Raw genomic sequence first — 57671 nt, forward strand, 5'->3', positions numbered from 1 at the left:
ATGAAATACGTATTTTTACGCAGTGTATTTTTATATAACTATAAAATATCGCTGCTTAAACATTAGCAAAGCAGAATAATTTGTATATTGAGGGTGCATTCATTTTTATCATCAAAGAAGATAGTAAGATCCCGCTTGTTATCACTCTATTACATTAGTCAAATGCCAATCAAATACTTAATTGCAGACGATCATAAGATATTCCGTCAGGGATTGAAATTGGTATTGAATGACGACCATCTTCTTAATTGTATCGGTGAAGCTGCTTCAGGGATTGAGGTTATGGAGCAACTTGGAAAAGAACAACCCGATGTTATTCTGCTCGACCTGAAAATGCCGGATATGGATGGTATTGAAACCACACAAAAAATCAGGACTTTGTACCCGGATTTAAAAATCTTGATCCTGACCATGCACAACGACGAGCATTTTATTCTTCATTTGATGGAATTGGGTGCTAATGGTTATTTAATAAAAAATGCCGATGCTGAAGAGATAAAAAGAGCGATTCATTCAGTGCATGAAAACAATTATTATTTCAATGAATTGGTAAGCACAGCATTACTTCGGAAGGTTAGCCACCATAAAAACATGGATCCCAAATTCAGGCATTCCATAGAATTAAATGAAAGGGAAACAGAAGTCCTGAAACTTATTTGCGAAGAAAATACAGCTGCTGAAATTGCAGGAAAAATATTTCTGAGCGCAAGGACTGTTGAGGGTATCAGAGCATCTATGATGCAAAAAATAGGCGTAAAAAATATTGCAGGCTTAGTGATTTACGCAGTTAAGCATGGTATAGTAAAATGACATACTTTTTATAAAGAAAATGCCGGCTTTTGAAAGCCGGCATTTTCTTTGCAATATATCAGGAGATACAGTTTATCTGATTACTACATTCGTATTGTTTGTTGTATTTATCACTGCATTATTAACAGGAATCATTTTGGTTGGATATACCATACTTACAGGTGTTTCCGTAACTCTTACAGCAGCATCCTGAAGGCGTTGAATATTTTCAGAGCGCTCCTGCTGAATTTTGCCTGCATACAGATGAGATAATGTAGGAGCAATGACCAAGCTTACGATACTCATTAATTTAATCAGGATATTCATTGAAGGGCCGGAAGTATCTTTAAAAGGATCTCCTACTGTATCTCCGGTTACAGAAGCTTTATGCGGTTCTGATTTTTTATAGTAAGTCTGTCCGTTTATTTCAACACCTTTTTCAAACGATTTTTTTGCATTATCCCAGGCACCACCAGCATTGTTCTGGAACATTCCCATCAAAACACCACTCACTGTTGCGCCGGCAAGAAAGCCACCTAAAACCTGTGGTCCGAGCAGGAATCCGATTATCAACGGAGAACAAATAGCAATAGCTCCCGGCAACATCATTTTACGGATAGATGCATCGGTAGAAATAGCCACACATTTTTCGTATTGCGGTTTACCTGTTCCTTCCATAATTCCCGGGATTTCACGGAACTGACGGCGAACTTCTTCAACCATTGCCATTGCAGCCTGTCCTACGGCTTTAATAGCCAATGAGGAGAAAATGAACGGAATCATGCCACCGACAAATAAACCGGCCAATACATCGGCTCTGTAAATGTCAATACCATCAATTTTAGAGATACCCACAAAAGCAGCAAACAATGCTAATGAAGTCAATGCTGCAGAGGCAATTGCAAAACCCTTTCCGGTAGCTGCAGTAGTATTTCCGACAGCATCCAGGATATCTGTTTTCTCACGGACATCAGCAGGCAATTCACTCATCTCTGCAATACCACCCGCATTATCGGCAATAGGACCAAAAGCATCAATAGCCAATTGCATTGCTGTAGTTGCCATCATGCCAGCAGCAGCAATAGCCACGCCGTAAAGACCTGCAAAAGCATAAGAACCATAAATACCTCCTGCTAATACAAGAATAGGCAACATAGTACTTTCCATACCCACACTCAAACCACCAATGATATTAGTAGCGTGACCTGTAGCAGATTGACGGATGATACTCATTACCGGACGCTTTCCCATTGCTGTAAAATATTCTGTAATGATACTCATCAGGGTTCCTACCACAAGACCTACCATGATGGCACCCATAATACCCATTTTTGTAAACTCATGACCGCGCAGATTCATTGTATCGGGCATAAGATAATTTACAAGGACAAATGATGTAATGGCCGTTAAAACAATAGAACCATAGTTACCCATATTCAGGGCACTCTGAACTTTGGAAGTACTTAACCCTGTACCGTCCGTAATTCTGACGAAGAAGGTTCCGATTATAGAAAGAATGATACCGACACCGGCAATCAACATAGGCAATAAGATTGGAGCATACCCATGAAAATTGTCACCTGCGCCGCTTACAGTTTCCCTGCCCAAAACCATTGTTGCCAAAACAGTTGCAACATAAGAACCGAATAAATCGGCACCCATACCGGCAACGTCACCAACATTATCACCAACGTTATCAGCAATAGTGGCAGGGTTACGCGGATCGTCTTCAGGAATGCCTGCTTCCACTTTTCCCACTAAATCGGCACCAACATCGGCAGCTTTTGTATAGATACCACCACCAACACGCGCAAACAATGCAATGCTCTCTGCACCTAAGCTGAAGCCCGTCAATATTTCAATAGTGCGTTCCATTTCAATACTGTCAACCGGCGCACCATTTGCAAAAATCATTTTTAAAACTATGAACAATGCACCTAAACCTAATACCGCCAAACCTGCTACACCCATACCCATTACGCTACCACCGGTAAAAGAAACCTTTAAGGCTCTGCTCAAACTGGTACGTGCAGCTTCTGCCGTACGTACATTGGCTTTAGTTGCAATGCGCATGCCTATAAAGCCTGCTAATGCACTCATAAAAGCACCTAATACAAATGCCAATGCAATACTCCAATGAGAGTTGGCGTTACTCGAACCCATTACGCCTAAAAGAATGGCGGCAATAACCACGAAATAGGCAAGAATCTTGTACTCCGCTTTTAAAAAAGCCATGGCACCATCAGCAATATATGTGCTGATTTCTTTCATTCTGTCATTACCTGCATTCTGTTTACTGACCCAGCGACCCTGAATCACGGTGAATAGTAATGCAACAACCCCAAAACAGGGCACTAAGTAAAAAAGTGAATCCATACTTACGTTTTATTTTTTTTAAAGGTGGACAAATATAATTTTATAAATGGAAAATTCATATCATTTTTTTGGGTGTTTTCAAAATAAATTGAAATAAAAAGAACCGTGCAAAAGCACGGTTCCTGAATAACAATCAATCGTAAAATTCTTATTTCAAAAGGGTAACTGTACCCTTATAAGTTTCAATATTTCCGTCAGGATAGCCGATCTGAATGACATAACCATAAACACCTACAGGTTGCGGCTGACCTTTATTTGTACCATCCCAACCCAGATTCGGATCTGTAGTTCTGAAAAGAATGGTTCCCCAACGATTAAAAACTTTAAAGTCAATTATCTTTTCGTCTGTAATGTTTTTAATCTTAAAAAAATCATTCTGACCATCGTTATTAGGCGTAAACGCATTAGGAATTAATAATTCTTTACGCTTTACCGGGTCTGTATAACTTGCATCCGAGCGATATTCATTTTTTTGTGCAAATGAATTTATACCGCTGAATCCCATTAAAATTACTATCGCTATAATAAATTTCCTCATTTCTTATCTGTTTCGATGCTTTAAAAGACTGAATGTTTTGAAATTTGGTTGGGCAATATTATCAAATACGAATGTAAGTAACATTTTTTTAATAAAACATCAATTTTCCGAGATCATTAGAAGTCGGTACCAAAAGATAAATACCAATGTGTTTTACCAACAATGTTTCTTGAATAATCAACTCTTGTAAAATAACCAAAAAGCAAAGTTCTTACTCCAAGACCATATCCCATGCAGATTCCGTTGTCATTAAAATTAGGGATATTTACCTGAATTACAGGTTGTTGTGCTGCGGTTTGACCATAATATACGTGATAAAAACGGTCAAAATTTTGTGCGTTCGGTAATACGCCTTCCCATGCAGAGCCAATATCTGTAAATGCTACCAATTGCAGATTTTTAAGGATAGAAGATTGAATGGCATTATGTGACAAAGTCGTAAACACAGGAAATCTGATTTCTCCGCTTGCTAAAGCATAAGTATTACCGTTTCTCGCATTTTGATTATAGCCTCTCATACTTGTTGCCAAAGTCTGGAAAGCATAATCGTTATTTCCCGAAGGTGGCAGACTGCCATCGCTTTTAGGATTGATAGCATTATCAACACCACCCAAAAAGTACATTATTTTTTGCGGGCCGCCGGAATGGGCGCCTGCAAATCTGAATGCGGCAATCGTATTTTTGTAAATTTTCTGATAATATCTGAAATCTACTCCAATGTTATATAGTCCTGCAGGTTTATTATTGTCTTCCGGATTTCCGGTTAATGTATAAGGGTTGTTTGTATGAATTCTATAAAAATATTCAGCAAAGAATTTGTACCTCAATCCGTTATAAATATTCATTACAGGATTACGGGTATCATCATAAACAAACTCCGCACGGCTGGTAGCCCAATATTGTTCTGTATTCGGCAACACCAAACCAATAGGGTCGATAGCTTTAATTATCATTCTGTCCTGTCTCAGGCCAAAGTCCAATCTGAAACTTTTCACTTTATCCAAAGGATAGCTGACACTACCCTGCACCATATTCATAACAGTTTTTCCCGGCTCATCAAAAGTTTGTCCGGAGCCATCAACAAAAGGATAAGTGTATTTGGTTTCCTGTCTTAAAAAGAGAATGGCCCAGTCAGTTCTTCTTCTGAAATTTTCGAACTGAAAAAAGGTAGTGTACCCTGAAAAATTAACAGGGATCCTTAAACCGCCTGTGAACCGGTAATCTTCCATCTTATCTGTAATACTTGCGGTAAGCATACCTGCAATAGATGGGTTTGTAAAACTTCCGCCGGTATTGTCGTATGATTGATATCTGCTTCCTACAATACTGTTATCTGCCCTTATACCAAAAAAATCGGGCTTGAAGGACAGGTAATATTTACGGGAACGAAGATCAATGAAAGAGCTATCCACATACAGGATTCGTTTGCCATCCAAAGTTCCTGTTGCAATATTTGCATTAGATGCCGTATTGTTATTGCCGGTATTAGCAGTTGAATTTGAAGTACTGTCGGCAGGTTTCCTGAGCGACATCATTTCAGCATATTTTTCAGATTCCGCATCCGGCGTAACTTTTGCCGAATCGGATGAATTTAAATCTCTTTTGGTATAAAATTCTCCCTGCTGCAATTCGTCTCCTGTTTTTATACGAAAAGATTCATCTTTTTGAAACAGATCGTTTTTGGTACTTAAATTGATGGGATTAGTAAAATTCGTTGCATTTTTTCGGGTAACGACACCGTCTATAAAGCTGATGGGCACAGGTTTTACAGGTATTGCATTTCCATCGGGAGCGGGCAATTCAATTTTATGAAACAATACTTCATAATTATCCTGTATCCTGATTACATCCGCAATTTTGCCGCTGGCCGGATTGTATTGCTGATACAAAATATTCCTGCTGAAATTGGTCATAGGAACCGAGTATGCAGAATCCTGGTTATTTATGTTGCGCGCAAACTGTACAACATATCTGTTCGTTATGCCGAACTGATTGGAAAGATAGGCAAAATGATCAGGCCCGTAAGGAATAGGTTGTGTGATAGTTCCTTTCCTGTTATTGGTCAATTGCATTAAATCATAACTCTTGGTAGTAGAATTATAGAAAAACACATTCATTAACCCGGCAGGCAGTTCATTAGGCAAAGGTTTGATATTCATATAAGGTTGCGGCCTGTTACTGAGGAATACCACACCTTTGCGCGAACCGCCGCTGACAAATACCGGCGCTTCATCATCCCATGCATCATCTGTAAGCTGATTAGTTCTGCCTCCTTTTAACCTTAGCTCGAATAAATCGCTCTGTCCGTTTTTTATTGCCGAAACAATAATCATATCATCATCCTCCATAAAGGTGAAACCCGTAATACGATCAAAACGTGTAGCAGGAATTTTAAAATCCTGAATCTTTCCCAGAACGGAATTATACACTCTTATACGAAGTTTATTCCTGTTTTTGAAAATAATACCAAATTTGAATCCGGTGTTGTTCCATGCAACCAACGGATAATCAGGATCATCCACATCCTTATGGTTTTTCACACCGCCGTTAACCAGTACGCTCGATTCACGTTTTGAAATACCGTTAATCGATTTTGTTTTTTCAAGTATTACCTGATATTCGCCGTATTTCCATTTTACATAAGCAATATCGCCTCCACGCGGGGAAACAGCAATATCTCTGATGCGGCTTTCATCATGCTTAACCGTAATGGTCGTTAATTTGGAAGAAGTATCTATTGGGGCAAAAATCTGTTCTTCAAAAGCGTATCTTTCTTTATAAAATCTGATAACAGAATCGGATGCAGTTTTGAGGTTCATGCCTATTGTAAGGCTCAAAGCCTTGTCGAGGCTGCTTTTTGTTTGGGTGAGATATAAAAGGTTCTTTACATTGTTATCGCCATATTTCACTGCAATAAATTTCCAAAAAGCCTTTCCCGCTACTTCGGGCTCTTGTTGTGCTATTTCATGGAAGTAGGTTTTTGGTTTAGCCAAAAGCAGATTCTTCCAGGTATTATCGTCATCTCCTGTCCAGCCGTCCACTACATAACCAATGTATCCTTCGGTAACCCAGGCATCCAAATCGAGCAGGACGGCATTTTTAACCATTTCTGTAATGTTTTCTCCAAACATCAATCTTTCCATTACCACTTTCGACATGCCTCTTCTCAACTGCCCTTTCAAATCAGCGTGCTTTCCTGTAAAATAAATAACCAGTTTGTCGCCGACCAAATCCAATTTACCGGAAGGATTATCACTTTGAATTTGCAATTGTCCATTTAAACCGATATTGCCCTGCTGGTAATCGTCAAAGCAATTGTAAAGAATGATATTTAATTTTTCAGGGAAAAGACCACCAAGCCTTTTCTCGATAGCAGCAATGTCCTGCTCGGCCTGTTCGGCTACAAACCTTGCCAGTTCTCTCCCGGACCTGTCATAATGGTAAATTTTAAAATGCTCTGCATCATAATATTTCCAATCGAACCTTCTGTATTGCACTCTGCTTTGCCCAAATACTTCCAGATTGGTTTGAGCCTTGCCAATATAAAAAGTGCTCAAAAAAATCAGAAAGGATAAAAAGATTTTAAACCTGCTATTCATTTACCAAGATATTCAAGATGGAAAATTGATTTGATACTCTGCGTAATTTACGGTGAATTTTTCTAATTGCTTTATATTAACGTATTGCTACATGAAAAAATTATCCAAAATAAAGGGTCTTTTCAGAGAAGGTATCATTAATTTTCTATAAAAAAATTACCTTAGCGTTTCATAAAAATCTAAAAACAACATGAGCGACACTAACCAATTTCACGATCAGACTTTTGATGAGTTCACACCCAAAAAGAAAATGCCCGACATGCTGAATGTCTTAACAATCCTGACATTTATAGGTTCGGGCGTCGGACTCATTACGTACATATACAATTATGTGACGGTTTGCGGCAGCATTACAAAAATGACGGATGCCATGAGCAAATTCGGAGAGGACAGCACTATGGGCAAAATGATGAAGGACTCTATTGAAATAGCATATAAATCATGCGACCTGAAAATGCCTTTGCTTATAATGAATCTTGCATGTGTCATATTATGCGTTGTTGGCGCAATACTGATGCGTAAGCTGTCGAAAAGTGGCTTTTATGTTTATCTTATCGGCGAACTTGTAGGGCCGGTAGGTGTAATGATTATGGTAGGCATGTCTTTTGGAATAATGGCTATAGTCGGAATTCTTATTCCTGTGGTTTTCTTAATCCTGTATGGTACTCAGCTTAAACACATGAAGTAGTAAAAACTGACAATATAAAAAAATGGAAACACCATAAGGTGCTTCCATTTTTTGTTTAATCGATTTTATTTTGAACGCCTTTCTATAGCGCTTAATCTTATCCATTTTGCATTTAACCTGCGCACATATCTTGGGTGCAGTTCTTTTTCTTCTTTCACTTTTGTAAACATTGCCAGTGCTTCTTCTCCTCTACCCTCTTCTTTAAGCATTTTTCCATAATAGTACATTGCCTGCATCGAATGTTGAACCCTGATAATATTCTTATAACTCTCTTCAGCTTCCTGTTTCTGCCCCAAATAATCTAATGTCCTTGCGATGTATAATTCATCTTCGGGTCTTTCAATCCTGTTATAGTTCAGCGCTTTTGCTTTTTCAAATAACGTCAGGCTTTTTTTATATTGCCCGCTAAGAAAATAAAGTCTTGCCAGTTTTATATAAATACCTGTGTGATTAATATAAGGATCATTCACACAAGGTTCTGCCAGGTCAATTGCCTTGTCATATTTCTTTTGTTCGGCATAAGCCTCTGCAAGGTTCAATCTGTTAGTTACAGTATCTGCCAACCTGAACTTACGTTCCATCTCTTTTATTTTCCGGTTCGGAAAAAAAACCAATTGTACATTTCTTGCAAAATCGCCATGTTGTATTTCCGGCAACAATTCGAAAAGGAAATAGACAATAACGCCTGCAAATGAAAATATAATTAAAGGAAAAATCCATTCCTTCCTTCCCGTTCTGTAAGCATGGACAATACACAACAATTGAGGAATAAACCCGAACCCCAAAAGGGAGTAAAAGCTAAAACCAAATAGGTCTGTCATACAATTTCATGAAAAATAAGGGCAAAATATTATGGCTTTTTATGTGCTGCTTTTACTTCGTTTATGATATTAAGGAAACGTTGAACATCGGGAACAAAGCCACCGGCATTTTTAATAACATTTCCATCGCCATCTACAAATATATACAACGGCTGAGCAACAGCTCCGAATTTAGTAAGTTCTATGTCCAGATTTTTCTCGCCTAAGTTTTCTATTTTCGAACCATCTTTCGCAGTGTATTTTTCGTTTTCCAGAAGCTGCGTCTCTTTTTCATCGCAATACAGGCTTGCAACAATGAAGTTCTGGCTCAGTTCTCTTAATATTTCAGGCTTAGACAGCACAACACGCTCCATCTTACGACAGTTTACACAGCTATGACCTGTAAAGTCAAGCAATACCGGCTTGCCTGTTTTCTTCGCTGCTGCAAGCGCTTCATCATAATCAAAGAAAGCAACAACTCCCGGCAATTCCGATTTCAGGTTCTGGGTATATTTTTGCGGCATTACCGTATTGGGATTGTCTTTTGAACTATTACCCATGTTAGCCTGTATGTTTATCAGGTTATCCTGAATATTGAAATCAAGCGTTTTCCTTTCAGGTAAGAAGCCGCTGACACCGGATAACGGCGCACCCCATAAACCCGGAATCAGATAAACCGTAAATGCAAGGGGAATTAATGCGAATAACAGTCTCGGAACAGATAGATAAGGTTGCCCGAACATATTTTTAGGCAAACCATCATCATGAGAAAAACTGAGCTTGCCGAGCAGATAAAAACCGAGCAATGCAAAAATTACAATCCAGATACTTAAATAAACTTCAAAGTCCAATAAATGCCAATGGTATTGAAGATCTATGTTGGATAAGAATTTCATGGCCATAGCCAATTCCAGAAAGCCCATTGTTACTTTAACTGCATTGAGCCAGCCGCCCGATTTTGCAATCCCGTTCAACATGCCGGGGAAGAAGGCGCCCAAGGCAAATGGCAACGCAATGGATAAACCAAAACCGAAGAAGCCAACGAGCCCGCCAAGGCTGTTTCCTGATTTAACAATATAAACAATTAAAGAACTGATAAATGCAGAAGTACAGCTGAAAGAAACGACAACTAATACCAAAGCCATAAAGAAGATACCGCCAAAGCTGTTTGAATTGGCTTTGGAATCTAATTTACTGGACCAGGAAGCGGGCAAAGTAATTTCAAATGCACCCAATAAAGAAATACCGAAAACAATAAATAATACAAATACAAAAAGGTTGAAACCCATGCTGGTACTCAGTTCATACATTGTTTTTTCGGTAAACAACAGACTAACTAATGCACCTATCAAGGTAAATATAGCAATGATAGAAAAAGAATAAATAGTAGCATTTTTTATACCGGCAGTTCTGGTTTTGCTTCGTTTGGTAAAGAAGCTTACAGTTATCGGCAGCATGGCATAAATACAAGGCATGATGAAAGCAATAAAGCCCGCTACAAGACCGGCCAGAAATAATTCCCAAAGGGAGCTTTTCTCCAGCCCCGGATCTTCGCTGGCTAATTTTTGTTGCGCACCAGTGGCACTATTGACAACGGCTGTGTTATTTCCTGACGTATCATTGCCTGTTCCGTTTCCCATGTTCGCTGCACCCGCCCCTGATGAATCATTCATTGTTTCATTGGAAGCACCTGTATCTGCAGGTGAAATAGCAACGTTGCTGCCAACAATGCCATTCAAAGGAATCTTAAAACGTTCAGGTTTGGAAGGCAGGCACATTTCATCATTACAAATCTGAAAATCCACTACGCCGCTCAATACGGTATTGGCCTTTGCTAAAACCTTTTGCGTATATGTTACGGCATTTTTATAGTATTGAATAGTAATGCCTAAATCCTTAATTTCTTCATTAACCGGCTTACCGTTGTTTGTTGTTTTACCTAACAGTTTAATATTGACATTCTTATCAAAAGCAATGGTAGTGGGTATCTGTGAACCATCGCCTTTAGGCGTAGCTGTATAAATATGCCACCCTTCTTTTATCTTGGCTGCTATAGTAATATCAAAAGTGCTGTCGCTGGTTTTCCTGGCATTGTATTGCCATTGGATAGCGTCTTTAACCTGTTGGCCAAAAGTTGTCGGCAATAAGAGAAGAACGAAGGATAAAAGAAAAAGAAAGCGCTTCATTAATATATGCAGTTGAGTAAATAAAAAAATTTGCTAAAAATTGAAATGCAAATTAGGCAAAAAAAGTAAAAAAGAGGAATGGAAGCATTCAAATGAAGTAATAGTTGATATAAGTCCTATTTGCGTCTGTAAAAAACAAAACCATTTTTAGCGCCTATTTTCTCAAGATTAGGCTCTGCAGCAAGATTTTTTTCTTCTGTAATCTTTGAGATGAAATAACAAGGCTTATCGACTTTGCCATGCAGCATCCATCCACGTTTGTCCTTATAATATTCAGGATTTACGGAAGGTTGTTTCTGAGAATAAAAAAGATAGCCATAACTGACAAAACCCAATGGCTGCAAATACACATCTTTGCCCGCAAGGCTTTGGTAAAATGCTACAGAAGCTCGTTGGGAATAAGCCTCTATCTTAGGTACAAAGTGCAATGTTGTAACCTGAATAATAATAATCTGAAGTGCCAGTAAGAATATCATTGCCTTTTGGAATGATTTCCTCAGCCAAATAAATGTTACAATGATACCTGTTAAGTAAAAAACGCCGAACAAACATTCCGCATAGCTCCAGGATACTGCAGCCTGTAAATTCGCAACTGCAAAATCATCGTCAAACAATGGAATTAATCTGGCTTTGTTCAAACCCGCCACTGGCAACAGCAAGATAAGCAATGCCAGAAGAATGCCGGTGAAGCCTGTAATAAATACGACTATTTTTTTCAACACTATCTTATGTTCATCCAACCTGCTGATTTGCAAAGCAGCAAGGAATGTCAATGGGAAATAACAAAGCGAGGAATAATGTACAATTTTTGTTTTAACAATGGAAAACAAAATAAGTACAACCCAAAACATAACCCACATCCATCTTGTAAAATCAGTTTCTTCAGTTTTTGCAGATGTCAATGTAGATTTTTTGCCTGACTGAAAGAGAAATGCAACTGCCGGAAAACACCCTATAAGCAGCACCACAAAATGGTAATAAAAAGGTCCGCCATGTCCCGCATCTCCTGTTGTGAACAATCTTATCTGGTATTTTATAAACTCTCTGGTAAACCATAATCCGTGTTGCATAATATCTATGCCAAACCATAAGAAAGTAGTTGCAAAACAGGCTAATGCAATTACCAGGAAATACTGCCATTTATAACCCCAAAATCCTTTGTTCAATACCAGATATACTAACAGGGAAAGCATTGCAACCAAAATTGCAACAGGGCCTTTGGTTAATACGGCTATACCGAGGAAAACACCGGCAAGTGAAGCATGCAGCCATTTACGGTCTCCGTGTTTTAAAAGATAAACCTGAAAAAAGGATACAAAAATAAAATAGTTGAATGTAGGGTCAATGATGGCCGATTTGAAATAAAATGCGGGCAGCCAACTGGCAGCGTAAATAAAAGTCCACCACCAGGCCATTCGCTCGCTGACAGTTCTTTTACCGACATAAAATAAAGTGCACAAAGTGGCAATACCCATTAATGCATTTGGCAAACGCGCCGCAAATTCATTAATACCAAAAATCTTCATGCATATAACCTGCATCCAGATAAACATGGGTGGTTTTTCCCAGAAAGGTTGAAAATCTATCTGAACGCGTAAATAATTCTTACTGACCAGCATTTCGCGGGCACATTCCGCAAAATTGACTTCATCCCAATCGAAAAGATGGACATGACCCAGAAAAGGAATAAAAAGTAATGCCCCTATGACGGCTATAAAAAGCTGCTTTATTAATGTCTGATTCATTTATGCGACAAAAATAAGAAGAATGCAGGCATAACTGTGCGATCTGTAAATTGGTGTTATTCAATCAAAGTATAATTATGATATGTTGTATTAAAAACAGGCGCCGGATACAATGGTCCGGATGTTGGATGTCATGGTTCAAGTGCGGAACACTGTGGTTCAGGCGTTGAAAGCCATGGTCTGCGTGTTGGATGTTATGGTTTGAGTGTTTAACACCAGGGTCAAAGCGTTAAACGCCGTGTGTCGGGTGCTGAACGACACGGTCTGAATGTTGAACGTCATGGCTAAAGTGTTGAACGCCACGGTCAAGGTGCTGAACGACATGGTCTGAATGTTGAACGCCATGGTCAAGGTGTTGAACGCCACGATCCGGATGTTGAATGCTATGGTTCAAAGATTGAAAGCCATGTTCTGAATATTGCAAAGGTTGCGGCTCCCTCGCCGTGACACTACAAATTTCATAATGGAATCCGCTATAATTCTTAACTTGCAGCTATGGTAAAAAGATTGGTATTATTATTGTTCACAGGGTTGTTTTGCTGCAATTTCATGTATGCTGCAAAATTATACATTCCCATGAGTGCCGACAATCAGGGCAATCATCTGAAAGCCTACGGTATTGCTTTCCTTGCATTGAAAGCGGGCATGACGGTAGATTGGCTATTGAATTATGATGGCGGTGCGTTTGCAATGGACCAAAATGCAGAGATAGAAAAAACCTGCAAGCTTCGCGGTGTTGACTATAATATTATGGCAGATGTCCAGTATGACGGCATCCTGCAAAAAATTGCTGATCCTGATTTTAACGGCGATGTTATAAAACTGGAAAAAGCGCCCAAAATTGCCGTTTATACACCTAAGTCAAAACTTCCCTGGGACGATGCGGTAACCATGGCATTGGAGTATGCAGAAATTCCTTACGATAAAATTTATGATGATGAGATACTGGATGACAAATTACATGAATATGACTGGCTACATCTGCATCATGAAGACTTTACGGGACAGTATGGCAAATTCTGGGGGGCATACCGTACTGCGTCATGGTATATTGAAGATGTAAAGAATCAGGAGGCAATGGCTGCAAAGCATGGTTTCAAAAAGGTATCTCAATTGAAACTGGCGGTTGCTAAAAAAATACAGGGTTTTGTGGCAGGCGGCGGCTATTTATTTGCCATGTGCAGCGCAACCGACAGCTATGACATTGCATTGGCTGCAGATGGGGTAGATATTTGCGATGTACCGTTTGATGGTGATGCGCCGGACCCGCAGGCACAGCAAAAGCTGAATTTTGCTCCCTGTTTTGCTTTCAAAGATTTCACGCTCGAAAAGAACCCATATCAGTACGAATATTCGGACATTGATAATACGCTGTTCAGAAAAGTACCTATGACTACCGATTACTTTACGTTATTTACCTTCTCTGCAAAATTTGATCCGGTGCCTACTATGCTTTGTCAAAATCATACGACTACCATCAAGGGATTTATGGGACAAACTACTGCTTTCAGAAAAGAGGTTTTGAAAAGCAGCGTATTGGTCTTAGGCGAAAATCAGGCTGCAAACGAAGCACGTTATATTCACGGCGAGTTTGGCAAAGGTACTTTCACATTTTATGGCGGTCATGATCCTGAAGATTATCAACACCAGATTGATGATCCGCATACAGATTTATCACTGCACCCCACTTCTCCCGGATATCGTTTAATTTTAAACAACGTACTTTTTCCGGCAGCAAAAAAGAAACCAAGAAAAACATAATTGAATAATGACATTACTGATTCCGGATATCGGATTATTTATTTGGACAATTGCAGGACTTGCAATAACGTTAATTTTAGTTTATGTATTTATTAAACTGATTTACAAGATAAACAAACGCCTGAAATAGTTTACTATAAAGATTCCGATAAGAGATACCTTCTTTAAAAATGTGATAAAGGATTTAATAACTTATTCATATTGACATTGATCTACTTAAACTCAATTCAATATCTTTGAAATCCATTTTATAACATTAAAAAATTATCGTAGTGGAAAAAGAAAAATTTCAAGGAACTGTAAAATTCTTTAATACGGAAAAAGGTTTCGGTTTCATAAAGAACAGTAGTAACAAAGAAGATATTTTTGTTCATGCTACAGGCGTTATTGACGAAATCAAGGAAAATGATGCAGTTGAATTTGAATTGCAACCCGGCCGTAAAGGCATGAATGCTGTGAATGTAACATTAGTTAGATAATATAAATTATAGCATGCAAGAGGGCGATTCATTTTCTGAATCGCCCTCTTTTTATAATATCATTACTGAAAATTCAGATCAATACAATCTTCTTTTATGGATGATGTTATGTGTAATTTCGTTGACTTCCGAAGAGACTTTTGTAATGAAAAGTAAATACCAGAACAATAAACCAAATACACTGCTTCTGATAATGCCATCGATGAAAGCATTAAACATATATGGCAAAATCCAGCTGATGATTCCGGCAACAGCACCAATTGCAAATATCTTCAAAGTGGCTATGGCAAAAGGTTGCAATTTCATTTTCTTCCAAAGGAACCAGGATTTTGCAATATTAAAAGCAATCAATCCGATAGTTACTGCCCAGGCTGCACCCAATAAACCGTTCGATTTTATCATGAAATAATCAAGCAGGAGAACGAATGCCAGCAGCCATATAGCAATCCAAAAATTGAACCTGTAATATTTTGTCAGGCCAATCAGTTCATAATTAAACCCTGAAACCATATCAAATAGTTGTCCCACCATCAAAATCATGATAAGCGGCTTTATTTCATTGTAACCACCTTTAATCAAAGCCATTATTTCCTGAATATTATCTATATTGATATACACCAGTGCAAACATGGCAACTGCGATGATTTGCATATTCAAAGATGATCTTTGATATAATTCTCTCAACCCTTTCAGGTCGCCGTTATTATAACTCTTTGTAAATGTCGGGATAGCAGCTTTTCCTATCATTCTTGTAGGATTTCTTAATAAAGAAACAGCCAAAGTTGCAATCCCATAAATGGCTACTTTATCAAACCCAAGCAACATACCCATAATAAACACATCCACAGTGGCAATTAAAACAGTGCTTGCTTCCGTAAGCATGTGATAACCTGCAAACCTTATTATCTCTTTAATTTCCTTTACGGAAAAAAGATGTTTTTCATAACCAAAAGCAAACCCGCCGCTCCGTTTTGCCATTATTATCAAGAACAAAAAGGGTACTAAATAAAAAATAACATATAGCCACAAAAAACCCGAAAAATTAATAACATGAAATCCAAAAAGGAGGATCAAAGTAATATAAATAATACGTGCCAGAATTTCCCTTCCAAAACTTTGTAAAGCAGTTTTATGTAAGGATTGCAAATAACCTTCCATCCATAGTATTCCGGAACATAACAGGGTTAATATGGGGAATAAAGGAAAAAATTCTTTCACATAGGCAGCATCTGCAGGACTGTAAAAATCATCAATAAAAGGGTATAAAATAAAAAAGGCAGCACATGTCAGTAATGAAATAGCAAAGGGTATTAACGCTGTTAACGTCAGAAATGTAGGACGGGAAGGATGCCCGGGAGGATATTTCTGTGCATTGATAACCAAGGCTGCCCCAAAACCGAAATTAGCCAGATAAGTAACCCATGTAGAGGCTTTAATCAACGTTTCTCTAAAACCAAATTGGTCCTGCGGAAAAAATCTTGTGGAAAGCACTGCAATAAGTGCGCCTAACAGAGCTCCGCCTAAAGTTACTGCAACCGATTTTATGGATTGGCGAACAACAATGCCCATTAATAATTGTAGATATGGTATAAGGACCAAAAATACAATTTTGTTTACTCGGATTAAGCAAAGATTTACAAAAAGCAAATCTTATTTTCCTTTTCTTTGCAAATAGTCTAACTCAAATTACCACTAATGGATATTATTAAATTCGGTACAGATGGCTGGCGTGCCATTATCGCCAAAGATTTTACAGTTTACAATGTTGCCCGTGTAGCAAAAGCACTTGCCGACTGGTTAAACCAGTCAGGCAAAAATGCCAAGGTCGTTATAGGCCATGATTGTCGTTTTGCGGGCGCTCTATTTGCTGAAACGACTGCAAATGTATTATGTGCCAATGGCGTGAAGGTTGCTTTGGCAAAGGGTTTCGTAAGTACACCTATGGTTTCTTTGGGTGTAAAAGAATTAGCTGCGCAACAAGGTGTTGTAATTACAGCTTCACATAACCCGCCTGCTTATAACGGCTTTAAGCTGAAAGGCCCTCATGGTGGCCCGACAAACCCTAAAGATATTACTGCAGTAGAGGCTTTAATTCCTGAAACAGTTGAAATAAGTGATACTACATTGGATCAATGGCAGGAAAAAGGCATGCTGGAGTATATTGATTTGGAAAAAATGTACATTGATTACCTACATACCAAATTCAATTTAGAGAAGTTAAACAATGCCCCTTATAAGCTTGCTTATGATGCTATGTATGGCGCAGGTCAGAATGTAATTCGTAAAACATTGCCTGCCGCGGTTTTGCTTCATTGTGATTATAACCCTTCTTTCAAGGATACGCCACCTGAACCTATTCATAAAAATCTGCTTGAACTTTCAAAAGTAATGGCAACAACACCTGAGCTGAAAGTGGGTCTTGCCACTGACGGCGATGCAGACAGAATCGGTTTGTATGATGAAGACGGCAATTTTGTGGATGCGCATCATATTATTTTACTGCTAATCCAATATCTACATAAATACAAAAAGCTGAATGGTAAAGTGGTCATTGCTTTTTCGGTTACCGACAGGGTTAAGAAAATGTGTGAACAATACGGGCTTGAAGTTCAGGTAACGCCGATTGGTTTCAAATACATCAGTGAAATCATGATTACGGAAGATGTATTATTGGGTGGCGAAGAAAGCGGCGGTATTGCCATTAAAGGACATATTCCTGAACGTGACGGGATATTTGATGGTCTTATCATTTATGAATATATGATGGAAACAGGCAAAACGCTGAAGGAACTTTGTGAAGAAATATATGAAGTGGTTGGCCGTTTCTCTTATGAAAGAAACGACTTGAATCTTTTGGATGAACAAAAGCAGCGTATCATGAAGGAAGCTGCTGATGGTGTTTACACTGAATTTGGTAAATACAAAGTTGTAAAAGTTGAAAATATTGACGGTATTAAATACCATTTTGAAGATGGCGGATGGACTATGCTGCGTGCTTCAGGTACCGAGCCTGTTTTAAGGATTTATGCGGAAGGCAACAGCCATGAGGAAGCCCTCGATATTTTAGAACAAGTAAAAAAGAGAGTGCTTTAGGCGAAAATCAAAACTATTTGTATCTCTGCAATACACAATAAAAATGTCCGGTTCTTTACAGAGCCGGACATTTTTATTAACTACAATATCTCATCAGGCAGCCGCAACGGTTATCTCAAATACAGTTCCTACAGGGCTATTGTCTCTTACCGCTATAGTGCCTTTATACTGCTGAATAATTTTAGAAGTCAGATACAGGCCGAGCCCCGTTCCTTTTGTTTTTCGGGAATTCTCATTCCCTACTCTATAAAATTTTTTGAAAACTTTTGGCTTTTCTTCATCCGGAATGCCTTGTCCTTCATCAATCACACTCAGTAAAATTTCATCGTCCGATTTAATCAATTCCAGTATAATAGTAGAGTCGGAATCGGAGTATTTAACTGCATTTTCCAATAGGTTATTGATAGATAACTTCCATAATAATCTGTCGCCATTTGTGAAACAATCCTCCTCTATTTTTGAAACAAAAAGATTTTTACCTCTTGATTCGTATGCCTGTAAAGATTCTTCTGCAACAGAAGATAAATTAATTCGTCCTTCTTCAAATTTAAAATGGCGGCTTTCCATCTGCGAAGCAAGCAACAAATTGTTGCAAAGGTCATCAAGCCTGTTAGCCTCATTCACACTGCGTTGTATCAATGTAAGTTGAGTATCTTCATCCAGCTTGCGCCTCGCCATTGTCTGAAGGTTAAGTTTCACAGCTGCAATAGGGCTTTTCAATTCGTGCGTAATGGAAAGCATAAAATTGGATTGCTGTTGCGATAACAGATGATTACTGCGCATAGAAGAATATACTACACCAGCGCCAATTAAAATAATAGCTAAAAAAGCAACACCTTCTCCCAGATATTGCCGCTTCCTTGAATTTTCTCTTTCTTTTATAGCATTGTATTCATCTCTGAAAGCAACAGGATTATTGATCTTATCCACCTTATTGTTTAAGGCCTCGATCTCATTGCGGACAATGAGCTCGTTTTGTTTGTTGAGCGTGCTTCCCCAAAATAAAATAGCTGCTATAATGTAAGCAAGCAGGATGAAATATAAAATAGAAACGATCCGCATATCAACAGTTTTATGGCAATTCCAGATTGGTGATCATATTGCTTTTCACACGGAATAAAACAACATCAGCTTTTGATAAGGAGGTCTGAGGCCCATTGAAATAACGAACCTGATAAAGACCCGGCAGAAAATCAATTTTCTGAGCCGCAGCATTACCGGTTACATTCATTTCATAAAACGGTTCGTAAGCATCACCATGCTGATACCAAAACTGAACTTTGCCCTTATTATTGGTATTTGTGATTTGTACGGTACCGGCTTCAGGGATAGACATTACTTTTACGCTGTAAAAGTCAAGATCTACATTCAGCATCATTTGAGGCAATGTATTGATTTCAATGTGATAATTGGCGGGTTCATAAGGCAAAACAGTATCGCAGTTTTGTTTTACTACCGGTCCGGGCTCAAAACGTTTGCTTACCAGGGCCCTGTATTCTTTAACGGGACGGTTAGGTGCGGAAGGATAATAAAACTCCAATGAACCGCTACCGACTGTGATATATACTTTCTTGTTTTTACCAGGTTCAATAACTATGTTGTTTGCTTTGCCTTTGGAGCCTACAATAGCTAAATCGTAAGTACCGGGGTCCATCTTAATAGGTGCAGGTTCTCCGCCTTCAAGATTGCGATAAACACTTTTTACATCAGCTTTTGTTTTGCTGTCTTTAAACAGCAATTTGGGTTCGGTACGGTAAAATTTTCCCTTACCGTTGGTGAAATAAATCTGAACGGAACTTTCTTTTGAATCGACAGTTGTGGATTGAAATGGCAGGTTTATATCTTCTTTGTTTTCGGCTTTTTTAACAGTCGCATTTGTTTTCGGCTTTTGAATGGCTACAGTAGGTTCTACAACTTTATTGGGTGCTTTAGGTGTTGAACTGTTGGCAACAGGAGTTTGCGGAAATACATCAGGCATTCCAGGTACTGTAATTTTCATGGGCTTTAACCTGGGCACTATTACAGGATTTGCATCGGCAATAGTGTACAGCAAATTCATTTTTTGCAATTTTGACCTTGTATAAATCAGATCCAACGGCGGATAGGTTTTCCTGTTAACTACCGGTGGTACAACAGGTTCAGGCTTTTTTTCAGGAACTTCTGTAGTAATTAAAGGCTCAATTTTGGGCGTAGGTTTCGGAGTATTTTTAGGAGGTAAAATGGTTACGTTCTGAGCCTTTGGAGGTGGCGTATTTATTACTACGGGATGATAATCGGATGTTTTGATCATCAAAACTTTCCTGTTATCATTGAGAATGGTACTTACTGCCGGAAGAATATCTTTTTCAGTTGAAACAGTTATATATTTTCCAAGACAGGCATATTCCAGTTTCAAAGGTTCGTAATCAATCAGACTTAGAATGTAAGGCTTGAAACTGATTTTTTTATTAAGCAGATTTGTTACGGTTGCACAGATATCGCCGCCACAGCTTTCGCCGCCATCTGTAATTAAGATGATGCTGTAAGAATAGAGATTGTCTTCTTTAAAATCCAGTTCAGCTGCTTGTTGCAACGACCATGCAATCGGCGAATATCCTCTTGGATTCAGATATTTCAGCCTTGCTCTGATTTGTCCGTCATTAGCAAGATTAAAAGGAACTTCAAGCTTGGAATCAAAACAGTTTTTCTCCTGTGAAGGGTATTGATTACCAAAAACACGGATGGCAAAAGCAACATCTGTATTTACCCGGTGAATGCTATCTACAATGGTATTAATAATGCGACCTGCGGTCTGGAACCTGGAAGCAGCATCTGTCCAGCTATTGCCCATACTACTGGAGGCATCCAACAGAAATAAAATCCTGGCAGGTTTTTGGACTTCCTGCTGCGCCGATGAAATATTAGAGAATAAGAATGTCCAGGCAATTATAATTATGCTCAGGTAATGTTTACAATTAAGCTTTAGTTGAAATGCGTTCTTCAAAATGCCCTGTTTATTTTTCAAGCCGCCAAATTACGATGAATAGTTTAAAAATTATGAATTGTGTCATTTTGAAACCAATCTCAAACAATAATGAAAGCATGATTATCTATCTTTGTTGTTGCATTTTTGTGTACATATATGATATTTTCCTCCAAATTAATAGAAGACGCAGTTGAAGCCTTTACCCGCCTGCCGGGGATTGGCAAGAAAACAGCCTTGAGAATGGTATTGCATTTATTGAAAGAAGACAAAGGCATGGTCAGGAATTTCAGCGAAACTATTTCTAAAATGCGTGAAGACATTTGCTTTTGTCCTGATTGCAACAATATTTCTGATGGAGGGCCCTGCGCCATCTGTAAAGACCCTCATCGCAATAAAAGTATTATTTGTGTGGTGGAAAACATAAGAGATGTTATTTCCATTGAAAGCACCCAACAGTTTAACGGGTTGTATCATGTGCTGGGCGGCCTTTTGTCGCCTTTGGATGGCATAGGGCCTGAGCAGCTTCAGTTGTCCAACTTAACATCAAGAATAGAAAAAAATGAAGTTTCTGAAATAATTATGGCATTAAGCCCCAATATTGAGGGTGATACTACCGTCTATTATATAGCCAGGCAACTTCAGAACCGGGAATTAACGATTACAGGTATAGCCAGAGGCGTTTCATTTGGAGGAGAATTAGAGTATACAGATGAGCTGACATTAGCAAGATCAATTGCGAAAAGGCTGCCAGTCGAAACATATGTAAAAACAACTTCAAAATAAAATGCCAAAATATGCTTAACGTTGTCTTAACTCGAAAAGTTTTCCTATTTTTGATGCATTAAATAATCTTAAACAAAAAAAGAAGAAATTATGAAGCGTTTTTACACAACAATGGCTCTTTTAGGAGCACTAGTAACGAGTGCATCAGCACAAACAATTGCTAATGTCAGTGGTACTTTAGTTGCACCGTTAGCAGCGGATGCAAATACCCCATTTAACATTCCGTGCACTGATTCTTTTGAATATGAATTCATTTTTGTCAATCAAGGACCAGGCACAATTGGTGTTACCGATACGGCCTTTTTTATTACCCCCTTCGCTGGTGAAGGTCTTGTAAACTATTACAAGCCCACAGCTCCGGTTGCGGCTAATGATACTTTGGTTCATTTTTCCGGTAAAATGGCGAAAAGTCAAATCAAAAGATTAATAAATGAAGCTCAGGATGATTATGTATTTGCTCCTTTTACCGATGGTAATTATTTTTATCCTGCAATTTTTGTTGGATTCAGTACAGATACAACTATTTTGAAGGATAACGATGGTACAGACGATGGTGGTATCACTGCAGTAAAAATCAATTGTGCTACAGCCGTTAAAGATGTAAATTTCTCTAAATCATCTTTAAATATCTTCCCTAACCCGGCAAATAATCAAATTTCATTTACAAATGAATTTGCTGCGACAACAGTTGCTTTTGTAAAAATTACAGATCTTACAGGTCGCGTTGTTAAAACAATGAATTTAGGTAAACAAAATGCCGGTACCAAAACTTACAATGTTGATCTTTCCGGCATGAATAATGGTATGTATTATATTGAATTGATTACTGATGAGACTCGTAGCATCAGCAAGTTCACGAAGAACTAAAAATATTATTACTTAAAAAAGCCAACTAACTTAGTTGGCTTTTTTAAGTAATAAGTTAATGTCAAATTCTTTTTTAACTTATTCCGTATTTTGCAGTCTAATTGAATCAGTTGAATTTTAGCTTTATTACTTTATTAAAAAAACAAAAAAAAGAAATTATGAAAAAACGTTTTTACGCAACATTATGCTTGCTGACCGCTTTGGGAACTGGAGCATTTGCACAAAGACATTGTGATGTGGAAGTATTGCCACTTATTGGACCCGCAGACGGTTCTAACTATTCATGTAATACAACAGTTGTATCAGGTTATTACTTTGTAAATAACGGTCCGGATACGTTAAGATCAACAGATTCTTTCCAATTATTCGATCCTAACGTTGATAATGCTGCTAACGGCGCAGATCCTCTGGATCCAACTACATGGTTCGTATATGCGAACGTTAAACCAACAGGTACTGTATTAAATGGTGTGGTTGATACTGTGCCATCTCCGGCATTGAATATCCCTCCTGGCGATACAATACTATATTACAAATGGAACGATACTGTAACCAGATTATGCAGTTTAATATTAGCTGACACTACTGCTACATCTGTAGATGGTGAGTCTATAGATTATTATGTTTTCACACAAACCGGTACTGTTCCACCTAATGGTAAATATTACTGGCTTGCCCGCTTTGCCGGTTTTTATGGTACAAACGTTGTAGATACCGTTACTGATAACAATTTTCAATTTAATACAATTACATTGAATTGTAATACTACGAGTATCAATGATGTAAACCATAAAAAAGTTAATTTAACTGTATATCCAAACCCAGCTAACAATACAATCAATTTCAAATACTCTTTCTTGAAATCTGAAAATGTAACAGCAAGAATAATGGATTTAACAGGAAGAACACTTAAAACTGTAAACTTAGGAAAAGCAAGTCCTGGCGATCATCAATTTGAAATTCAAATTAATGAACTTCCAACAGGTACGTACTTACTTGAATTTGCAACCGATAATTCTAAAGGGATATCGAAATTCACGAAAAACTAAGTCACAATTAATTCTTTTACAAGAAAGCCGTTCAGCAATACTGAACGGCTTTCTTTATGTCGTTATCTATAGTCTTTGTCTCTTCCGGAATATTCTTTGAAGACAATAACTCTCCTCGTTTTTAATAACATATCTCTTGTACTATATCTTTAGAATATATGCATATCCAATATTGTTACCTCAAGAAATAGAATCCTTTGTTTTCTTATTGAAGCATCGTAGTTCTAGATTTGCAGGCTCTTCGTGAGCCTTTATATAATAGCTATTTTACAAAGTTTCACAGAAAATGGGTACATAAAGACAAGAATGAGCTTAATTTGACTACATTGCCATTCAGCTTCAAACAATTAAATACTTTCTCTTCATTTCAAATGTCTGTAATACTATTACTATACTTCTTTAAGTAATCAAACATTTTAGGCTTTAATAAAATATCTCATAGTTACTCCTGTATCTTGTTTTTCATCTCTTTCAATTTACAAATTGTAGTATAAAACAACAAGAAGGTTAAAGAAAATAAATAAGAAACGCCCCGAAAATTTCGGGGCGTTTCTTATTATGTTGTTACTATAGTTGTTAGAACTTAGGACAAGCGAAATTGTATTTTTTGTGTGTAATTTTATTTATAACTCCGTTATAAATCAAGGAAACTTCATAAGCACCCTGTCCGCTCGTCATATTTTGTGCACTTGACATTGTCACATCATAGCTAAATCCGATTTTCATTCTGGACCATTCAAAGCCGACATAAGGAGCGATTGCATCACCGTAACGATACCATCCACCTAAGTAGAACACGGTATTACGAGTGAATTCATCATGACCCGGATTCATTACAAACCCTACAGCGCCACCCATCAAAAATTCAGAAGCAGGTCCTTGTTTTTGATACATTGCACTCAAATACATTACAGTATTTTCATTCAAATCAAAAGAGCCTCCAAGGTGAGCTGACAAACGGGAATTTATTTTAACACCGGTACTGCCTGCTGAATTCAGGAATTTTTCCTCCGGACGGGTCAGGTGATAAAATGCAACTCCACCATACATTGTAGCATTTTCAGCTACACGACCTGAATACATTAAACCAACATTAAAGTCAGGATATGTCAAATCAGCATTACCAAATTGCTCTGCAGAACTTCCTTTCAGATAGCCTTCAGGCATAGTAGCATCAAATTGGTCTCCAAATATCAGTTTATCAAACTGGATGCTTTTTTGAACCATAAACCCCTGAACACCCAAAGACACAGTATGTTGTTTATCCATCCCGAAAGACTTATGGTAAGCCAGTGATATACCAAGTGTTGTGTTTTGCAACCCACCCGTACCGGATTTATCATACAAGCCCAACACACCTATTCCAAGTGCGTCACCTTCCGGTAATTTGCCTCTTAACAACGGCATGTCAAATGAAATAGTGCCACTTACGTATGGATTATCCGAAACAGTATACCACTGCGTACGAAAATTTGCTGAAGCGCGCCAATCATTCTGAGTCAATCCCGTTTGAGCAGGATTCAAAGTTAATGGCGATGTAAAGTATTGCGTAAAGTGTACATCCTGAGCAGATGTGCCAAGGGAAATACCTGCCATAGCCAATGCACTTAGTAGTATTTTCTTCATGATTTTATTTTAATCAGTTTTCCAATTTATCTTTTCAATTTTGCACAAAATAACATAAAGCTTGCTATTATACAATAGACGGCCTAAAAAAAAAATGTGTTGGGATTAATTTCAATTAATCTCTTACAAATATAGGTTTAAATCTCAATTCTCGCAATAAAGTTTCTTTGATTTATTTTCTCCGATCTTTTTCCCTAAAATTGCTCTTTGCTGCCAAAGGCTAAATCCCCTGCATCACCCAAACCGGGTACTATATAACCTCGTGCAGTTAATTCTTCGTCAATAGTTGCGGCCCAGATAGAAGCTTCCGGGAACTTGCGTTCCACATTCTCTATTCCTTCAGAGCATGCTATTGCAGACACTATATGGATTTGCGCCGGCATGCCGTAATGCAGTAAAGTTTCTAATGCCAATATCAAAGAAGCGCCGGTAGCCAGCATTGGATCGGCAATTATTAAAGGCCTTCCTTTTAAAGGAGGACAGGTTATATAATGTTGTTCAATTTCAAAACTTCCGTCTCTGTGGTGTTTACGATAAGCCGCAATAAAAGCGCTGTCTGCCTTGTCAAAAAAATTCAACAATCCATTATGCATTGGTACGCCTGCCCTCAGAATCGTTGCCAGTACAGGTTGTTCTTCTATTACCAGGGTTTCTGATTCGCCTAACGGAGTTATGACATTTCTTGTAATAAAGGGTAACTGTTTACTGATTTCATAAGCAGCTACTTCCGCAATACGCTCCATATTACGCCTGAATCTTAATCTGTCTTTCTGAATATCAATATCTCTTATCTCGCTTACCCATTGTGTTATCAAGGATTGTTGATCGCTAAGATTGTAAACCATGATGTATTAAATTTATTGCTAAAGAAATGTTTTTTTCTCTGTAAACAGAAATTATTTCATCCTTAAATTTCCGATATTACCTTATAATACAATTAAACCCGTATTAAACACGTTAAACTTATCCATTCATATGCAATCAAAGTTTTCTATTTTCATTAAAAAGTTTGACCTTTATAAAGAATTTAGTTTTCAGGAGTATGGGCCGTAGGTATAAAATATTGTTTTTTGTTATTGCATTTGTGTTTTTCTGTTTTAAAGGAATGACGCAGCCACAGGTGCTTGAACAAAATACCGGCCCGAATGACACCATTCTTTTAGGTGCCATAAAAGTTGGAAATGAATTTTATCCGATGATTTATGGCCCTGAAACAGAAGTTGTGGCTGCATACATGGATCCTAAAAGAAGGGAAGAAATAAGAAGATTAAGGTATAATGTCTATAAAGTGTATCCATACGCTATTACAGCGGCTTTCATACTGGATAAAGTAGATAAGGAAACTGCTGTCCGCACCAAAAAGAAAGACAGAAAAGCGTACCTGAAACAGGTTGAAAAAGAAATGAATACCAGGTTCAAGGATGAGCTTAAAAATCTTTCGGTAACACAAGGACAAATATTAGTGAAGCTAATAAACCGGCAAACCGGCAGGGATTGCTATTCAGTAATTAAAGAAATTAAAGGTGGCATCAATGCACGGATTTACCAGACTGCCGCATTCTTCTTTGATAATGATCTCAAAGCTCAGTACGATCCTTACGGCGCTGATAAGGATATTGAAATGATAGTAAAGGAAATGGAGGCTAAAAACTATTACCAATACCAACTCGCGCAACAACGCAAAAATTTAGCTAATTAACGCATTATCTATTCCTTATCTGCTTAGCAGTAAAGCTTTAAGTTTCAATTAAGCAATATCTTTGCAGCTTACATCTGCAATATTACTACAACGTTTTATTAAACATGAAATTACACATACTTGCTATTGGCGTTCATCCCGATGATGTAGAGCTGGGCTGTACGGGAACACTTATCAACCACATCAGAAAGGGACAACAAGCCGGTATTCTTGATTTGACACAAGGAGAACTGGGTTCTCGCGGAACTATTGAAACCCGTCATAACGAAGCCCAGGCTTCAGCCGGACTTTTAGGTATTGCAGTCCGTGAAAATTTAAAAATGGCAGATGGTTTTTTTCAGAATGATCGTGAACATCAATTAAAAATCATACAGATACTTCGTAAATATCAACCTGATATTGTTCTTGCAAATGCGCTTGCAGATCGGCATCCCGATCACGGAAGAGCAGGGCGCCTGATCGCAGACGCTTGTTTTTTAAGCGGGTTAAGAAAAATTGAAACCACTTTTGAAGCTAAATCACAACAAGCCTGGAGACCGAAAAAAGTATTTCATTACCTGCAGGATCGTTTTACTGAGCCCGATTTCATTGTAGATATTTCAGAAAGTATGGATTTAAAAATGGAAGGCATTAAGTGTTTTAAAACACAGTTTTTCAATGACTCTTCCGACGATCCGCAAACTTATATTTCAGCCCCGGGATTTATGGATAAGATTAAAAACAGAGCAAGTCAATTAGGACATAGAATCGGCGCTAAATACGGAGAAGGTTTTAGTTTGGAAACATCTTTGGGAATTAGTGATTTGGATGCTTTTCAATATTCGGATTTGGTGTAATTATTTTTATCTGAATTCCTATTTATTCGATTTCTATAATTGATTTGATCAGCCCAATCTTCATACAACCCGATTAGAATGAACATTTTAATTTACAGTAACAAACCAATCTGTCTTATAATACGGTGCCAAAATATTTTATAGAAAAAAATATGGAATATTGTTACAGGTTTCTTACCTTTGCGCCCTAATTATTATTTTCTAACCAATTTGGCAACAAATGAGGTGTTGAAAATTTGGATTTGAAATCTGCATAATTACAATCAGGTTATGTCCCATAAGGCGCAAGCCGAAGCTATATTTGAGACAATTCTTAGCTAATCTTAGCGACAGTAGCTTCCATAATTTGTAGTAAAGTTATTTTCAAAAGAAATAATTCATTGCGGTTCAATTCAGGATTTCCACTTTGGTTCCAAAAAAATTTAAGTCATGGCTCGTGTTTGTCAGGTAACAGGCAAAAAACCAATTACTGGTCACAAAGTTTGCTTTTCTAACAAGAAAGCTAAACGCCGTTTTTTACCGAATTTACAGGTTAAACGTTTCTTCCTTGTAGAAGAAGATCGTTGGATCACTATGAAAGTATCTTCTGATGCTATTCGTACTATCAACAAAAGAGGTCTTTTCACTGTCGTTTCAGAGATGCGTGAAAATGGCGTTGCAATCTAATTAATTCATATTACTTTAAATAATTACCACGATGGCTAAAAAAGGAAACCGCGTACAGGTGATTTTGGAATGTACCGAACACAAAGCTAGCGGAATGCCAGGCACAAGTCGTTACATCACGCAAAAGAACAAAAAGAATACTCCGGAACGTGTTGAGTTCAAAAAATACAATCCGATTCTTAAAAAAGTAACTATTCACAAAGAAATCAAGTAAGGCATGAAGATTGGCTGATTCGAAAAAATCGGCTGATTTGAAAAAATTACTGATTCTAATAAATAATTATAATCATGGCTAAAGCAGCAAAAACCGCGATTAAGAAAGATCCGAAAGCCAACCTGGATGCTAAGAACTTCACTAAAGTGATTAAAACGGTTCGCAGCCCTAAAACAGGCGCCTACTCTTTCAAAGAGCAAATCATCCATAAAGATAAAGTGGCTGATTTCTTCAACGCAAAGTAATTTCTTCATTTGAGAAGAACAAAATACCTTTCATTACAGAAAAGAGAGCAAGTTCAGTCGAACTTGCTCTCTTTTCTTTTGTCTTTAAGCCGTCTCGTCTTCTATTATAGCTTCAGGTGCATTTGATTTTACAGATGCAATGCCATTGTCTCTCGACGTTTCCGCCTCATACATTTGACTTGTACCAACTATCTGTCCATTGGTAGCTTTCAGATTAAAGAAAAACTTTCCATTGGAAGCCGTTTTCTTCTCATATTTACCATCATCGGTTGCATTCCTTTTTACAGATGCAATACCACCGATGCAATTTGATTTAGCTTTATACCCTTCGCTTGTAAGGATTACCTGACCATTCCCGGCTTTCAGGTTAAATTGAAACTCCCCGTTAGAACGAGTGGACAATACAAATTTTCCCATAATTATTGATTTTTTATTAATTAGAAAAGCTTCTTTTCATAATTAATAAATGCAATTATCATGTCAATAATTCTCTTTCCCGCTTAAAATCAAGTTAAAATAATAAAAAAAGAATCATTTCTGACATTATAAGACTGAACTAAATTAAAATTTACATTTTTTATTTCAACAAACGTTAACAAGAAAAACAATAACGTTCACAAGAAATCAATTGATTGCGCAAAACGCTCACAAGAAAAAAGACATGTTTTATGAATTAAAATAAAAAATGAGAATTTTTAAATCTTTCTTCGTTTAAATTATTTCTTAACAATTAAAATTTTATGAAAATGAAGAAAATGAAATTAATGTCATTATTGACAGCATTGCTTATTGTATTAGGGTACAATAACGGAAGTGCTCAAACTTCCACTGGCGGAACACAACCAATCGCCAAAAATACAGTAACCCGCAACGCCTGCATACCAGGTTATCCAGAATGCTCCAACGCTACTGTTATATTAAAGCTATCGACAACTACATCATCAGGATTCAATTTGTATGCGTCCCATCAATATAACGCAAGTGGAACTGCCAGTTATCCGGCATCTTATGGAAGGATAACAGTAACATTAAAAAGTCCGGATGGAAATGAGTACACAAATAACCAAATTCATTATCTGCCAACAGTAATAGGAGAATCAACATACATAAATCTGGGAGCAGATGGTGAAGGTAATGGTCCTTATACTATAGGTATTTACAAAAATGCCAACAGACAATATATATTATCTGTCGGCAATATGGCCCAATAATATTTTTATAAAAATTTAAAGGTTTACAAAATGAAAAAAATGAAATTAATGTCATTATTGACAGCCCTGCTTATCGTATTGGGATACAATAACGGAAATGCACAATTAGTAACTACTAAAAATACTATAACTCGAAATGCGTGTACGCCGGGTTATATTGGTTGCTCTGGTGCTACTGTAGTTTTAAAACTCGCTACAAGTGGTCAATTTATTATATCTAAAAGCAATTCGTACGAAGCAGCAACAGAGTCTTTTAATTATCCAACAAATTATACTAAAATCACAGTAACGTTGAAAAGTCCGAGTGGCATCAATTACACAAGTACAGCTCCTTATTTTCTCCCAACAGTAGTAGGAGAATCAACAATAATAAACCTTGGAGCAGACGGAGAAGGTGTCGGCCCTTATACTATCGGTATCTACAAAAATGCAGACAAACAATTCACGTTATCCGTAGGGTATTATGCCTACTAAATATTTACTAACAATTAAAATTTTATGAAAATGAAAAAAATGAAATTATTGTCATTATTGACAGCCGTGCTTATTGCATTAGGATACATTAGTAGTAATGCCCTTCCTCCAGAACCATCAGGTGGAAAGAATACAATTACACGAAATGCTTGCTTGCCGGGTTATATAGGCTGTTCGGGAGCTACTGTTATTTTGAAACTCACCGGTAGTGGTTCAGGAATTAATTCATATGAAGCAACAACGGAATCTTACAAATACTATGCAGCATATACTAAAATTACAGTAACAGTAGCAGGATATACAAGTACGCTTCCTTATTATCTGCCAACAGCCGTAGGAGAATCAACAATCATAAATCTTGGAGGAGATGGAGAAGGTGTCGGCCCTTATACTGTAGGTATCTATAAAAATGCAGACAAACAATTCACGTTATCCGTAGGATACAATGCTTACTAAATATTTTTTACTAACAATTAAAATTTTATAAAAAATGAAGAAGATGAAATTAATGTCATTGCTCGCTGTTCTTTTCATGCTATTGGGCAATATCGTTTATGCACAAACTAACAATACCATTACTCGATACCCGTGTATACCAGGATATCAAGGTTGTATTGGCGATTGTGTGACTTTGACACTCTCCACCGTCCCTACTCCGCAATACTATTATTACGTAAATAAATATTGCGGTACTAACACAACTTCTTTTAGTTATGATCCAGCATGTACAAGAATCAAAGTAAAGATAGGGGCATATACCAGCACTGGCATTTACTCCTTACCAACAGCAATTGGAACATCAACAATAATAGCCCTTGGAGCAGATGGAGAAGGTGTCGGCCCTTATACTATCACTATCTACAAAAGTGCAAATAACCAATTCAAGTTATCTGTAGGGAATACTGCCTACTAAATATTTTTTTACTAACAATTAAAATTTTATAAAAATGAAAAACTTAAAAATAATATCGTTGCTGGCGGGCCTCCTGTTTTTATTAGGATTTACTGCAAATGCTCAGAACAACACTTTTTCCAGAAGCTTATGTAATCCTAATTTTCAGGGATGTTCAAATATACCGCTTACGTTAGAGTTACATAGTCAAGGTCAATTTCCCATTGCAAACAGTAAGTCAGTTAATGCTCCAAGTAGCGGTGTTACATTCCACACAAGCCTTAAAAGAATCTATATACATTTGGGAGGATATACAAGCTCAGGCTATTATACTTTACCAACTACTATTGGAGAGGGGGTTATAATAAGTCTTGGAGCAGAAGGCGAAGGTGTTGGCCCTTATACTGTGTATATCTACAAAACCGGCAATTACCAATTTTCGGTATCTGTCGGTTATATGGCCTACTAAATTTTAGTAACAAAAAGGGCTTTCTTTCAAATTTACAAGAAGTACCTTTAACTAAGTTAATTTAAAAACGCATCTTTTTCAGGATGCGTTTTTTTATAGAGATTTATTATCTGATTAGGTAATAACGAGAACTTTCAAAAGAGACTATTGGCTTTTACAATATTGCAATTTCATTTCTCATCCAAATTTATCCTTAATTTGCAAAGCTTATTTAAACAACTCCACCTGCTTTGCAATTCGCCGAAATCATACTTCCTTTAAACCTTCCAAATACACTTACGTATGGCGTTCCAGTGGAATGGCAAGGCAAAATATTGCCAGGCATGCGTGTGGAAGTCAATTTGGGCAAGAATAAGATGTTCGCCGGCATTGTGGCGTTTTTGCATGATCAAAAACCGGAAGCTTATTCCATAAAACCCATCCGTAATGTAATTGATGAAGAACCCGTTGTTTTACCAGTTCAAATGCAGTTCTGGCAATGGGTTTCGCAATATTATTTGTGTAGCATAGGCGAAGTAATGAATGCCGCCTTACCCGCCCACCTGAAATTGATGAGCGAATCTTTATTGATCTGGAATGAACTGTATGACACGCCGCCATTGGATTTGAGCGATAATGCCTTCATCATTGCGGAAGCATTGCACATCAGGAAGCAACTGACCATTGGTGAAGTACGGCAATTATTAGAAGGGAAAAATACGTCCAAGGCCATCAATGAATTGTTGGAACTTGAAGTAGCAACGGTTACGGAAATTCTGGAAGAAAAATACAAAGCTAAAACCGAACGCTTTGTTTTCCTGGAAAAATCTTTTGAAGAAGACGAAGCGAAGCTCAGCAAGCTTTTTGATGAATTGAAAAAAGCGCCTAAGCAACTGGAATTATTGATGACTTTTTTCCAGATGAAACAACAAAGCGCAGTAGCAGTTCCCGAACTGCTGAAAAAAGCTAAAGCTACTTCTTCACAGTTGAATACATTAGTGGAAAAGGGTGTTTTGAGGTTGGAATCTATTGCCCTGGACAGATTGGCCCTTTTGGAAGAAAAAAAGATTGCTTTTGAATTAAATACGCATCAGCAGGAAGCATTTGAGAAAATAAAAGAAGACTGGCAGAAACATAAAGTAGCGCTGCTTCATGGAGTAACGGGCAGCGGCAAAACTTTAATATATGTTCAATTAATTAAAGAAGCCATTGCCAACGGCAAACAAGCATTATTCTTATTACCCGAAATAGCTTTAACCACGCAGGTTGTGAGCCGTTTACGTGCTTATTTTGGTGATGAATTAGGGGTTTACCATTCCAGGTTTACCAATAATGAACGTGTAGAAATATGGAATAAAGTAAAAGAAGGAAAGTATAAAGCTATTATTGGTCCGCGTTCTGCCGTCTGGCTGCCTTTTCAACATCTGGAAACAATTATTGTAGATGAAGAACACGACAATTCTTTCAAGCAGTACGAACCTTCACCGCGCTTCCATGCGCGCGATGCGGCTATATATTTAAGTACGCTGCATGATGCAAAAGTACTGCTGGGTTCTGCTACCCCATCGCTGGAAAGTGCTTATAACGCTCAGAAAGGAAAATATGCTTACATCCAGCTCAATAAAAGATATGGAGACGTTGCTATGCCGCTTGTAGAAATAGTTTCAGCAAAAAATACCCAAGCTGCGCTTTCCAATATCCTTACTTTAAATTTATTGGAAAAGATAACCGAGACATTGGCTTTAGGTAAACAGGTTATTTTATTCCAGAACAAACGCGGTTATGCACCATTTCTGATTTGCGGTTCTTGCGGTTGGGTGGCGCATTGCAAGTATTGTGATGTTTCATTGACTTACCATAAAGCAACTGACAGATTACATTGTCATTATTGCGGTTCGCAATCGGCCGTATTTAAACATTGCCCGCAATGTGGCAATATGAAAATTGTGGCAAAAAGTTTTGGTACTGAAAAGATAGAAGAAGAATTACAGAGAATTTTTCCGAAAGTGAAAACTGCGCGGTTAGATTGGGACAGCGTAAAAGGTAAAAACAAATTATCTCAGCTAATCGAAGATTTCACCAAAGGACGTATTGACATTTTAGTGGGCACCCAAATGGTAGTAAAAGGCCTGGATTTTGAAAATGTAGGATTGGTGGGCATTTTAAGTGCAGATAGCCTGTTGAGCTATCCTGACTTCAGAGTAAACGAAAGAGGCTTTCAATTAATGGAGCAGGTAAGCGGAAGAGCCGGACGGGCTGATGGAAAAGGACAGGTAATTATTCAGACGTTCAATATGCAGCATCCTGTTTTGCAATGGGTAAAAGATCATGATTTCCGTTCGTTTTACCACATTGAATCCGGTAGCAGGCAGCAATTTGGTTATCCTCCGTTTTCAAGAATGATTAAACTGACCATAAAGCACAGGGAAATTAAGAAAGCAGAGCAAGGTGCGCAGCAATTGGCAGAAGAATTGAAAAAAATTAAAAATATACATATTCAAGGCCCTGCAGAAGCATTGGTTTCGAGGGTGCGTAATTATTATATCCAGGAAATCTGGCTTAAATTACCAAATGATCCCGCTTTTCTCCAACATACAAAAGGGATGATTGCCATAGCAATGAATGCGACAATGCAAAAACGCGGCAACTCAGCATTGCAGATTGCCGCTGACGTAGATCCATATTAAGCTGTGTTTTATTGCATGACATTAAGAATATATATCATTTTATTAAAAATATTCTGCGATGTATCAAAATATAAATAATGCAGCGTATCTTCGCTTTTATAAAACCATTAACACTAATAATTTTTAATCATGAAAAAAAACTTACACATTCTCTCGTGTAGTGCACTTGTGTGCTTCAGCCTCATCACCTCAAAACTTACCGCCCAGACCATAAACATGACAGAAGGCACCATGGACATTGTCTCCGGTAATAGTCCTGTCTGTAACGACGGAACGTACTCATTGGAAAATAACTACATCAGGGCATTTAAGATTTCAGATTATGTTAGTTGTACTACTTTTCATGTAGATTCAGTACATTTCGGTGTTGATCAGTCTGCAAGTTTTAACGGCAGCCAATTACTTGATATTAACCTGTATTCACTTCCGGCAGGCAGTGCGTTAACTTATGCCAACCTTACTTTCATTGATGCTTTCAATGGTAGCCTGAATGATATTGCTGCTCCTGAAATTGAAAATGTCCCGTTTTCAACTGATGTCAGCGGAGCAAATTCATTAGTAGTAGAAATTGCATCACCTGACGGGTCATTCGATCATATCTTTTTAATGGGCTCTAACACTTCGGCTCAAACCAAGCCTTCTTATATGAATGCAAGTGCCTGTAATATACTTGACATAACAGACATCAGTACTTTGGGCTTACCAACCGCAGTAAGTTTGGCTATAAGTGTATATGGCCATGCACTTGATATTCCAAAACCGGACACATTTACAACAGGTAAAAACATTGTTTGCAACGGAGAAGTCGTAACCTATACAGTTCCGTCCGTAACAGGCGTCACTTATAACTGGACGTATTCAGGTACAGGCGTTAGTATTACCGGTACTGGTAATTCCGTAAGCGTAGGTTTTTCAGCAACGGCGACTTCAGGGGTTCTGTCAGTTACCGCAAGCAATGGCGGGCTTACGTCATCTCCACGCTCATTGACTATAACGGTTAACCCGATACCTGCTCCAAGCATATCAAGAGCCGGCGACGTTTTAACTTCTTCCATACCTACCAATTGTACCTGGTACAGAAATAATATAGCTATTACAGGTGCTAACAGCAGCACTTATACTATGACGCAAAACGGAAGTTATTTCGTAAAAGTAACACAAAACGGTTGCAGCGGAAATTCTGACACAGTACAAGTTACAGATATTAGTACGGGTACAGGTGTGAACGATATTAATCTTAATAATATCGGATTGGTTGTATCACCAAATCCTACAACAGACATCTTAAATATCCAAAGCAAAATTGCTGTAAATGCAAGTGTTTTTAGTGCTGACGGTAAAATGATATTATCTGTAAAAAATGCCAAAAAGATAGACATGCGTAGCTTTAATTCAGGGCTTTACTATGTACTATTTACAACAGAAAATGGAATGCAGTTGAAAAGAGAAAAGATTGTGAAACTATAATAACCTCTTTCCTTAAATAAAGAAAAATGCCTGTTGAACTTATCAACAGGCATTTTTTATATCCGTTTACTTTTGAAAATGTTACGGGCATTCAGAACTGAAAAGTACGCCTTTAAGAAATACAAGCTTTCTAAATTAATCGAATTGCGAAGGAGGATTCATGACTTTTGGAACGCAACAATTACCAATGTGACACTTACAGCATCAACATCGTAATTACATAATCGGCAAAAAGAATCATAATACAACTTACAATAACGGAAGTGGTGGAAGAACGACCGATTTCCAAAGCACCGCCCTCTACATTATATCCGTAATAAGAAGGAACGGTGGCAATAATGAATGCAAATGTAAAAGCCTTTACCATTGCCACTGCAATGCCAAATGCTTTAAACCCATCAATCAAACCGTAAGAATATTGCTGGCTTGACATAATGCCTGTAAAAACACCTGTGAAAAAGCCTCCGGCAATACTAAGCGTGATAGCCAGCACAATTAAACAAGGAATCATTATTAATGCTGCTATGATCTTTGGTAATATCAGATAAGATTTGGTATTGATACCCATTATTTCCAAAGCATCAATTTGTTCGCTTACGCGCATATTTCCCAGTTCGGAAGCTATCTTGGAACCTACTACACCTGCCAACACAATACAGATGATTGTCGGTGACAATTCAAGAATTACGGAATCTCGTACCACCTGCGCCATTACATATTTCGGGATGATAGGACTGATTAATTGATATGCAGTCTGAACAGTCATTACCGCTCCTAAAAAGACAGAAATTATAATAACAATAGGCAAAGAACGAATGCCAATGTCCATGCATTGGTTCATAAATTCTTTCCAATAAACTTTTCCGTTCTCAGGTTTTGTAAACATACCTTTCAACAACAAGGTATATTTACCCAAATGCTGCAAGAACTTGGTTAACATTTTTAGCATAGCGATACAAATATAACCGAAAAAGCACCTCAAAGTTGAGGTGCTTTTTAAAATTTTATAATCTTATTAAACAGTCGCTGGTTGACGGCCTGATATTCTTCCGGTTTTCATCAAACCATCATAATGACGCATCAATAAATGACTTTCAATTTGTTGCAATGTGTCAAGGATTACACCTACACCAATTAACATGGATGTACCGCCAAAGAAAGCAGAAAAACCACTTGTAACACCGCAAAGCGCGGCAATACCCGGCAGAATACCTGCGATGGCAAGGAATACAGCGCCAGGCAAAGTAATTCTATCCATGATAGCTCCGATATAATCCGCAGTTGGCTGACCCGGCTTAATACCAGGAATAAAACTGTTATTACGTTTTAAGTTCTCCGCCATTTCAGTCGGATTGAATATCAATGCAGTGTAGAAGTAAGTAAATGCAATTACCAGTACGGCATAGATAACATTATACCACAAAGAAGTATGGTCGGATAAAGAACGCATGAAATCATTAGGAGCGCCGTCATTACCTGTAGCAAAACCGGCAATCATTGCAGGAATAAACATTAATGCCTGAGCAAAGATGATTGGCATTACACCTGCAGAGTTTACTTTCAATGGAATAAAGTTGCGGGAACCGCCACCAATTTCTTTAGCAGCATTTGTACCTACTATTCTACGTGCATAGTTCAATGGAATACGGCGCACACCTTGTGTAAGCAATACCAGACCAATGATTACAGCAACGAATATGGCAAGCTCTACCAGGAAGAACAATAATTTATCTGTTTGTTGCTTAGAGGTAAATTCTTCTACCAAAGAGTGTGGCAAACGTGCAAGAATACCAACCATGATAATGATAGAAGTACCGTTACCAATACCTTTATCCGTCATTTTTTCACCAAGATACATTACAAACAATGTACCTGCAGTCAATACAATGATAGTGGAAACATAGAAAAACAAACCATCGTTAACTATAGCGCCTCTTGCAGCAGGCCCGCGAAGGTAAGCAATGTAGGCACTTGCCTGGAAAATGGTAACCAAAATAGTTATGTAACGCGTGTATTGGGTAATTTTATTACGTCCGCTTTCTTCTTTTTGCATTTTGGCAAACTGCGGTATAACGATACCTGCCAATTGCATAAAGATCGAAGCAGAAATATAAGGCATTACCCCCAACGCAAAGATAGAGGCATTACTAAATGCCCCACCTGCAAACATATTGATCAATCCCAACAATCCTTCCTGATTCTGGTTTTGATTTAATGCAATAGGATTAATGCCCGGCAAAACGATGTAGCAACCCACACGATATACTAAGATTAAACCAAGCGTAAACAGAATACGCTTACGAAGCTCTTCAATGCTCCAGATGTTCTTCAGTGTTTCAATAAGTTTCTTCACAAAAACTGTATATTTTTTTTAAATAGGTTGCGAATAAACGACAAAAGACGCATTTTACCAAATCTTTAATAAAGATAATCTTAATTAAAGCAAATTTTGTAAAAAGCGTCTTTTGAAATTATTAAATACCCGTTCGATTATAGTAATTCAACAGTACCTCCGGCAGCTTCTACAGCAGCTTTTGCTTTTTCACTGATTGCATTTACTTTAATAGTTACTTTATTCTTAATTTCTCCTGTAGCCAATACTTTTACAAGATCAGTACGGTTAATCAAGCCATTAATGTAAAGATTATCTAATGAAAATTCAGTCATTGCATATTTTTCAACATAGTAATCAATCTGACCAAGGTTGAACGCTGTGTATTCAACACGATTTCTGTTTTTGAAACCACGTTTTGGCATACGGCGTTGAATTGGCATCTGACCACCTTCATGACCTTTCTTGGATTGATAACCGGTACGTGCCTGCTGACCTTTGTTACCTTTACCGGCTGTTACGCCATGTCCACTACCTTCACCGCGACCAACGCGTTTTTGGTGATGTGTTGCTCCTTCTGCCGGCTTTAAATTGTGTAATTCCATTGTTATGTTGTTTTTGGACTTGCGCGGGTATTCATTCCCGCTCGCGTTAATAATTAGTTGTTATTAGTGCTGTATTACCAATGATTTTACGGTTGAATTGTTATAAGACAATTGAACAATTAAGCCATTTAATAATCAACAATTTATTTTACTTCTTCAACCTTCACCAGGTGAAGTACTTTAGTTACCATGCCTTTGATTTGTTCGGTAGCTTCGTGTTCTACTGAAGAATTCATTTTGCGTAAACCTAAAGCTTTCAAAGTACGTTTTTGACGCTCAGAACGGTCAATACCACTCTTTACTTGCGTTACTTTAATTTTAGACATTTTATTTAGATTTGAGATTAGATGTCAGATATTAGATGTTATACATTAGAAATTGGATTCCCTGATATTAAAATCTGAATATTGAAATCTGAATCGTTAATAATATTGTTAGTAGAAAAACTATCAACTAATCGCTATCGACTAATTAACCGTTGAATACTTTTTTCAAACCGATGTTACGTTTTTTAGCAACTTCGATTGGTTCTTTCATTTCGCTCAAAGCTTTAACTGTAGCTTTAACCACGTTATGAGGATTAGCAGAACCTAAAGACTTAGCCAAAACGTCTGTGTAACCTGCCATTTCCAGAACAGCACGCATGCTGCCACCTGCAAGTACACCCGTACCATGTGCGGCTGGTTTAATCAAAACCTTTGCAGCGCCTGCTTTAGTCCACTGATCGTGAGGAACGGTACCATTCATTACCGGAACTTTGATCAGGTTTTTCTTAGCATCGTCAATGCCTTTAGCAATCGCTTCTTTTACTTCTTTAGCTTTACCCAAACCTTGTCCTACGATACCGTTACCGTTACCAACTACTACAAGGGCAGAAAAACTGAAAGCGCGGCCACCTTTGGTAGTTTTTACTACGCGGTTGATGGCAACTACTTTGTCGGTTAATTCGACTTCTCCGGATTTAACTCGGTTATTTGTCATTTTATTTAGATGTGAGATATGAGGTTCCGATGTGAGATATAAGATGTGAGATATCGCTATCCTGAATCAATCTTAATCCTACTCTTCGCTCAAGATTTTTTAAAAATATTTATTTCAATTAATCAGGATGGATGAAATTAGAATTTCAAACCACCTTCGCGTGCTCCGTCAGCTAATGACTTAACACGACCATGATACAAATAACCACCACGATCAAATACACAAGCTTCAATACCTAAAGCAACGGCTTTTTGAGCAATGATTTTACCAACGTTAGCCGCTTTCTCAGATTTTGTACCTGCTACTGCAGCTATATCTTTCTGACGTGAGTTAGCAGAAGCTAAAGTCGTGCCGGTTGCATCATCAATCAATTGTGCATAAATATCTTTGTTGCTTCTAAAAACGGAAAGGCGTGGCTTTGTAGCAATACCGTTTACGTTTTTACGAATACGCCAACGCAACTTCTGACGACGTACTACTGTTTTTGCTGTTTTTGACATTTTATTCTATTTGTACGGGCTCAACTTTGAGTTGTATTGGGCAATGAAACACATCCCTTTTTGATGCTATATTTCTTCACCCTTCAACGAACAACGTCGGCTTCCGAAGGTTACGATTTAATTACGGATTTTGAATTTTGAATTTTTGATTTAGAAATGCATTTATCACATTTAAAATCAAAAATTCAAAATCAAAAATTATATTACTTACCTGCAGTTTTACCGGCTTTACGACGAACGATTTCACCTTGGAAACGAACACCTTTTCCTTTGTATGGTTCAGGTTTACGCAATCCACGAATCTTAGCAGCTACCTGACCTAACAATTGTTTGTCGATAGAAGTTAAAGTTACGCGTGGAGGTTGACCTTTTTCCATTGCAGCAGTTGCTGAAATTTCTTTTGGAAGATCGAAGATGATATTGTGTGAATAGCCTAAAGACATATCCAGTTGTTGGCCTGCTACGGCAGCACGATAACCCACACCGACTAATTCCAATACTTTAGTGTAACCATTAGTTACACCTTCCACCATGTTGTTGATCAAAGCACGGGTTAAACCATGAATTGCGCGGTGACGGATTTGGTCAGTTGGACGGGAGATAGTCACTTTACCATCAGCGATTTCAACTTTAAGGTCGCGGTCAACAGCTTGTTTAAGCTCACCTTTAGGACCTTTTACGGTTACAACGTTAGCCGCATCAACAGTAACGGTAATTCCGGATGCCAATGTGATTGGCGCTTTTCCTACACGAGACATTTTTTGTGTAATTTGAAAATGTAAAAAATCGGAAGAAGCTTTGCAGCTTTTTCCATTTGATTAAATATAAGGAAACCTGTTTTCAGCGCAGTATAGGAACGCTTAGATGGCGGGAATCCTCTTTACCCAAATTAATTGGGAGTGCAAAGGTATTGTATTTTTTGTTTAAAAGTGCAATCAGATTAATTTATTTGAAATAAAGGAATCTGCGGATTCAGATAATAAATCAACCTGTAACCTTGTTATTGATTTTGAACCAATAACTATCTAATTGTAACTTTCCTGTAAATACATGGCATCATCTTGTAGCAACTTACAATAGCGCCGGGACATTAATGACTATATATCGTGACTGCGTTCTGCAGGAAAGCAAAAATGGTGATGCCTATTGTGGTGCCTGGTCGTCAGTCACCATGCAGGACATCGGAGATTTATTTTTAGGCAGAAATTTTACCGGAAAACTTGATGATGCCATACTTTTTAATAAGGAAATTAATCAGCGGGAGGTAAATAATCTGTTTACCATGGGAAATTGTTGCCTGTAATATTCACAAAATAAAAAAAGAGCAAATGTTCAAATTTGCTCTTTTTAATATTATATTATTAAGATAAGATTACCAAACCTGGCAAAGAACCTCACCACCAACGTTTTGAGTGCGGGCTTCTTTATCTGTCATTACACCTTTTGATGTAGAAATGATAGCGATACCTAAACCATTTTTTACACGACGAATATCGGATGGTTTAGCATATTGACGCAAACCCGGACGGCTTACACGCTCCAAAGAACGGATAACCGGCTCTTTGCTTTCAGCGTTATATTTCAATGCAATCTTGATAAGACCTTGTTTGTTATCATCTTCAAATTTATATTTAAGGATATAACCTTTTTCGTATAAAATTTCAGTGATGCGTTTCTTCAAATTGGAAGCTGGTATTTCAACAATACGGTGGCGTGCCATTTGAGCATTACGAACGCGGGTAAGGAAATCTGCAATAGGATCAGTTACCATTTTAATCTTTTGTTTTTTTAAATAAGTTGATAATTGATGATAGTTACATGTTAAATCCGATTAAGGTTTTAACTGTCTTTTCATCTAATGTTTCAATCGTTGATAGATTACCAGGAAGCTTTTTTAACACCTGGCAATTTACCATCCAATGCCATATCACGGAACATAACACGTGCTAAAGCAAATTGACGGATATATCCTTTTGGACGACCTGTAATTTGGCAACGGTTGTGAAGACGTACCGGAGAAGCATTCTTTGGTAATTTATCCAAAGCTTCAAAATCACCGGCTGCTTTAAGAGCTGCGCGTTTTTCAGCAAACTTTGCAACCATTTTCTCGCGCTTCTTTTGGCGTGCAATTATTGAATTTCTTGACATATCTTAGTTGTTGTCTTTTTTGATATTTTTAAAAGGCATACCCATTTCTTTCAATAACTCATAAGCCTCTTCGTTAGTACGGGCCGTAGTTACGAAAGTGATATCCATACCGCTGATACGGCTAACTTTATCGATATCAATCTCAGGGTAGATGATTTGTTCAGTAACACCGAAAGTGTAGTTACCATAACCATCAAATGCTTTATCATTGATACCTTTGAAATCACGTACACGTGGCAAAGAAACAGATACCAAACGATCCAGGAATTCGAACATGTTAGAACCACGCAAAGTTACGCGAGCTCCGATAGGCATATTCTTACGCAACTTAAAGTTGGAGATATCCTTTTTAGACATGGTAGGAACTGCTTTCTGACCAGCGATCATCGTCATTTCCTTTACAGCATCATCAACAAGTTTCTTGTCGGATACAGACCCTTTTACACCTTGGTTAAGACAAATCTTAACCAATTTAGGAACCTGCATTACAGAAGTGTAATTGAATTTCTTCATCAATGCAGATACTACTTCGTCTTTGTATTTTACCTGAAGACGCGGTTGGTAATTTACAGTGCTCATTATTTAATTTCTTGACCTGTTTTTTTAGATATACGAATCGCTTTACCGTCTTTACGTTCTGTACGAACGCGAACAGGAGCTTTCGCTTTTGCATCCCACAACTGTACATTAGAGATGTGGATAGTGGCTTCTTCTTTTACGATTCCGCCTTGTGGATTTTTTGCACTTGGTTTTTGGTGTTTAGTTCTGATGTTAACACCTTCAACCAAAACGCGCGCTTCCTGCGGATATACAGCCAGCACATTGTGAGGAGTAGTTCTGTTTTTGTCGTTTCCGGCAATAACAATTACTTGGTCACCTTTTTTAATGCTGAACTTAGGTTTGAATCTAGTACTCATTTCTTTAGATCTTGAGCCGCTTTTATATGAACGGGCGGCAAAGGTACGAAAATATTTTTATTATAATACTTCTGGTGCAAGAGAAACAATTTTCATGTATCCTTTGTCACGCAATTCACGGGCAACCGGCCCGAAAATACGAGTACCACGAGGATCATCGGAATTGTTTAAAAGCACTACTGCGTTATCGTCAAAGCTGATGTACGAACCATCTTTACGACGTAATTTGTTTTTTGTACGAACGATAACGGCTTTACTTACAGTACCTTTTTTCACACCACCTGAAGGGATTGAATCTTTTACTGTAACTACGATTTTATCGCCAATACCTGCATATACCTGACCGCTATTGCCTAGTACGCGAATGCAAAGTACTTCTTTAGCGCCGCTGTTATCTGCTACATTGAGCCTTGATTCCTGCTGTATCATTTTATGATTAAATTAAAAAGTCAAAATTCAAGAGGCAAAAATATTTTTCAATTCCGCCTAAGCTGTTTCAACTTTTGTTGCTTTTTAAATTGATTATGGTGTACTTATTTTTCCACCGTTAATAACGAAAAGAGGCTAATTATAATTTCAATTCCAAAGCTAAAGAGGTCAGATTTTGACTTTTGCCTTTTGAATTTTTCCTTTGGAAATTATTTAGCTTTTTCAATAACTTCTACCAATCTCCAACGTTTTGTTTTGCTCAACGGACGGGTTTCCATGATACGTACTGTATCACCAATTCCGCATACGTTGGTCTCATCATGAGCGTGAAACTTGGTAGTTTTTTTAAGGAATTTACCGTAAAAAGGGTGTTTCACTTTACGTTCTACAGCTACTGTAATGGTTTTATCCATTTTATCGCTGGTAACAAGCCCTATACGGCTTTTCCTGGTTTTTCTTTCTACTACTGACATTATGAAAGATGTTGAATTCGTTTAATTAAGATGCTAATTGTCTTTTACGTTGTTCTGTTTTCAACGTTGCAATCGTACGGCGAATGCTGCGGATAATCATCGGATTTTCGATTGGATTAACTGCATGGCTGAACTTGGTTTTTTTCAAGCGCAGGGTTTCTTCACCTATTTTGTCGTTAAGAGCTTCCATGCTTAATGCACTTAGATTCTCAACTTGCGCTGCTTTTGACTTTGCCATTTTTTTATGATTTTAGATATTGAATTTTTGATGCTGGATGATTGACCTTCGAATCAAGTAACCGCCATCAACTTTTCAAATCTTGTTTTTAATTGTTGATTTATCATTTTGAACTTCAAATGGCATCATCTAAAATTCAAAATCACACTTTCAAAATTCCTTAGCTTGCTGCGTAATCAGGGCGAACTACGAATTTGGTTTTGATTGGTAATTTCTGAGCAGCCAATTCAAATGCGCCACGTGCAATTTCTTCAGAAACGCCGTCACATTCAAACATGATACGACCCGGTTTTACAACAGCAGCCCAATATTCAAGACTACCTTTACCTTTACCCATACGTACTTCTGCAGGCTTAGCTGTGATTGGTTTATCAGGGAAGATGCGAATCCAAACATTACCTTCACGTTTCATGTGACGGGTAAGTGCCTGACGTGCTGCTTCAATTTGACGGTTAGTGATCCAGATTGGCTCCATAGCCTTAAGACCGAAAGAACCGAAAGAGATGGTAGAACCACGTTCTGCATTACCTCTGATACGTCCTTTATGCTGCTTACGATGCTTTACTCTTTTTGGTTGTAACATTGTATTATTTTTTTAGTATCAAGACACCAGTATCAAGACTTAAGTATCAAGTATCAAGACTTAAAAATGTTATTATAATATGGTAATAAGGACGAAGTATTCAGATTTTTTGTCTTAAATATCAAAATCATTCGGTATTGAAGCCTTGATACTAAATACTGTATACTTACTACTCAAAAATTAATCTTTCTTTGGAGCACCGCCACGGCCTTGTCCGCCACGGTTACCACCTTGACCACCGCCACGGTTGTTGCCACCACCTCTACGGTCGTTGCCACCGCCTCTGTGATCTCTGCGTGGTTCATCACCACCTCTGCGATCAGAAGCACCGCTTGTTAAGTTTGGATTCAAATCGCGTTTGCCTAAAACCTCACCTTTACAGATCCAGATTTTCAAACCGATTTTACCATAAACTGTCATTGCATATACAGAAGCGTAATCGATGTCCATACGGAAAGTATGTAATGGAGTACGACCTTGTTTGATTTCTTCACTACGTGCAATCTCAGCACCACCTAAACGGCCACCTGCTTTGATTTTGATACCTTCAGCACCCATACGCATTGCAGTTGAGATTGCCATTTTGATAGCACGTTTGTAAGATACACGGCCTTCAATCTGACGAGCAATAGACTCACCTACAATCTGAGCATCCAATTCAGGACGACGGATCTCCATGATGTTGATCTGAACGTCGCTGTTACCAGTCAACTTCTTCAGCTCTTCTTTAATTCTATCAACTTCCTGACCGCCTTTACCAATAATGATACCAGGTTTAGACGTGTGGATAGTGATAATCAATTTTCCAAGTGTACGCTCGATAACGATACGGGCAACGCCGCCTTTATTGATACGTGCATTAAGATAAGTACGGATTTTGTGATCTTCAACCACTTTACCGCCGAAATCTTTTGGATTGCTGAACCACATAGAATCCCAACCACGGATAATTCCTAAACGGTTACCTATCGGATTTGCTTTTTGACCCATTTTCTTTTGATTATGAATTTTGGATTTTTGATTTTGGATGATTTATTCAAAACCAAATCCTTAATTAATATTGTTAGTTATACTTTTGGAAACGAATTGGATAACCATTCAAAATCCAAAATTCAAATTTATTTTGCTGCTACTACTTTGCTGTCAACAGTAATTGTTACGTGGTTACTGCGTTTGCGTTGGCGATATGCGCGACCTTGCGGTGCAGGCAACATACGCTTTAACATACGGCCACCATCAACCATAATTGTTTTTACAACAAGATTAGCGGTTGCTACATCAGCACCTTCATTTTTTTGTTTCCAGTTGTCAATTGCACTCAGCAATAATTTTTCCAAAGGAACAGATGGGTGCTTAGTATTGAATTTAAGAACATTCAAAGCTTTTTCTACTTCCATGCCACGGATCAAATCTGCCAAAAGGCGCATCTTGCGTGGAGATGTAGGTTGATTGCGTAAACGAGCTGTTGCTTCCATTTTAATTTGATAATTTGATGATTAGTCAATTTGATAATTTACCAATCGTATAATTTAGCTCAGAGCTAACGTTATAATTTATTTTATTTTCAACTTTCAATTCATTAGCCAATCATCAAATCAGCTAATCAACTCTTATTTTTTCTTATCACCACTGTGACCTCTGAAGTTACGTGTAGGAGCAAATTCACCTAATTTGTGACCTACCATGTATTCAGTTACATACACCGGGATAAACTTGTTACCATTGTGTACTGCAAAAGTGTGACCTACAAAATCAGGAGTGATTGTAGAGCGACGGCTCCATGTTTTCACAACTGTTCTTTTAGCACCTTCGCCACTCATCTTTGCTACTTTCTCTTCAAGATTGTGGTCAACGTAAGGACCTTTTTTAATTGAACGACCCATTTAAATTGGTGTTTTTGATGATTTGATGCCAATTGCTCAACATCCATTTTATCGTGTTAATGTATATTATAAATTGTCTAATTGTTGTATCGCTAAATGGTTTTAAAACAATTGAACCATACAACAATTAAACAACAGCTTTCTTATTTCTTAGCTTTACCAGACAATTTCTTTCCGTCGCGACGTTGGATAATCAGTTTGTTTGAATCTTTAGTCAGGCTACGTGTTTTCTCTCCTTTAGCATATTTACCTGTACGGCTACGTGGGTGACCACCGGAAGATTTACCTTCACCACCACCCATCGGGTGATCTACAGGGTTCATCGCAACACCACGTACACGTGGACGTTCACCTTTCCAACGGTTAGCACCTGCTTTACCGGCTCTTGTTAAAGCGTGGTCAGAGTTAGAAACGATACCAACTGTAGCGATACAAGAACTTAATATTTTACGCAATTCGCCACTTGGCATTTTAATAACTGCATATTTTTCTTCTTTAGCGTTCAACTGAGCATAAGTACCTGCTGAACGGGCCATTGCACCACCTTTACCCGGTTGCATTTCAATATTGTGAATTACAGTACCAAGAGGCATGTTTTTCAACAATAAAGCATTACCAACTTCAGGAGCAACGTTATCACCGGAGATAACTTTTGTACCTACTTCAAGACCCTGAGGTGCAATGATGTAACGTTTTTCACCATCAGCATAAGCCAACAAAGCGATGAAAGCTGTACGGTTTGGATCGTATTCGATACTTTTAACAGTAGCAGGAATATCTTTCTTGTTACGTTTAAAGTCGATGATACGGTATTTTTGTTTATGACCACCACCGATATTGCGCATTACCTGACGGCCTTGCACATTACGGCCTGCAGTGCTTTTCTTTGGAGCTAACAAACTCTTTTCAGGAGTGTCAGTTGTAATTTCTGCGTATGCATTACCTACTCTCCAACGGGTACCCGCACTGGTAGGTTTATATTTACGTAAAGCCATTTTCTTTTTTGTTTGACAATTAGTTCGTCTTCCGATTCACTAATTAATTTTATAGTTTGTTGTTAGCGGTGGTACTATTCAGCCACCATTCCTGATTGTTTCGTTTTTCTTAGAAAGCGAACAAATCAATGTTTTCACCGTCAGCAAGAGTTACGATTGCTTTTTTGAAAGATTGTTTACGGCCAGAGATAAAACCGGCTTTTGTAAAACGACTTTTGCTTTTTGCAGGCATAACGATAGTGTTTACATCAGTAACCTTAACGTTATAAAACTCTTCAACTGCAGCTTTAATTTCTAATTTGTTAGAACGCTTGTCAACTACGAATGTGTAACGGTTTTGTTTTTCCATTTGACCGTTCACTTTTTCAGTAACTTTTGGACGAAGCAATACTTCAGAAAGTCTCATTGTTATTTATTTTTAAACACTTACTAACCTTTAGAGGTTATAAAAGCGTGTAATTTTAATTTATTTTCACCTGTTGCAATTAAGCAACTTCAACAACTTCTTCAGTGAAAACTTTAGCGGCACTTTCAGTCAACACGATTGTGTTTGCGTGAACGATGTCGTAAGTATTGATATCACTTAATACACTTGCTTTTACTCTTGGAACGTTACGTAAGCTCAGGTAAAGATTTTGATCGTAATCAACATTAACCATCAATAATTTCTTACCATTCAATTTAAGACCGTTCAGAACGCTCAAAAATGCTTTAGTGCTTGGCTTTTCAATTTTGATATCTTCAACTACTACGATGTTCTTAGCTTGAGCTTTGTATGTCAATGCAGACATTTTAGCCAAATCTTTAACCTTACGGTTCAATTTGAAATCATAGCTGTGTGGAAGAGGACCGTTAATAGTACCACCACCTTTGTATAAAGGGTTGCGGATATTACCTTTACGGGAACCACCTGTACCTTTCTGACGGTGAAGCTTGCGGGAAGAACCTTTAACTTCAGCACGTGTTTTGGTTTTGTGAGTACCTAAACGTTGAGCCGCTAAGTATTGCTTTACAGCAAGGTAAATAACGTGATCGTTAGGTTCGATATTGAAAATATCTTCCGGTAATTCTACGCTACGGCCGGTATTTTCACCTTTGCTATTTAAAACTTCGATTTGCATTTCTTATAATTTTTAGCTTGTTAGCTAATTGAAATATTTGTTGTTCCGGAATTACACCGGATTAATTATCCTACACTGTTTTGAATCAAAACGATAGCACCGTTATGACCAGGAACAGAACCTGTAACCAAGATGTAATTTTGTTCAGGGAAAATCTTAACTACTTTCAAAGATTTAACCTTTACGCGGTCGCCACCCATACGGCCTGCCATACGCATGCCTTTGAATACACGACTTGGGTAAGAGGAACCACCGATAGAACCCGGAGCTCTTTGACGATCGTGCTGACCATGCGAAGCTTCGCCGACACCGGAGAATCCGTGACGTTTAACAACGCCCTGGAAACCTTTACCTTTTGAGGTACCGATTACATTAACTTTTTCACCTTCTTTAAAGATGTCAACGGTAATGCTTTCACCAACTTGTTTATCTATGGAACTGTTGCGAATTTCTTTTACTACAGCTTTAGGAGCTGTTTCTGCTTTCGCGAAGTGGTTTAACAACGCTTTTGGCGTGTTTTTCTCTTTACGCTCACCAAAAGCAATTTGTAAGGCTTCGTACCCGTCTGATTCGACTGTTTTCTTTTGCGTAACTACGCAAGGTCCGGCCTCAATAATGGTGCAGGAAACCTGCTTTCCATTAGATTCGAACACGCTGGTCATGCCGACTTTTTTGCCAATAATACCTTTCATAATATTTTGTTTTCACAACACATTGCCGTAACGGAGCTTTAGTGTGTTGCTTTTGTTATTATTTATTGCTAACGGAAAGCCAGGACTTTAAGCCTGCTTCCCAGCCAAGCGCCAGATAAATGATTTTTGATGTTAATTCAAAATCCAAGTGCTGGATTAGCTGTTATACTAATTTCTTTAAAAGAACATTTGAGCTTTCGCTTCTTATAATCAGGGGCACGTTGAAACGTGTCTCTACTTATGCTTTAATTTCAACTTCAACACCGGAAGGTAAATCCAACTTAGAAAGTGCATCTACTGTGCGGCTTGAAGAAGTGTAAATATCCAACAAACGCTTGTGAGTACACAATTGGAACTGCTCACGTGCTTTCTTATTTACGTGCGGCGAACGCAATACGGTAAATATCTTTTTATCGGTTGGCAATGGAATTGGACCGGTTACTACCGCGCCTGTATTACGAACTGTTTTTACGATTTTCTCTGCAGACTTATCTACAAGATTATGGTCGTAAGACTTTAGCTTAATGCGAATACGCTGTGACATATCAAAAAACTTCCTTGTTAAAATTTGGAGTGCAAAGGTAAGTAAGATTTTCAAAGTACCAAATAATATTTTGAAATATTTTTATTTACCCTTGTTTAAGAGGCGCAAAGATAGTTACTAAATATGGAGATTGCTTCATTTTCTCAAAGAAATTATAATCTTAAAGGAATAAAAGGATTTATTGTGTTGCGTTGCTATAATAAAGCGGATAATTATTTTTTGTCCGAAAACAAATTTTCCAATCACAGCTTTATTTATTTACAGTAAAATAATATTTAGTTATTTTAGCTCATTCTAAATATTTAAAAACTCAAAAAAACATGAACCTTAAATTTTCCCTATCCCTGCTTCTTTCAGTGGCTGCAAACATGGCAATTGCCCAACCAACATTAACAGCATTGACCTCTACTCCAACGGTTGGACTAAAAGACACTTTACATCAAAATACTACTTATTTGCCCGGCAATGCAGGAGCCAACCAAACCTGGGATTTTTCCGGTCAGACTTTTTCAAGCATTGTTCCTAACGCTTATGAAGCATGCAACAGTACAAATAATTGCGGAGCTTTCCCTGGAGCAAATTTAGTAGATAACGCAAATGGCAGTTATATCTATTATAACGCAACATCGACGGCACTTTCGATTCAGGGTACATCTGTTAGCGGTACAAACATTCCTAATAGTGACGCAGAAGATTTTTTTCAATTTCCAATCACATTTGGCAATTCCTACACAGATACATGGCAGGCTACCATGACAAATGGAGGTATGACGTTCTACCGTTCTGGCATTGATTCTGTTTCTGCTGATGGTTGGGGAACCTTAATTACACCCGCAGGCACTTTTGCTAATACGCTGCGTGTTAAAAGAATAATGACTTATAAGGATAGTGCCAATGTAGGAGGCTCTCCCATTATTATTAATTATGTAACAACACTTTATTCATGGAATGATGTTTCCCATAAAGATATGCTCTACTCTACCAGCCAAATTGTAGCGACTACAGGAGGAACGCCGAGTACGACAAATACTTCTACTTATACAAGCGGCCAGGTTTCGACAGGACCAAGTGGTATCAGCAATACTGAAGCTGCTACAAAACTGAATTTGCAAATTTCTCCAAATCCGGCACATGACAAAGTTCAGGTAGCTATTACGCTTGAAGCTAAAACTACCGCAACCATTAACATAACAGACATTACCGGACGTGTAGTTTATACGTCAATTTCAAATAATCTTTCAACCGGTAATAACCGAATAGAAATTTCTACTACGAATATTCCTGCCGGTTTGTATATTTTGAGAATTATGGCTGGTGATACTATTTCAGCATCTAAATTGGTAATTCATTAAGCTGTCGAATAGGAATCAAATTGCATTTTGTTTAAATGAATAAGGCCATCAAAATTGATGGCCTTATTTATTCTATTTTAATATTTTCCTTAATTATTATTACTTCATCCATTTCAAAACAACATATCCCGCCTTTTCATTTTTCATTTCCAGATAATAAACGCCTTTAGAAAATTCATTCACATCAATCGTATTTATGCCTGCACCGACCCTACCCGACTTCAGCCTCTGACCAATAGTATTATAAATGCTGTAATCATAGCTTGCAGTAAGGTTTTTAATTTGAATAAAATCTTTTGCAGGATTGGGATATACAGAAATTCCCTTTACGTTGTTCAATTCATCAATTCCAACAGTACCGCTTGTTACAGATTTACAATGTGTATCTTCTCCACAAGGGTTTTTCACGGAAAGACAAACCTGGTAAGTGCCTGCAGCCATAAATGTATGCGTAGCGTTTTGCGTGGTTACTTCCGGTGTACCGTCACCAAAATTCCATTTATAACTGCTTATCTGGCTTCCCATTGAATTATTTGTAAAAGTAAAAGTATTATTTACGTTGGTGTAAGTATACGAAGCAGCCAATGCAGCAGTGTTGTATTGTCTCCAGGTTGCCAGGCTGTCATAAACAATCATTTTAACCACATTTCTGATAACTGCAGCATCATTAGCATTGACATTAAAATTATAATTGCTCATTGAGGCATCCTTACCAAAAAGTACAGCATAAAAACTTAACGCAGCAGCATAAGAACCGGCTTCCGAAGGATGGCTGTTGTCAGCCTGATATAATTCTATAGAGGTTGTCATCTCTCTCAGATGGCGCCAGACTTTTGCAACCGGACTAAGCCAGGCATTATTCATCTGAGCCATCATTGTATAACGAAGTTGCAGTAAACTATCCATGCCTTCATATGTGCAAACGGGCGGCCAGCCGGGGCAATTATCGGGATCTCCATTCTTTCTTCCCCAGGTCATATAAAAAACAGTTTTAGCACAGGGACTTGCAATATGCACAAGGCTGTCCAGTTTTTTAGCAAACGGAAAAACTTCATCCTGTACCTGGCCTATAGGAAAAGATGGGTATTGACTTTGTTCCTGTAATACAACATAATCCCAACCTCCTTGTGCAATTAATCCGAGCGTCGCAGCATTTGTAGAATGCTGATTAAAAGTATAACCGCCCGGAGTCGATTTCGAATAAACAAGCGTATCGTTCATACTGGCAGCAATCTGCTTTACTATTTCCGGCAGATTATTCACATCGGTATAGCTGTTGCCTATAAAAAGTACATTCAGTTTTTTTGCCTGAACATTCAGAGACAAAACCAGACAAAGGGTTACATAAAAAAAGTGTTTCATATTAATGCTATCTGTATTGTGCAATTCGCTTTCATAAGACATGCGCTTAAAAGAATAAGTTGGTCATCCTTCAAAATTCCTGTCAGTCTTTATTTTTATCTTTTTTCGTCTAAATGCTTTGTATAATTTTTTTTCTTTACTTTTGCCGCCCTTAAAAGTTGAAACCCTCTCAGGAGCAGCATTAATAATTATGGAATACAGACAAATCGTAGCAGTAACCGGCCTAAGCGGTCTTTTTCAGTTGATGAGCACTAAAAATGATGGTGCTATTGTACGCAGCCTTACAGACAAAAATATCAAGTTTGTTTCCGCTCGTATTCATAACATTACTCCGCTTGAAAGTATTGAAATCTATACAACAGGCGATAATGTACGTTTACACGAGGTTTTGGAAAAAATCAAGCAAGATGATACTCACGTTACAGTATTGAACGGCAAGAAAGATGATAAAGCCACCAAAGCTTACTTCAAAACTATTTTGCCTGATTTTGATGAAGAACGTGTTTATACCAGCGATATCAGAAAAGTATTAAAATGGTATGAAATTCTGAAAGCAAATGATCTTTTGAATTTCGACTACCTGCAACATCAGGCTGAAGAAGGTGATACTGAAAATGCTGTTGAAACTGAAGCAAATGTAGCTGAAGAAGTATCAGTTGAAGAAAAACCTAAAAAGAAAGCAGCAGCTAAAAAAGCAGCAGAAGAAGATGGTGAAGAGAAACCTGTAAAAAAAGCAGCAGCTAAAAAGAAAGCAGTTTCCGAAGACGGTGAAGAAAAGCCTGCCAAAAAAGCGGCTCCTAAAAAGAAAAAAGAAGCTGAATAATTTTTTGAAAAAATATAAAAATAAAGAGCAACACAAGTTGCTCTTTATTTTTTATCGAAAATTTCAACATTACAACTTCTAAATAAAGATGGTTTTGTAATTCCGGTAAATTTGGAATGAATTTTACAAAGCTATTCTGTACTTTTGCACAAATTTTCAAAAAAGAATAATGGAAATCAGTCAGCTAAAGGAAATGGCCACACAGGTGCGCCGCGATATCGTAAGAATGGTGCATGGTTCTCAAAGTGGCCACCCCGGTGGTTCGTTGGGTTGTGCCGATTTTGCTACAGCGCTTTATTTCAAAGTCATGAAGCACGATCCAGCATTTAATATGGATGGTGTGGGCGAAGATTTATTCTTCCTTTCCAATGGACATATTTCTCCATTATTGTACAGTGTTTTGGCTCGCAGCGGTTATTTCCGTGTAGAAGAACTGGCTACTTTCCGTATGCTGAATTCGCGTTTGCAAGGTCATCCGGCTACGCACGAACATCTTCCAGGTGTCCGTATCGCTTCAGGTTCTTTAGGACAAGGCATGAGTGTTGCGATTGGCGCAGCTTTGGCAAAAAAACAAAACAATGATGACAGAACTGTTTATTCATTGCATGGCGATGGCGAATTACAGGAAGGTCAGAATTGGGAAGCTATTATGTTTGCTGCACATCATAAAGTAGATAACCTGATTGCAACTGTAGATTATAACGGACAGCAAATTGACGGACCTACTGAAATGGTAATGGGCCTTGGCGATTTGAGGGCTAAATTTGAAGCTTTTGGCTGGGCGGTTTTAGAACAAAAACAAGGTAACGATATGGAAAGCATATTGGCCACGCTGGCTGAAGCAAAAGCTTTGACAGGAAAAGGCAAACCAATCTGCATTTTGTTACATACTGCAATGGGTTCAGGTGTTTCCTTTATGGAAGGAACACACGAATGGCATGGCATTGCTCCTAACGATGCCCAACTGGCACAAGCTTTGGGTGAATTAGCCGGCAATTACAGCGATTATTAATTTGATTATAAAAATATCAGCATAGATTGGACAACTTTTGAAAAGTTGTCCAATCTTTTTTTATTAAAAATCATAATAAATCAGGAAATCAAACAAATCATAGTTCAGACAAAAACCGTGTAGTTTATTCTACGCGGTTTTTTTTGTATCATGCAGGCTCAAATTTTTCAATTGCATGCAAACAGAAAATACAAACAGCAAAAATGTTTGGCTCTTAGTAATTGTAGCTTCCCTCGGCTACTTTGTAGATATCTATGACTTATTATTATTTGCCATTGTAAGAGTCAAGAGCCTTACGGATATTGGTGTTTTGGCAGAAAGGACACGCGAGACAGGCGAATTTGTAATGAATATTCAGATGGCAGGTTTGTTGATCGGCGGAATCTTGTGGGGCATTATCGGCGATAAGTTCGGCAGGATAAAAGTGTTGTTCGGCTCTATACTTTTATATTCCATTGCCAATGTTATAAATGGTTTTGTTCAGGATGTACCTTCTTATGCCATTATACGCTTTATTGCGGGCATTGGTCTTGCCGGAGAATTAGGCGCAGGTATCACTCTGGTAAGTGAAACCATGAGTAAAGATAAGCGCGGATACGGAACAATGGTAGTGGCCGTGGTAGGTGTTTTGGGAGCCGTTGCTGCTAATCTTGTAGCCAAACATTATAATTGGCGTACTGCTTATTTTGTGGGTGGCGGATTGGGCTTTCTGTTATTGCTCTTACGTATGGGCACTTTCGAGTCTGGTATGTTTACACACGTGAAGGAAAGCAGTGTGGTTCGTGGCGGTTTTAAATTAATTTTCAATAGCAAAGAGCGATTCCTGAAATACCTGTATTGTATTCTTGTGGGCATTCCGTTATGGTATGTTATCGGAATTCTAATTGCGCAATCACCTGAGATAGGCAAAGCCATTGGCGCCAAAGAAACATTGACTGCGGGAGCTGGCATTATGTATTCTTACATCGGTATTTCCGTTGGCGATTTATTGGCAAGCTTATTTGCACAGTTAACGAAATCAAGGCGGCTTACCATTTTTGTCTTCCTTTTATTGTCTTTGGGAACCGTAATCTTCTATCTGAATTATAAAGGCCTTACAGAAAATTCCTTTATCTGGATATCGTTTGTAATGGGACTGGGCGTTGGCTATTGGGCTACTTTTGTAACGATTGCTTCCGAACAATTCGGGACAAATATCAGAGCAACGGTGACTACTACCGCACCCAATTTTGTAAGAGGTTCTTTAATCCCTATTACGTTTGTATTCGAATTTTTCAACAAACATTTTGGCATCATTAACGCATGCTATATAGTTATGATTCTGGTTACTGTTATTTCATTATTTGCATTAAGTCAACTGAAAGAAACATTTAATAAAGACCTGGATTATCTGGAGGAATAAATTGAATGGTTAAAGTGTTTTATTGTTCAATTGTTGAAATACGACACAGTAATTTATCGGCCAACAATAAAGCAATTTATCCGTTCAGCAATAAAACAATTGAAAAATGTCAAGCTACTGGGAACAGCAATCTTTACTGCATTACGACCATATCATTATCGGCTCCGGCATCGTCGGCTTACATACTGCCATTGAATTAAAGGAACGGTTTCCACATGCGCAGGTTTTGGTTTTGGAAAGAAGTTTGTTCCCTTTTGGCGCAAGCACACGCAATGCAGGTTTTGCCTGTATGGGCAGTTTCACGGAGTTGTCAGATGATCTGGCATCTGTCAGTGAACAGGATATGGTTGACTTGTTCCTGAAGCGGAAGGCAGGACTGGAATTGTTAAGAAAACGACTGGGCGATACCGCTATCGGCTACAAGGAAAACGGCAGTTATGAATTGATATCGAAAGCAGAAATGCCTTTACTGGAAAGATTTTCATATCTCAACGAACTTATTGAAAACGCAACCGGAATTATACCTTTTAAAGTAACTGCAAATAAAATAAAACCTTTCGGATTCAATGCATCGCTGGTGGAAAGTATGATTGAAAATACGATGGAAGGTGAAATCCATACCGGCAAAATGATGCGCGCATTAGTACAATATGCAATTAAGTCCGGCATAGAGATCAAGACAGGGGCTATAGTAGAAGCATTTGAAGAAGAAGAAAAGAAAGTAGTTGTTTTTGTAAAAGATAACACCAGAAAAACGCTGCTCCCCTTAAGCTGTGAAAAGCTTTTTATTTGTACAAACGCATTTTCCAAACAACTTCTACCGGATATAAGCCTCCAACCCGGCCGTGGCCAGGTTTTAGTTACAGAGCCCATCACAGGATTACCTTTCAAAGGCATTTTTCATTTTGATAAAGGCTACTATTATTTCAGGGAAATTGATGGGCGGGTATTGTTGGGCGGTGGCCGGAATCTTGATTTTGAAGGGGAGCGAACTACCGATATTGAATTGAATGAAAATATACAATCTCATTTAATCCGTTTATTAAAGGAAATGATTTTGCCTGATCATACTTTTGAAATAGCACAACAATGGTCG

Annotated in this window: 61 protein-coding genes and 1 pseudogene (1 of these 62 cut by a window edge); 26 read left to right on the plus strand and 36 right to left on the minus strand. The window is 37.9% G+C overall.

Translation table 11 applies throughout. The features are described 5' to 3' along the window. Positions 1 to 162 precede the first annotated feature (162 nt). On the plus strand, positions 163 to 810 hold the full coding sequence (locus tag F0919_RS11915; RefSeq protein ID WP_150032994.1) for a response regulator transcription factor: 648 nt from the start codon (positions 163 to 165) through the stop codon (positions 808 to 810). Positions 811 to 882: 72 nt separating this feature from the next. Here the strand turns inward: F0919_RS11915 and F0919_RS11920 are convergent, their stop codons facing one another. The 3 genes from F0919_RS11920 to F0919_RS11930 form a co-directional block, all read right to left on the minus strand. Then, complete coding sequence (locus F0919_RS11920) at positions 883 to 3165, minus strand: sodium-translocating pyrophosphatase (RefSeq protein ID WP_150032995.1); 2283 nt, start codon at positions 3163 to 3165, stop codon at positions 883 to 885. 148 nt (positions 3166 to 3313) lie between these two features. After that, on the minus strand, positions 3314 to 3703 hold the full coding sequence (locus F0919_RS11925) for a gliding motility-associated C-terminal domain-containing protein (protein ID WP_150032996.1): 390 nt from the start codon (positions 3701 to 3703) through the stop codon (positions 3314 to 3316). A 116-nt stretch (positions 3704 to 3819) separates the two neighbouring features. Next, positions 3820 to 7260: a hypothetical protein gene (locus F0919_RS11930; protein ID WP_150032997.1), complete on the minus strand. Its 3441-nt coding sequence runs from the start codon at positions 7258 to 7260 to the stop codon at positions 3820 to 3822. Positions 7261 to 7492: 232 nt separating this feature from the next. Here F0919_RS11930 and F0919_RS11935 point away from each other — a divergent pair, with 232 nt between their 5' ends. After that, a complete protein-coding gene (locus F0919_RS11935) occupies positions 7493 to 7990 on the plus strand; it encodes a hypothetical protein (RefSeq protein ID WP_150032998.1) in 498 nt (165 codons plus the stop codon). A 65-nt stretch (positions 7991 to 8055) separates the two neighbouring features. On the opposite strand, the gene F0919_RS11940 is transcribed toward F0919_RS11935, so the two are convergent. The 3 genes from F0919_RS11940 to F0919_RS11950 form a co-directional block, all read right to left on the minus strand. Beyond that, positions 8056 to 8811: a tetratricopeptide repeat protein gene (locus F0919_RS11940; protein WP_150032999.1), complete on the minus strand. Its 756-nt coding sequence runs from the start codon at positions 8809 to 8811 to the stop codon at positions 8056 to 8058. Between the two features lie 29 nt (positions 8812 to 8840). Beyond that, positions 8841 to 10976, minus strand: coding sequence for a protein-disulfide reductase DsbD family protein (locus F0919_RS11945; protein WP_150033000.1), 2136 nt, complete (start codon positions 10974 to 10976; stop codon positions 8841 to 8843). 116 nt (positions 10977 to 11092) lie between these two features. Continuing rightward, entirely contained in the window at positions 11093 to 12721 is a 1629-nt protein-coding gene (locus F0919_RS11950) for an ArnT family glycosyltransferase (RefSeq protein WP_150033001.1), read from the minus strand. A 495-nt stretch (positions 12722 to 13216) separates the two neighbouring features. Here F0919_RS11950 and F0919_RS11955 point away from each other — a divergent pair, with 495 nt between their 5' ends. Together F0919_RS11955 and F0919_RS11960 are read left to right on the plus strand one after the other, a co-directional pair. Continuing rightward, the gene (locus F0919_RS11955; protein ID WP_150033002.1) at positions 13217 to 14482 is read left to right on the plus strand and encodes an asparagine synthetase B; all 1266 of its coding nucleotides are present in this window, start codon (positions 13217 to 13219) and stop codon (positions 14480 to 14482) included. Positions 14483 to 14754: 272 nt separating this feature from the next. After that, positions 14755 to 14961 carry a cold-shock protein gene (locus F0919_RS11960; RefSeq protein WP_150033003.1) on the plus strand — a complete coding sequence of 69 codons (207 nt, stop codon included), beginning with the start codon at positions 14755 to 14757 and terminating at the stop codon, positions 14959 to 14961. Between the two features lie 78 nt (positions 14962 to 15039). Here F0919_RS11960 and F0919_RS11965 read toward each other — a convergent pair whose 3' ends face one another. Continuing rightward, positions 15040 to 16530 carry a lipopolysaccharide biosynthesis protein gene (locus F0919_RS11965; RefSeq protein ID WP_190277372.1) on the minus strand — a complete coding sequence of 497 codons (1491 nt, stop codon included), beginning with the start codon at positions 16528 to 16530 and terminating at the stop codon, positions 15040 to 15042. A gap of 126 nt (positions 16531 to 16656) precedes the next feature. On the opposite strand from F0919_RS11965, the gene F0919_RS11970 reads away from it, so the two are divergent. Beyond that, positions 16657 to 18054: a phosphohexomutase domain-containing protein gene (locus tag F0919_RS11970; RefSeq protein WP_150033005.1), complete on the plus strand. Its 1398-nt coding sequence runs from the start codon at positions 16657 to 16659 to the stop codon at positions 18052 to 18054. 93 nt (positions 18055 to 18147) lie between these two features. On the opposite strand, the gene F0919_RS11975 is transcribed toward F0919_RS11970, so the two are convergent. Both F0919_RS11975 and F0919_RS11980 read right to left on the minus strand, forming a co-directional pair. Then, positions 18148 to 19116, minus strand: coding sequence for a sensor histidine kinase (locus tag F0919_RS11975; RefSeq protein ID WP_150033006.1), 969 nt, complete (start codon positions 19114 to 19116; stop codon positions 18148 to 18150). 10 nt (positions 19117 to 19126) lie between these two features. After that, positions 19127 to 21037, minus strand: coding sequence for a VWA domain-containing protein (locus F0919_RS11980; RefSeq protein WP_150033007.1), 1911 nt, complete (start codon positions 21035 to 21037; stop codon positions 19127 to 19129). Between the two features lie 138 nt (positions 21038 to 21175). Here F0919_RS11980 and recR point away from each other — a divergent pair, with 138 nt between their 5' ends. The 3 genes from recR (at position 21176) to F0919_RS11995 (ending at position 23718) form a co-directional block, all read left to right on the plus strand. After that, positions 21176 to 21802: a recombination mediator RecR gene (recR, locus tag F0919_RS11985; protein ID WP_150033008.1), complete on the plus strand. Its 627-nt coding sequence runs from the start codon at positions 21176 to 21178 to the stop codon at positions 21800 to 21802. Between the two features lie 90 nt (positions 21803 to 21892). Further along, complete coding sequence (locus F0919_RS11990; protein ID WP_150033009.1) at positions 21893 to 22669, plus strand: T9SS type A sorting domain-containing protein; 777 nt, start codon at positions 21893 to 21895, stop codon at positions 22667 to 22669. Positions 22670 to 22827: 158 nt separating this feature from the next. Continuing rightward, positions 22828 to 23718, plus strand: a complete 891-nt coding sequence (locus tag F0919_RS11995) for a T9SS type A sorting domain-containing protein (RefSeq protein WP_150033010.1) — start codon at positions 22828 to 22830, stop codon at positions 23716 to 23718. Between the two features lie 576 nt (positions 23719 to 24294). On the opposite strand, the gene F0919_RS12000 is transcribed toward F0919_RS11995, so the two are convergent. Further along, a complete protein-coding gene (locus F0919_RS12000; protein WP_150033011.1) occupies positions 24295 to 25344 on the minus strand; it encodes a PorP/SprF family type IX secretion system membrane protein in 1050 nt (349 codons plus the stop codon). A gap of 194 nt (positions 25345 to 25538) precedes the next feature. Then, positions 25539 to 26189, minus strand: coding sequence for a uracil phosphoribosyltransferase (gene upp, locus F0919_RS12005; protein WP_150033012.1), 651 nt, complete (start codon positions 26187 to 26189; stop codon positions 25539 to 25541). 260 nt (positions 26190 to 26449) lie between these two features. Between upp and F0919_RS12010 the strand changes: the two genes are divergently transcribed. The 5 genes from F0919_RS12010 (at position 26450) to F0919_RS12030 (ending at position 29004) form a co-directional block, all read left to right on the plus strand. Further along, positions 26450 to 27043, plus strand: coding sequence for a DUF4294 domain-containing protein (locus F0919_RS12010; protein WP_190277373.1), 594 nt, complete (start codon positions 26450 to 26452; stop codon positions 27041 to 27043). Between the two features lie 104 nt (positions 27044 to 27147). Beyond that, entirely contained in the window at positions 27148 to 27879 is a 732-nt protein-coding gene (gene bshB1 / locus F0919_RS12015; protein WP_150033014.1) for a bacillithiol biosynthesis deacetylase BshB1, read from the plus strand. A gap of 429 nt (positions 27880 to 28308) precedes the next feature. Next, positions 28309 to 28545, plus strand: coding sequence for a 50S ribosomal protein L28 (gene rpmB / locus F0919_RS12020; RefSeq protein ID WP_150033015.1), 237 nt, complete (start codon positions 28309 to 28311; stop codon positions 28543 to 28545). A gap of 31 nt (positions 28546 to 28576) precedes the next feature. Beyond that, a complete protein-coding gene (gene rpmG / locus F0919_RS12025; protein ID WP_150033016.1) occupies positions 28577 to 28759 on the plus strand; it encodes a 50S ribosomal protein L33 in 183 nt (60 codons plus the stop codon). A 74-nt stretch (positions 28760 to 28833) separates the two neighbouring features. Then, a complete protein-coding gene (locus tag F0919_RS12030) occupies positions 28834 to 29004 on the plus strand; it encodes a DUF4295 domain-containing protein (RefSeq protein ID WP_150033017.1) in 171 nt (56 codons plus the stop codon). An 84-nt stretch (positions 29005 to 29088) separates the two neighbouring features. Here F0919_RS12030 and F0919_RS12035 read toward each other — a convergent pair whose 3' ends face one another. After that, positions 29089 to 29421: a YegP family protein gene (locus F0919_RS12035; protein WP_150033018.1), complete on the minus strand. Its 333-nt coding sequence runs from the start codon at positions 29419 to 29421 to the stop codon at positions 29089 to 29091. A gap of 329 nt (positions 29422 to 29750) precedes the next feature. On the opposite strand from F0919_RS12035, the gene F0919_RS12040 reads away from it, so the two are divergent. The 7 genes from F0919_RS12040 (at position 29751) to F0919_RS12070 (ending at position 36183) form a co-directional block, all read left to right on the plus strand. After that, entirely contained in the window at positions 29751 to 30215 is a 465-nt protein-coding gene (locus F0919_RS12040) for a hypothetical protein (protein WP_150033019.1), read from the plus strand. Between the two features lie 30 nt (positions 30216 to 30245). Then, on the plus strand, positions 30246 to 30689 hold the full coding sequence (locus F0919_RS12045; RefSeq protein ID WP_150033020.1) for a hypothetical protein: 444 nt from the start codon (positions 30246 to 30248) through the stop codon (positions 30687 to 30689). A 30-nt stretch (positions 30690 to 30719) separates the two neighbouring features. Further along, entirely contained in the window at positions 30720 to 31145 is a 426-nt protein-coding gene (locus tag F0919_RS12050) for a hypothetical protein (RefSeq protein WP_150033021.1), read from the plus strand. 169 nt (positions 31146 to 31314) lie between these two features. Beyond that, positions 31315 to 31602 carry a hypothetical protein gene (locus F0919_RS12055; RefSeq protein WP_150033022.1) on the plus strand — a complete coding sequence of 96 codons (288 nt, stop codon included), beginning with the start codon at positions 31315 to 31317 and terminating at the stop codon, positions 31600 to 31602. Between the two features lie 34 nt (positions 31603 to 31636). Continuing rightward, entirely contained in the window at positions 31637 to 32050 is a 414-nt protein-coding gene (locus F0919_RS12060; RefSeq protein ID WP_150033023.1) for a hypothetical protein, read from the plus strand. A gap of 230 nt (positions 32051 to 32280) precedes the next feature. Continuing rightward, positions 32281 to 34716 carry a replication restart helicase PriA gene (gene priA / locus F0919_RS12065; RefSeq protein ID WP_150033024.1) on the plus strand — a complete coding sequence of 812 codons (2436 nt, stop codon included), beginning with the start codon at positions 32281 to 32283 and terminating at the stop codon, positions 34714 to 34716. Between the two features lie 129 nt (positions 34717 to 34845). Continuing rightward, positions 34846 to 36183, plus strand: a complete 1338-nt coding sequence (locus F0919_RS12070; protein ID WP_150033025.1) for a T9SS type A sorting domain-containing protein — start codon at positions 34846 to 34848, stop codon at positions 36181 to 36183. A gap of 196 nt (positions 36184 to 36379) precedes the next feature. Here the strand turns inward: F0919_RS12070 and F0919_RS12075 are convergent, their stop codons facing one another. The 7 genes from F0919_RS12075 to rplF form a co-directional block, all read right to left on the minus strand. Continuing rightward, positions 36380 to 37123, minus strand: a complete 744-nt coding sequence (locus F0919_RS12075) for an MlaE family ABC transporter permease (RefSeq protein ID WP_150033026.1) — start codon at positions 37121 to 37123, stop codon at positions 36380 to 36382. Between the two features lie 75 nt (positions 37124 to 37198). Further along, the gene (gene secY / locus F0919_RS12080; RefSeq protein WP_150033027.1) at positions 37199 to 38536 is read right to left on the minus strand and encodes a preprotein translocase subunit SecY; all 1338 of its coding nucleotides are present in this window, start codon (positions 38534 to 38536) and stop codon (positions 37199 to 37201) included. A gap of 137 nt (positions 38537 to 38673) precedes the next feature. Then, on the minus strand, positions 38674 to 39120 hold the full coding sequence (gene rplO, locus F0919_RS12085) for a 50S ribosomal protein L15 (RefSeq protein WP_150033028.1): 447 nt from the start codon (positions 39118 to 39120) through the stop codon (positions 38674 to 38676). A 143-nt stretch (positions 39121 to 39263) separates the two neighbouring features. Then, entirely contained in the window at positions 39264 to 39446 is a 183-nt protein-coding gene (rpmD, locus tag F0919_RS12090; RefSeq protein ID WP_150033029.1) for a 50S ribosomal protein L30, read from the minus strand. A gap of 145 nt (positions 39447 to 39591) precedes the next feature. Beyond that, on the minus strand, positions 39592 to 40101 hold the full coding sequence (gene rpsE / locus F0919_RS12095) for a 30S ribosomal protein S5 (protein ID WP_150033030.1): 510 nt from the start codon (positions 40099 to 40101) through the stop codon (positions 39592 to 39594). Positions 40102 to 40238: 137 nt separating this feature from the next. Continuing rightward, positions 40239 to 40601: a 50S ribosomal protein L18 gene (gene rplR, locus F0919_RS12100; RefSeq protein ID WP_150033031.1), complete on the minus strand. Its 363-nt coding sequence runs from the start codon at positions 40599 to 40601 to the stop codon at positions 40239 to 40241. A 203-nt stretch (positions 40602 to 40804) separates the two neighbouring features. Further along, the gene (gene rplF / locus F0919_RS12105) at positions 40805 to 41359 is read right to left on the minus strand and encodes a 50S ribosomal protein L6 (RefSeq protein ID WP_150033032.1); all 555 of its coding nucleotides are present in this window, start codon (positions 41357 to 41359) and stop codon (positions 40805 to 40807) included. A 287-nt stretch (positions 41360 to 41646) separates the two neighbouring features. Here rplF and F0919_RS12110 point away from each other — a divergent pair. Then, positions 41647 to 41904: pseudogene (locus F0919_RS12110) on the plus strand (LamG-like jellyroll fold domain-containing protein); the annotation flags it as partial. 69 nt (positions 41905 to 41973) lie between these two features. Here F0919_RS12110 and rpsH read toward each other — a convergent pair. The 16 genes from rpsH to rpsJ all read right to left on the minus strand — a co-directional run bounded on the left by rpsH (position 41974) and on the right by rpsJ (position 50624). Then, the gene (gene rpsH / locus F0919_RS12115; protein ID WP_150033034.1) at positions 41974 to 42372 is read right to left on the minus strand and encodes a 30S ribosomal protein S8; all 399 of its coding nucleotides are present in this window, start codon (positions 42370 to 42372) and stop codon (positions 41974 to 41976) included. 107 nt (positions 42373 to 42479) lie between these two features. Beyond that, entirely contained in the window at positions 42480 to 42749 is a 270-nt protein-coding gene (gene rpsN, locus F0919_RS12120; RefSeq protein WP_150033035.1) for a 30S ribosomal protein S14, read from the minus strand. Between the two features lie 3 nt (positions 42750 to 42752). Next, positions 42753 to 43328 (minus strand): 50S ribosomal protein L5, encoded by a 576-nt coding sequence (gene rplE, locus F0919_RS12125; RefSeq protein WP_150033036.1) that lies wholly within the window; start codon positions 43326 to 43328, stop codon positions 42753 to 42755. Then, complete coding sequence (gene rplX / locus F0919_RS12130; RefSeq protein WP_150033037.1) at positions 43328 to 43666, minus strand: 50S ribosomal protein L24; 339 nt, start codon at positions 43664 to 43666, stop codon at positions 43328 to 43330. Before rplX ends, rplE begins: the two co-directional genes overlap by 1 nt. 60 nt (positions 43667 to 43726) lie before the next feature. Next, positions 43727 to 44095 carry a 50S ribosomal protein L14 gene (gene rplN / locus F0919_RS12135; RefSeq protein ID WP_150033038.1) on the minus strand — a complete coding sequence of 123 codons (369 nt, stop codon included), beginning with the start codon at positions 44093 to 44095 and terminating at the stop codon, positions 43727 to 43729. Between the two features lie 209 nt (positions 44096 to 44304). After that, positions 44305 to 44568 carry a 30S ribosomal protein S17 gene (gene rpsQ, locus F0919_RS12140; RefSeq protein WP_150033039.1) on the minus strand — a complete coding sequence of 88 codons (264 nt, stop codon included), beginning with the start codon at positions 44566 to 44568 and terminating at the stop codon, positions 44305 to 44307. Positions 44569 to 44593: 25 nt separating this feature from the next. Then, positions 44594 to 44806 carry a 50S ribosomal protein L29 gene (gene rpmC, locus F0919_RS12145; RefSeq protein WP_150033040.1) on the minus strand — a complete coding sequence of 71 codons (213 nt, stop codon included), beginning with the start codon at positions 44804 to 44806 and terminating at the stop codon, positions 44594 to 44596. Positions 44807 to 44966: 160 nt separating this feature from the next. After that, the gene (gene rplP / locus F0919_RS12150; protein ID WP_150033041.1) at positions 44967 to 45389 is read right to left on the minus strand and encodes a 50S ribosomal protein L16; all 423 of its coding nucleotides are present in this window, start codon (positions 45387 to 45389) and stop codon (positions 44967 to 44969) included. Positions 45390 to 45569: 180 nt separating this feature from the next. Then, positions 45570 to 46379 carry a 30S ribosomal protein S3 gene (gene rpsC, locus F0919_RS12155; RefSeq protein WP_150033042.1) on the minus strand — a complete coding sequence of 270 codons (810 nt, stop codon included), beginning with the start codon at positions 46377 to 46379 and terminating at the stop codon, positions 45570 to 45572. A gap of 128 nt (positions 46380 to 46507) precedes the next feature. Further along, entirely contained in the window at positions 46508 to 46864 is a 357-nt protein-coding gene (gene rplV, locus F0919_RS12160) for a 50S ribosomal protein L22 (protein ID WP_150033043.1), read from the minus strand. A 135-nt stretch (positions 46865 to 46999) separates the two neighbouring features. Then, the gene (gene rpsS, locus F0919_RS12165) at positions 47000 to 47272 is read right to left on the minus strand and encodes a 30S ribosomal protein S19 (protein WP_150033044.1); all 273 of its coding nucleotides are present in this window, start codon (positions 47270 to 47272) and stop codon (positions 47000 to 47002) included. A 143-nt stretch (positions 47273 to 47415) separates the two neighbouring features. After that, a complete protein-coding gene (gene rplB / locus F0919_RS12170; protein ID WP_150033045.1) occupies positions 47416 to 48267 on the minus strand; it encodes a 50S ribosomal protein L2 in 852 nt (283 codons plus the stop codon). Positions 48268 to 48376: 109 nt separating this feature from the next. Beyond that, positions 48377 to 48673, minus strand: a complete 297-nt coding sequence (gene rplW / locus F0919_RS12175; RefSeq protein WP_150033046.1) for a 50S ribosomal protein L23 — start codon at positions 48671 to 48673, stop codon at positions 48377 to 48379. 79 nt (positions 48674 to 48752) lie between these two features. Further along, on the minus strand, positions 48753 to 49388 hold the full coding sequence (gene rplD, locus F0919_RS12180) for a 50S ribosomal protein L4 (RefSeq protein WP_150033047.1): 636 nt from the start codon (positions 49386 to 49388) through the stop codon (positions 48753 to 48755). A gap of 65 nt (positions 49389 to 49453) precedes the next feature. Beyond that, positions 49454 to 50080: a 50S ribosomal protein L3 gene (gene rplC, locus F0919_RS12185; protein ID WP_150033048.1), complete on the minus strand. Its 627-nt coding sequence runs from the start codon at positions 50078 to 50080 to the stop codon at positions 49454 to 49456. Between the two features lie 238 nt (positions 50081 to 50318). After that, the gene (rpsJ, locus tag F0919_RS12190) at positions 50319 to 50624 is read right to left on the minus strand and encodes a 30S ribosomal protein S10 (RefSeq protein ID WP_106522046.1); all 306 of its coding nucleotides are present in this window, start codon (positions 50622 to 50624) and stop codon (positions 50319 to 50321) included. Positions 50625 to 50944: 320 nt separating this feature from the next. On the opposite strand from rpsJ, the gene F0919_RS12195 reads away from it, so the two are divergent. After that, positions 50945 to 51976: a T9SS type A sorting domain-containing protein gene (locus tag F0919_RS12195; RefSeq protein WP_150033049.1), complete on the plus strand. Its 1032-nt coding sequence runs from the start codon at positions 50945 to 50947 to the stop codon at positions 51974 to 51976. A 99-nt stretch (positions 51977 to 52075) separates the two neighbouring features. On the opposite strand, the gene F0919_RS12200 is transcribed toward F0919_RS12195, so the two are convergent. Continuing rightward, complete coding sequence (locus F0919_RS12200; RefSeq protein WP_190277374.1) at positions 52076 to 53338, minus strand: PKD domain-containing protein; 1263 nt, start codon at positions 53336 to 53338, stop codon at positions 52076 to 52078. Between the two features lie 190 nt (positions 53339 to 53528). Between F0919_RS12200 and F0919_RS12205 the strand changes: the two genes are divergently transcribed. The 4 genes from F0919_RS12205 to F0919_RS12220 all read left to right on the plus strand — a co-directional run. Continuing rightward, positions 53529 to 54161 carry a DUF5606 family protein gene (locus F0919_RS12205; protein ID WP_150033051.1) on the plus strand — a complete coding sequence of 211 codons (633 nt, stop codon included), beginning with the start codon at positions 53529 to 53531 and terminating at the stop codon, positions 54159 to 54161. 169 nt (positions 54162 to 54330) lie between these two features. After that, complete coding sequence (locus F0919_RS12210; RefSeq protein ID WP_150033052.1) at positions 54331 to 55173, plus strand: transketolase; 843 nt, start codon at positions 54331 to 54333, stop codon at positions 55171 to 55173. A 175-nt stretch (positions 55174 to 55348) separates the two neighbouring features. Beyond that, complete coding sequence (locus F0919_RS12215) at positions 55349 to 56575, plus strand: MFS transporter (RefSeq protein ID WP_150033053.1); 1227 nt, start codon at positions 55349 to 55351, stop codon at positions 56573 to 56575. A gap of 106 nt (positions 56576 to 56681) precedes the next feature. Beyond that, positions 56682 to 57671, plus strand: the 5' portion of a protein-coding gene (locus F0919_RS12220; protein WP_150033054.1) for an NAD(P)/FAD-dependent oxidoreductase. It continues 147 nt past the right edge of the window; the window shows 990 of its 1137 coding nt (coding positions 1–990); it begins with the start codon at positions 56682 to 56684; its stop codon lies beyond the right edge, outside the window.

The sequence above is a fragment of the Taibaiella lutea genome (assembly GCF_008629695.1).
GTDB lineage: Bacteria > Bacteroidota > Bacteroidia > Chitinophagales > Chitinophagaceae > Taibaiella > Taibaiella lutea.

Coding starts and splice junctions, on each gene's coding strand:
- F0919_RS11915 (WP_150032994.1), top strand. CDS start 163: ATGCCAATCAAATACTTAATTGCAGACGATCATAAGATATTCCGTCAG.
- F0919_RS11920 (WP_150032995.1), bottom strand. CDS start 3,165: ATGGATTCACTTTTTTACTTAGTGCCCTGTTTTGGGGTTGTTGCATTA.
- F0919_RS11925 (WP_150032996.1), bottom strand. CDS start 3,703: ATGAGGAAATTTATTATAGCGATAGTAATTTTAATGGGATTCAGCGGT.
- F0919_RS11935 (WP_150032998.1), top strand. CDS start 7,493: ATGAGCGACACTAACCAATTTCACGATCAGACTTTTGATGAGTTCACA.
- F0919_RS11940 (WP_150032999.1), bottom strand. CDS start 8,811: ATGACAGACCTATTTGGTTTTAGCTTTTACTCCCTTTTGGGGTTCGGG.
- F0919_RS11945 (WP_150033000.1), bottom strand. CDS start 10,976: ATGAAGCGCTTTCTTTTTCTTTTATCCTTCGTTCTTCTCTTATTGCCG.
- F0919_RS11950 (WP_150033001.1), bottom strand. CDS start 12,721: ATGAATCAGACATTAATAAAGCAGCTTTTTATAGCCGTCATAGGGGCA.
- F0919_RS11955 (WP_150033002.1), top strand. CDS start 13,217: ATGGTAAAAAGATTGGTATTATTATTGTTCACAGGGTTGTTTTGCTGC.
- F0919_RS11965 (WP_190277372.1), bottom strand. CDS start 16,530: ATGGGCATTGTTGTTCGCCAATCCATAAAATCGGTTGCAGTAACTTTA.
- F0919_RS11970 (WP_150033005.1), top strand. CDS start 16,657: ATGGATATTATTAAATTCGGTACAGATGGCTGGCGTGCCATTATCGCC.
- F0919_RS11975 (WP_150033006.1), bottom strand. CDS start 19,116: ATGCGGATCGTTTCTATTTTATATTTCATCCTGCTTGCTTACATTATA.
- recR (WP_150033008.1), top strand. CDS start 21,176: ATGATATTTTCCTCCAAATTAATAGAAGACGCAGTTGAAGCCTTTACC.
- F0919_RS11990 (WP_150033009.1), top strand. CDS start 21,893: ATGAAGCGTTTTTACACAACAATGGCTCTTTTAGGAGCACTAGTAACG.
- F0919_RS11995 (WP_150033010.1), top strand. CDS start 22,828: ATGAAAAAACGTTTTTACGCAACATTATGCTTGCTGACCGCTTTGGGA.
- F0919_RS12000 (WP_150033011.1), bottom strand. CDS start 25,344: ATGAAGAAAATACTACTAAGTGCATTGGCTATGGCAGGTATTTCCCTT.
- upp (WP_150033012.1), bottom strand. CDS start 26,189: ATGGTTTACAATCTTAGCGATCAACAATCCTTGATAACACAATGGGTA.
- F0919_RS12010 (WP_190277373.1), top strand. CDS start 26,450: ATGACGCAGCCACAGGTGCTTGAACAAAATACCGGCCCGAATGACACC.
- bshB1 (WP_150033014.1), top strand. CDS start 27,148: ATGAAATTACACATACTTGCTATTGGCGTTCATCCCGATGATGTAGAG.
- rpmB (WP_150033015.1), top strand. CDS start 28,309: ATGGCTCGTGTTTGTCAGGTAACAGGCAAAAAACCAATTACTGGTCAC.
- rpmG (WP_150033016.1), top strand. CDS start 28,577: ATGGCTAAAAAAGGAAACCGCGTACAGGTGATTTTGGAATGTACCGAA.
- F0919_RS12030 (WP_150033017.1), top strand. CDS start 28,834: ATGGCTAAAGCAGCAAAAACCGCGATTAAGAAAGATCCGAAAGCCAAC.
- F0919_RS12035 (WP_150033018.1), bottom strand. CDS start 29,421: ATGGGAAAATTTGTATTGTCCACTCGTTCTAACGGGGAGTTTCAATTT.
- F0919_RS12040 (WP_150033019.1), top strand. CDS start 29,751: ATGAAGAAAATGAAATTAATGTCATTATTGACAGCATTGCTTATTGTA.
- F0919_RS12045 (WP_150033020.1), top strand. CDS start 30,246: ATGAAAAAAATGAAATTAATGTCATTATTGACAGCCCTGCTTATCGTA.
- F0919_RS12050 (WP_150033021.1), top strand. CDS start 30,720: ATGAAAAAAATGAAATTATTGTCATTATTGACAGCCGTGCTTATTGCA.
- F0919_RS12060 (WP_150033023.1), top strand. CDS start 31,637: ATGAAAAACTTAAAAATAATATCGTTGCTGGCGGGCCTCCTGTTTTTA.
- F0919_RS12070 (WP_150033025.1), top strand. CDS start 34,846: ATGAAAAAAAACTTACACATTCTCTCGTGTAGTGCACTTGTGTGCTTC.
- F0919_RS12075 (WP_150033026.1), bottom strand. CDS start 37,123: ATGTTAACCAAGTTCTTGCAGCATTTGGGTAAATATACCTTGTTGTTG.
- rplO (WP_150033028.1), bottom strand. CDS start 39,120: ATGGAATTACACAATTTAAAGCCGGCAGAAGGAGCAACACATCACCAA.
- rpmD (WP_150033029.1), bottom strand. CDS start 39,446: ATGTCTAAAATTAAAGTAACGCAAGTAAAGAGTGGTATTGACCGTTCT.
- rpsE (WP_150033030.1), bottom strand. CDS start 40,101: ATGACAAATAACCGAGTTAAATCCGGAGAAGTCGAATTAACCGACAAA.
- rplR (WP_150033031.1), bottom strand. CDS start 40,601: ATGTCAAAAACAGCAAAAACAGTAGTACGTCGTCAGAAGTTGCGTTGG.
- rplF (WP_150033032.1), bottom strand. CDS start 41,359: ATGTCTCGTGTAGGAAAAGCGCCAATCACATTGGCATCCGGAATTACC.
- rpsH (WP_150033034.1), bottom strand. CDS start 42,372: ATGGTAACTGATCCTATTGCAGATTTCCTTACCCGCGTTCGTAATGCT.
- rpsN (WP_150033035.1), bottom strand. CDS start 42,749: ATGTCAAGAAATTCAATAATTGCACGCCAAAAGAAGCGCGAGAAAATG.
- rplE (WP_150033036.1), bottom strand. CDS start 43,328: ATGAGCACTGTAAATTACCAACCGCGTCTTCAGGTAAAATACAAAGAC.
- rplX (WP_150033037.1), bottom strand. CDS start 43,666: ATGAGTACTAGATTCAAACCTAAGTTCAGCATTAAAAAAGGTGACCAA.
- rplN (WP_150033038.1), bottom strand. CDS start 44,095: ATGATACAGCAGGAATCAAGGCTCAATGTAGCAGATAACAGCGGCGCT.
- rpsQ (WP_150033039.1), bottom strand. CDS start 44,568: ATGTCAGTAGTAGAAAGAAAAACCAGGAAAAGCCGTATAGGGCTTGTT.
- rpmC (WP_150033040.1), bottom strand. CDS start 44,806: ATGGCAAAGTCAAAAGCAGCGCAAGTTGAGAATCTAAGTGCATTAAGC.
- rplP (WP_150033041.1), bottom strand. CDS start 45,389: ATGTTACAACCAAAAAGAGTAAAGCATCGTAAGCAGCATAAAGGACGT.
- rpsC (WP_150033042.1), bottom strand. CDS start 46,379: ATGGGTCAAAAAGCAAATCCGATAGGTAACCGTTTAGGAATTATCCGT.
- rplV (WP_150033043.1), bottom strand. CDS start 46,864: ATGGAAGCAACAGCTCGTTTACGCAATCAACCTACATCTCCACGCAAG.
- rpsS (WP_150033044.1), bottom strand. CDS start 47,272: ATGGGTCGTTCAATTAAAAAAGGTCCTTACGTTGACCACAATCTTGAA.
- rplB (WP_150033045.1), bottom strand. CDS start 48,267: ATGGCTTTACGTAAATATAAACCTACCAGTGCGGGTACCCGTTGGAGA.
- rplW (WP_150033046.1), bottom strand. CDS start 48,673: ATGAGACTTTCTGAAGTATTGCTTCGTCCAAAAGTTACTGAAAAAGTG.
- rplD (WP_150033047.1), bottom strand. CDS start 49,388: ATGCAAATCGAAGTTTTAAATAGCAAAGGTGAAAATACCGGCCGTAGC.
- rplC (WP_150033048.1), bottom strand. CDS start 50,080: ATGAAAGGTATTATTGGCAAAAAAGTCGGCATGACCAGCGTGTTCGAA.
- rpsJ (WP_106522046.1), bottom strand. CDS start 50,624: ATGTCACAGCGTATTCGCATTAAGCTAAAGTCTTACGACCATAATCTT.
- F0919_RS12195 (WP_150033049.1), top strand. CDS start 50,945: ATGAACCTTAAATTTTCCCTATCCCTGCTTCTTTCAGTGGCTGCAAAC.
- F0919_RS12200 (WP_190277374.1), bottom strand. CDS start 53,338: ATGAAACACTTTTTTTATGTAACCCTTTGTCTGGTTTTGTCTCTGAAT.
- F0919_RS12205 (WP_150033051.1), top strand. CDS start 53,529: ATGGAATACAGACAAATCGTAGCAGTAACCGGCCTAAGCGGTCTTTTT.
- F0919_RS12210 (WP_150033052.1), top strand. CDS start 54,331: ATGGAAATCAGTCAGCTAAAGGAAATGGCCACACAGGTGCGCCGCGAT.
- F0919_RS12215 (WP_150033053.1), top strand. CDS start 55,349: ATGCAAACAGAAAATACAAACAGCAAAAATGTTTGGCTCTTAGTAATT.